50 protein-coding genes and 4 pseudogenes (2 of these 54 cut by a window edge) are annotated in these 57,671 nt (G+C 57.5%); 19 read left to right on the top strand and 35 right to left on the bottom strand.

Annotation, left to right across the window (positions count from 1 at the left end):
- The 9 genes from E2484_RS12435 to E2484_RS12475 form a co-directional block, all read right to left on the bottom strand.
- Nucleotides 1-914: the 5' portion of an ABC transporter ATP-binding protein gene (locus E2484_RS12435; RefSeq protein ID WP_137285543.1), read on the bottom strand. 43 nt of this gene lie to the left of the window's left edge; the window shows 914 of its 957 coding nt (coding positions 1-914); it begins with the start codon at nucleotides 912-914; its stop codon lies off the left edge, out of view.
- Nucleotides 911-1,723 (bottom strand): ABC transporter permease, encoded by an 813-nt coding sequence (locus E2484_RS12440; RefSeq protein ID WP_137285544.1) that lies wholly within the window; start codon nucleotides 1,721-1,723, stop codon nucleotides 911-913. Before E2484_RS12440 ends, E2484_RS12435 begins: the two co-directional genes overlap by 4 nt.
- Nucleotides 1,724-1,727: 4 nt before the next feature.
- The gene (locus E2484_RS12445) at nucleotides 1,728-2,630 is read right to left on the bottom strand and encodes an ABC transporter substrate-binding protein (RefSeq protein WP_137285545.1); all 903 of its coding nucleotides are present in this window, start codon (nucleotides 2,628-2,630) and stop codon (nucleotides 1,728-1,730) included.
- Nucleotides 2,631-2,760: 130 nt separating this feature from the next.
- Nucleotides 2,761-3,207 (bottom strand): universal stress protein, encoded by a 447-nt coding sequence (locus tag E2484_RS12450; RefSeq protein WP_137285546.1) that lies wholly within the window; start codon nucleotides 3,205-3,207, stop codon nucleotides 2,761-2,763.
- Nucleotides 3,208-3,265: 58 nt separating this feature from the next.
- Nucleotides 3,266-3,964, bottom strand: a complete 699-nt coding sequence (locus tag E2484_RS12455; RefSeq protein WP_137285547.1) for a helix-turn-helix domain-containing protein — start codon at nucleotides 3,962-3,964, stop codon at nucleotides 3,266-3,268.
- 25 nt (nucleotides 3,965-3,989) lie between these two features.
- On the bottom strand, nucleotides 3,990-5,345 hold the full coding sequence (locus tag E2484_RS12460) for an MmgE/PrpD family protein (protein ID WP_137285548.1): 1,356 nt from the start codon (nucleotides 5,343-5,345) through the stop codon (nucleotides 3,990-3,992).
- 52 nt (nucleotides 5,346-5,397) lie between these two features.
- Entirely contained in the window at nucleotides 5,398-6,222 is an 825-nt protein-coding gene (locus E2484_RS12465; RefSeq protein ID WP_137285549.1) for an amidohydrolase family protein, read from the bottom strand.
- Between the two features lie 96 nt (nucleotides 6,223-6,318).
- Entirely contained in the window at nucleotides 6,319-7,200 is an 882-nt protein-coding gene (locus E2484_RS12470) for a DUF6282 family protein (RefSeq protein WP_137285550.1), read from the bottom strand.
- Nucleotides 7,197-10,076 carry an FAD-binding and (Fe-S)-binding domain-containing protein gene (locus E2484_RS12475; protein WP_137285551.1) on the bottom strand — a complete coding sequence of 960 codons (2,880 nt, stop codon included), beginning with the start codon at nucleotides 10,074-10,076 and terminating at the stop codon, nucleotides 7,197-7,199. Before E2484_RS12475 ends, E2484_RS12470 begins: the two co-directional genes overlap by 4 nt.
- A gap of 114 nt (nucleotides 10,077-10,190) precedes the next feature.
- On the opposite strand from E2484_RS12475, the gene E2484_RS12480 reads away from it, so the two are divergent.
- The 4 genes from E2484_RS12480 (at nucleotide 10,191) to E2484_RS24995 (ending at nucleotide 13,742) form a co-directional block, all read left to right on the top strand.
- Complete coding sequence (locus E2484_RS12480; protein WP_137285552.1) at nucleotides 10,191-10,958, top strand: carbon-nitrogen hydrolase family protein; 768 nt, start codon at nucleotides 10,191-10,193, stop codon at nucleotides 10,956-10,958.
- A gap of 670 nt (nucleotides 10,959-11,628) precedes the next feature.
- Entirely contained in the window at nucleotides 11,629-13,011 is a 1,383-nt protein-coding gene (locus E2484_RS12490; RefSeq protein ID WP_137285553.1) for an ATP-binding protein, read from the top strand.
- Nucleotides 13,012-13,338: 327 nt separating this feature from the next.
- The gene (locus E2484_RS12495) at nucleotides 13,339-13,521 is read left to right on the top strand and encodes a hypothetical protein (protein ID WP_137285554.1); all 183 of its coding nucleotides are present in this window, start codon (nucleotides 13,339-13,341) and stop codon (nucleotides 13,519-13,521) included.
- Nucleotides 13,522-13,562: 41 nt separating this feature from the next.
- Nucleotides 13,563-13,742: a hypothetical protein gene (locus E2484_RS24995; RefSeq protein ID WP_170977311.1), complete on the top strand. Its 180-nt coding sequence runs from the start codon at nucleotides 13,563-13,565 to the stop codon at nucleotides 13,740-13,742.
- Here the strand turns inward: E2484_RS24995 and E2484_RS26040 are convergent.
- The 5 genes and pseudogenes from E2484_RS26040 to E2484_RS12515 all read right to left on the bottom strand — a co-directional run bounded on the left by E2484_RS26040 (nucleotide 13,659) and on the right by E2484_RS12515 (nucleotide 19,225).
- Nucleotides 13,659-15,050, bottom strand: a pseudogene (locus E2484_RS26040) (ATP-binding protein). The gene E2484_RS24995 and the pseudogene E2484_RS26040 overlap by 84 nt on opposite strands.
- A 470-nt stretch (nucleotides 15,051-15,520) precedes the next feature.
- Complete coding sequence (locus tag E2484_RS12505; protein ID WP_170977334.1) at nucleotides 15,521-16,651, bottom strand: right-handed parallel beta-helix repeat-containing protein; 1,131 nt, start codon at nucleotides 16,649-16,651, stop codon at nucleotides 15,521-15,523.
- A gap of 4 nt (nucleotides 16,652-16,655) precedes the next feature.
- Nucleotides 16,656-16,802 (bottom strand): hypothetical protein, encoded by a 147-nt coding sequence (locus E2484_RS25000; protein WP_170977335.1) that lies wholly within the window; start codon nucleotides 16,800-16,802, stop codon nucleotides 16,656-16,658.
- Between the two features lie 241 nt (nucleotides 16,803-17,043).
- On the bottom strand, nucleotides 17,044-18,048 hold the full coding sequence (locus E2484_RS12510) for a DUF7351 domain-containing protein (RefSeq protein ID WP_137285556.1): 1,005 nt from the start codon (nucleotides 18,046-18,048) through the stop codon (nucleotides 17,044-17,046).
- Between the two features lie 217 nt (nucleotides 18,049-18,265).
- Nucleotides 18,266-19,225, bottom strand: a complete 960-nt coding sequence (locus tag E2484_RS12515) for a DUF7351 domain-containing protein (RefSeq protein ID WP_137285557.1) — start codon at nucleotides 19,223-19,225, stop codon at nucleotides 18,266-18,268.
- A 191-nt stretch (nucleotides 19,226-19,416) separates the two neighbouring features.
- Here E2484_RS12515 and E2484_RS12520 point away from each other — a divergent pair, with 191 nt between their 5' ends.
- A complete protein-coding gene (locus tag E2484_RS12520) occupies nucleotides 19,417-20,145 on the top strand; it encodes a hypothetical protein (protein WP_137285558.1) in 729 nt (242 codons plus the stop codon).
- A 259-nt stretch (nucleotides 20,146-20,404) separates the two neighbouring features.
- Here the strand turns inward: E2484_RS12520 and E2484_RS12525 are convergent, their stop codons facing one another.
- The 3 genes and pseudogenes from E2484_RS12525 to E2484_RS12530 all read right to left on the bottom strand — a co-directional run bounded on the left by E2484_RS12525 (nucleotide 20,405) and on the right by E2484_RS12530 (nucleotide 22,006).
- Nucleotides 20,405-21,241, bottom strand: coding sequence for a hypothetical protein (locus tag E2484_RS12525; RefSeq protein WP_137285559.1), 837 nt, complete (start codon nucleotides 21,239-21,241; stop codon nucleotides 20,405-20,407).
- Between the two features lie 135 nt (nucleotides 21,242-21,376).
- Nucleotides 21,377-21,587, bottom strand: a pseudogene (locus E2484_RS25575) (hypothetical protein); the annotation flags it as partial.
- 17 nt (nucleotides 21,588-21,604) lie between these two features.
- Nucleotides 21,605-22,006, bottom strand: coding sequence for a hypothetical protein (locus E2484_RS12530; protein WP_137285560.1), 402 nt, complete (start codon nucleotides 22,004-22,006; stop codon nucleotides 21,605-21,607).
- A 1,152-nt stretch (nucleotides 22,007-23,158) separates the two neighbouring features.
- Here E2484_RS12530 and E2484_RS12535 point away from each other — a divergent pair.
- From E2484_RS12535 to E2484_RS12550, 4 genes are all read left to right on the top strand, one after another.
- Nucleotides 23,159-23,362: a hypothetical protein gene (locus E2484_RS12535; protein ID WP_137285561.1), complete on the top strand. Its 204-nt coding sequence runs from the start codon at nucleotides 23,159-23,161 to the stop codon at nucleotides 23,360-23,362.
- A gap of 361 nt (nucleotides 23,363-23,723) precedes the next feature.
- Nucleotides 23,724-25,097, top strand: a complete 1,374-nt coding sequence (locus tag E2484_RS12540; protein WP_137285562.1) for a UDP-N-acetyl glucosamine 2-epimerase — start codon at nucleotides 23,724-23,726, stop codon at nucleotides 25,095-25,097.
- Nucleotides 25,098-25,172: 75 nt separating this feature from the next.
- On the top strand, nucleotides 25,173-25,358 hold the full coding sequence (locus tag E2484_RS12545; protein WP_137285563.1) for a hypothetical protein: 186 nt from the start codon (nucleotides 25,173-25,175) through the stop codon (nucleotides 25,356-25,358).
- A gap of 608 nt (nucleotides 25,359-25,966) precedes the next feature.
- The gene (locus tag E2484_RS12550; RefSeq protein ID WP_321112591.1) at nucleotides 25,967-27,172 is read left to right on the top strand and encodes a glycoside hydrolase 5 family protein; all 1,206 of its coding nucleotides are present in this window, start codon (nucleotides 25,967-25,969) and stop codon (nucleotides 27,170-27,172) included.
- Here the strand turns inward: E2484_RS12550 and E2484_RS12555 are convergent.
- Both E2484_RS12555 and E2484_RS12560 read right to left on the bottom strand, forming a co-directional pair.
- Entirely contained in the window at nucleotides 27,107-27,838 is a 732-nt protein-coding gene (locus E2484_RS12555; protein WP_137285564.1) for a right-handed parallel beta-helix repeat-containing protein, read from the bottom strand. The two genes, E2484_RS12550 and E2484_RS12555, sit on opposite strands and share 66 nt — an antisense overlap.
- 170 nt (nucleotides 27,839-28,008) lie before the next feature.
- Nucleotides 28,009-29,907: a metallophosphoesterase family protein gene (locus tag E2484_RS12560; RefSeq protein WP_137285565.1), complete on the bottom strand. Its 1,899-nt coding sequence runs from the start codon at nucleotides 29,905-29,907 to the stop codon at nucleotides 28,009-28,011.
- Nucleotides 29,908-30,208: 301 nt separating this feature from the next.
- Here E2484_RS12560 and E2484_RS12565 point away from each other — a divergent pair, with 301 nt between their 5' ends.
- On the top strand, nucleotides 30,209-31,444 hold the full coding sequence (locus E2484_RS12565) for an arylsulfotransferase family protein (protein ID WP_137285566.1): 1,236 nt from the start codon (nucleotides 30,209-30,211) through the stop codon (nucleotides 31,442-31,444).
- Nucleotides 31,445-31,667: 223 nt separating this feature from the next.
- Here the strand turns inward: E2484_RS12565 and E2484_RS12570 are convergent, their stop codons facing one another.
- Together E2484_RS12570 and E2484_RS12575 are read right to left on the bottom strand one after the other, a co-directional pair.
- Nucleotides 31,668-32,474: an SDR family NAD(P)-dependent oxidoreductase gene (locus E2484_RS12570; protein WP_137285567.1), complete on the bottom strand. Its 807-nt coding sequence runs from the start codon at nucleotides 32,472-32,474 to the stop codon at nucleotides 31,668-31,670.
- A 302-nt stretch (nucleotides 32,475-32,776) separates the two neighbouring features.
- Complete coding sequence (locus E2484_RS12575) at nucleotides 32,777-33,979, bottom strand: plastocyanin (RefSeq protein WP_137285568.1); 1,203 nt, start codon at nucleotides 33,977-33,979, stop codon at nucleotides 32,777-32,779.
- 693 nt (nucleotides 33,980-34,672) lie between these two features.
- On the opposite strand from E2484_RS12575, the gene E2484_RS12585 reads away from it, so the two are divergent.
- The gene (locus E2484_RS12585; protein ID WP_137285569.1) at nucleotides 34,673-35,248 is read left to right on the top strand and encodes a hypothetical protein; all 576 of its coding nucleotides are present in this window, start codon (nucleotides 34,673-34,675) and stop codon (nucleotides 35,246-35,248) included.
- 210 nt (nucleotides 35,249-35,458) lie between these two features.
- Nucleotides 35,459-35,791: a DUF5789 family protein gene (locus E2484_RS12590; protein ID WP_137285570.1), complete on the top strand. Its 333-nt coding sequence runs from the start codon at nucleotides 35,459-35,461 to the stop codon at nucleotides 35,789-35,791.
- Between the two features lie 205 nt (nucleotides 35,792-35,996).
- Here E2484_RS12590 and E2484_RS12595 read toward each other — a convergent pair whose 3' ends face one another.
- A complete protein-coding gene (locus tag E2484_RS12595) occupies nucleotides 35,997-36,788 on the bottom strand; it encodes a 2-oxo acid dehydrogenase subunit E2 (RefSeq protein WP_137285571.1) in 792 nt (263 codons plus the stop codon).
- Between the two features lie 357 nt (nucleotides 36,789-37,145).
- On the opposite strand from E2484_RS12595, the pseudogene E2484_RS12600 reads away from it, so the two are divergent.
- From E2484_RS12600 to E2484_RS25580, 5 genes and pseudogenes are all read left to right on the top strand, one after another.
- A pseudogene (locus tag E2484_RS12600) lies at nucleotides 37,146-37,341 on the top strand (hypothetical protein); the annotation flags it as partial.
- Nucleotides 37,342-38,134: 793 nt separating this feature from the next.
- Nucleotides 38,135-39,367, top strand: a complete 1,233-nt coding sequence (locus E2484_RS12605; RefSeq protein ID WP_137285572.1) for an orc1/cdc6 family replication initiation protein — start codon at nucleotides 38,135-38,137, stop codon at nucleotides 39,365-39,367.
- A gap of 625 nt (nucleotides 39,368-39,992) precedes the next feature.
- Complete coding sequence (locus E2484_RS12610; RefSeq protein ID WP_137285573.1) at nucleotides 39,993-40,217, top strand: hypothetical protein; 225 nt, start codon at nucleotides 39,993-39,995, stop codon at nucleotides 40,215-40,217.
- A gap of 272 nt (nucleotides 40,218-40,489) precedes the next feature.
- Nucleotides 40,490-42,211 (top strand): outer membrane protein assembly factor BamB family protein, encoded by a 1,722-nt coding sequence (locus tag E2484_RS12615; RefSeq protein WP_170977336.1) that lies wholly within the window; start codon nucleotides 40,490-40,492, stop codon nucleotides 42,209-42,211.
- A 110-nt stretch (nucleotides 42,212-42,321) separates the two neighbouring features.
- A pseudogene (locus E2484_RS25580) lies at nucleotides 42,322-42,606 on the top strand (IS6 family transposase); the annotation flags it as partial.
- A gap of 234 nt (nucleotides 42,607-42,840) precedes the next feature.
- On the opposite strand, the gene E2484_RS12625 reads toward E2484_RS25580, so the two are convergent.
- From E2484_RS12625 to E2484_RS12650, 7 genes are all read right to left on the bottom strand, one after another.
- Complete coding sequence (locus E2484_RS12625; protein WP_137285576.1) at nucleotides 42,841-43,695, bottom strand: CPBP family intramembrane glutamic endopeptidase; 855 nt, start codon at nucleotides 43,693-43,695, stop codon at nucleotides 42,841-42,843.
- 117 nt (nucleotides 43,696-43,812) lie between these two features.
- The gene (locus E2484_RS12630; RefSeq protein ID WP_137285577.1) at nucleotides 43,813-44,685 is read right to left on the bottom strand and encodes an ABC transporter permease subunit; all 873 of its coding nucleotides are present in this window, start codon (nucleotides 44,683-44,685) and stop codon (nucleotides 43,813-43,815) included.
- Nucleotides 44,682-45,602, bottom strand: coding sequence for an ABC transporter ATP-binding protein (locus tag E2484_RS12635; RefSeq protein ID WP_137285578.1), 921 nt, complete (start codon nucleotides 45,600-45,602; stop codon nucleotides 44,682-44,684). The genes E2484_RS12630 and E2484_RS12635 overlap by 4 nt, the downstream gene beginning before the upstream one ends.
- A 58-nt stretch (nucleotides 45,603-45,660) precedes the next feature.
- Entirely contained in the window at nucleotides 45,661-46,536 is an 876-nt protein-coding gene (locus E2484_RS12640) for a CPBP family intramembrane glutamic endopeptidase (protein ID WP_321112593.1), read from the bottom strand.
- 312 nt (nucleotides 46,537-46,848) lie between these two features.
- The gene (locus tag E2484_RS26290; protein ID WP_321112594.1) at nucleotides 46,849-47,877 is read right to left on the bottom strand and encodes a transposase; all 1,029 of its coding nucleotides are present in this window, start codon (nucleotides 47,875-47,877) and stop codon (nucleotides 46,849-46,851) included.
- Between the two features lie 106 nt (nucleotides 47,878-47,983).
- On the bottom strand, nucleotides 47,984-48,739 hold the full coding sequence (locus E2484_RS26295) for a hypothetical protein (protein WP_321112595.1): 756 nt from the start codon (nucleotides 48,737-48,739) through the stop codon (nucleotides 47,984-47,986).
- 87 nt (nucleotides 48,740-48,826) lie between these two features.
- Nucleotides 48,827-49,381, bottom strand: coding sequence for a hypothetical protein (locus tag E2484_RS12650; RefSeq protein WP_137285579.1), 555 nt, complete (start codon nucleotides 49,379-49,381; stop codon nucleotides 48,827-48,829).
- 204 nt (nucleotides 49,382-49,585) lie between these two features.
- Here E2484_RS12650 and E2484_RS12655 point away from each other — a divergent pair, with 204 nt between their 5' ends.
- A complete protein-coding gene (locus E2484_RS12655) occupies nucleotides 49,586-50,467 on the top strand; it encodes an ArsR/SmtB family transcription factor (RefSeq protein WP_137285580.1) in 882 nt (293 codons plus the stop codon).
- A 1,071-nt stretch (nucleotides 50,468-51,538) separates the two neighbouring features.
- A complete protein-coding gene (locus E2484_RS12660; protein WP_170977338.1) occupies nucleotides 51,539-52,615 on the top strand; it encodes an Ldh family oxidoreductase in 1,077 nt (358 codons plus the stop codon).
- 35 nt (nucleotides 52,616-52,650) lie between these two features.
- Here the strand turns inward: E2484_RS12660 and E2484_RS12665 are convergent, their stop codons facing one another.
- The 6 genes from E2484_RS12665 to E2484_RS12690 all read right to left on the bottom strand — a co-directional run.
- Complete coding sequence (locus tag E2484_RS12665; protein ID WP_137285582.1) at nucleotides 52,651-53,430, bottom strand: SDR family NAD(P)-dependent oxidoreductase; 780 nt, start codon at nucleotides 53,428-53,430, stop codon at nucleotides 52,651-52,653.
- A 136-nt stretch (nucleotides 53,431-53,566) separates the two neighbouring features.
- Nucleotides 53,567-54,310, bottom strand: coding sequence for an SDR family NAD(P)-dependent oxidoreductase (locus tag E2484_RS12670; RefSeq protein WP_137285583.1), 744 nt, complete (start codon nucleotides 54,308-54,310; stop codon nucleotides 53,567-53,569).
- A gap of 86 nt (nucleotides 54,311-54,396) precedes the next feature.
- A complete protein-coding gene (locus tag E2484_RS12675) occupies nucleotides 54,397-55,404 on the bottom strand; it encodes an ABC transporter ATP-binding protein (protein ID WP_321112596.1) in 1,008 nt (335 codons plus the stop codon).
- Nucleotides 55,397-56,455: an ABC transporter ATP-binding protein gene (locus E2484_RS12680; RefSeq protein ID WP_137285937.1), complete on the bottom strand. Its 1,059-nt coding sequence runs from the start codon at nucleotides 56,453-56,455 to the stop codon at nucleotides 55,397-55,399. Before E2484_RS12680 ends, E2484_RS12675 begins: the two co-directional genes overlap by 8 nt.
- Nucleotides 56,452-57,381 (bottom strand): ABC transporter permease, encoded by a 930-nt coding sequence (locus tag E2484_RS12685; protein ID WP_137285585.1) that lies wholly within the window; start codon nucleotides 57,379-57,381, stop codon nucleotides 56,452-56,454. The genes E2484_RS12680 and E2484_RS12685 overlap by 4 nt, the downstream gene beginning before the upstream one ends.
- 2 nt (nucleotides 57,382-57,383) lie before the next feature.
- Nucleotides 57,384-57,671, bottom strand: the end of a protein-coding gene (locus E2484_RS12690) for an ABC transporter permease (protein WP_137285586.1). Its footprint extends 687 nt past the window's final position; the window shows 288 of its 975 coding nt (coding positions 688-975); the start codon falls outside the window, past its right edge; its stop codon occupies nucleotides 57,384-57,386.

Below are 57,671 nucleotides of genomic sequence, written 5' to 3' on the forward strand. Positions count from 1 at the left end.
GACTCTTCGACCACGCCGACGACCTCCCCGTCTCGAGCGACCGGGAGCCGGTCATCGTCGGTTTCAAGTAGCCGCGAGAGTGCGACCTGCGCCGTGTCCGACGGCGTAATCGGTTCGACATCGGGGACGGACTTGCCGTTTGCTTCGCACATTACGTTTCTGACCGGTGTGACTTGGAGCTTCTTTAGCTCGCGGTCCTGTCCGATGAAGTCGCGGACGAAGTCGTTCTTCGGATTCTCGAGGACGTTCTGGGGCGTGTCGTACTGGACGAGTTCGCCCACGTCGAAAATGGCGATCCGGTCGCCCATTTTGAGGGCTTCCTCGACGCTGTGAGTGACGAATAGGATCGTCACGTCGAGTTCGTCCTGAATGGCGAGGAACTCGTCCTGTAACTCCTCACGGGTGATCGGGTCGAGCGCCCCGAACGGTTCGTCCATCAGCATCACGTCCGGGTCGGCCGCGAGCGCGCGTGCGACGCCGACGCGCTGGCGCTGGCCGCCGGACAGTTCCGTCGGGTGTTGGTCGGCGTACTCCGCGGCCGGAAGGTCCATCAGGTCGAGGAGTTCGCGGACGCGCTCGCGGATACGGTCGTCGTCCCAGCCTTTGAGATTCGGTACCGTACCGACGTTGTCAGCAACTGTCATGTGGTCGAACAGGCCGATTTCTTGGATGACGTAGCCGATGTCTCGACGGAGTTCGATTTCGTCTTTCTCGCTAATGTCGGTGCCGTCGAAGTAGACGGTGCCCTGGCTGGGTTCGATGAGTCGGTTGACGAGTTTCATCGTGGTCGTTTTTCCACATCCCGAGGGTCCGACCAGCACCGTTGTCGTTCCTTCCTCGACCTCGAAACTGATGTCCTCGATAGCGACGGTACCGTCGTCGTACTGCTTCGTGACGTTCTGAAATTCGATCATGGGCGTGGATTGGTGGTTGTCGTCGTGGTTTCGGTGTCGTCAGCCTGCCCCGTGAATCGTGACAGGACGATACTGGCGAGGCCCTGAACGGCTCGCGTTCCGAGGTTCGGTTGGATGCCTTCGCCGTTTCGTAGTCGGAACACCTGTTCGACGACGCCGAAGACGTAGTCGATGGTGAGTGTAAGGAGGGCGAGGGCGACGGTCGCACCGACGATTTCGACCGAGTTCGAACTCCGGTAGCCCTCGAAGATGGGAACGCCGAGACCGCCAGCACCGATGATTTCGCCGATAGCGGCGATGCCTACGAGCAGGACCACTGCGTTCCTGACCCCGGACATTACCACAGGCAGCGCCATCGGGATCTGAATCTTGCGCAGGCGCTGGAACTTCGTCATCCCGAGTCCCTGTCCGGCCTCGACTGCGGCCTCGTCGACGCCGGTTAAGCCGACGTAGGTGTTCCGGATGACGGGCAACTGCGTGTAGAGGATGAGCGCCATCACAACCGGCGGTGAGCCCGTGCCGAGCGACGGAAGGAGCAGTGCGAAGAGGGCTACCGAGGGTATCGTCATCATGATGCCCGCTAGCCACAGGACCACCGCTGCGAGCTTGTCGTTGTAGGTGATGAGCGTCCCGAGGGTGATTCCGAGTGGCACTGCAATCACGAGCGCCCGGATGACGAGAATGGCATGTTCGCGTGTGTACCCGAGTAGTTGAGATTGGTTCTCTGCGAAGTACTGGAGTACTTCAGTGAAGAATCCCAGCACGATGAAGGCGGGCTCGCCGGCGAACGTGACAGCGTTGGTGGCCATGGCGTTAGACGATTCCTTCCGATTTCAGGTAGTTTTTCGCGACGGTTCGAGCATCTTTCCCCTGAATAGAGACTTTCTGGTTCAGCGAACGGATGTTGTCGGTCGAGAGGGAGTTCGCAATCTCGTTCAACGGCTCCTCGATTTCGGGATTCTCGTCGAGGATCTCCTGCCGGGTCATCGGCGCAGGATTGTACACTGGGAAGAACCCTTGGTCGTCTTCGAGTGAGGTGAGGTCGAACTTCAGAATCTTGGGGTTCGTGTTGAACCCGCTACCGAGGACCGCCTGCTCGTTCCCGACGACCTTGTAGGTGAGCGACGAGCCAACGTTCTTGACGTTGAGTTTCTTCGCAGCGTCCGAGAAGCCATAGTGTTCGGTCACGCCGGGCCAGCCGTCCTCGCGCTGTTCGAACTCGGCGTTCATGACTACGGTCTCGTCCGTGTTACCGTCTTTCACCCACGTTCCGAAGTCCGAGAGCGAGGAGATTCCCTGCTCCTCGGCCCACTTCTTTCGAGTGAGGAGGACGTACGTGTTGTTGAAGGGAGAGCGTTCGAGGAGCGTGATGCCGTACTCTTCTTCGAACTCGTCTTTGACGTTGTTGTAGATTTTTTCTGAATCCGTGATGACCTCGTCGTGCTTCGGAGGGAGCGTCGCCCAACTCGTCCCGGTGTACTCCCAGTAGAGGTCCGACTCGCCGTTCTTGAGTGCCTCGAAGTTCGTGACGGACCCACCGAGGCCAACCTTGTCGTTCACTTCGACCTCCGTGTTGGCCTTTAACGACTCGACTGTGAGGTACCCGAGGATCTTCTGCTCGGTGAACGACTTCGAGGAGACTGCGATAGAACCGGTACTGCCCTCGCTACCACCGAGGATGGCGCTACACCCTGCAGTCGAAGTCAGTCCTGCCATGCCAGCCGCCGCGCCCGTCTTCCGGAGTAGATCTCGACGTGTGGTCTCTTTTCGCATGCCTACCTCACTGTAACCCGAATATCCCGATTAATCATTGGCACGAACTATTCTCGGTCTTTAAGTGTGGTCGTCACATCGACCTCGCCGGAACGATAGTCACCGGCACGCTTGCGTTGAGGACGATCCGTTGAACGATACTACCAAAGACGGCTTTGCCAGCGGGGCTTCGCTTCCGACCGTAAAGATAGACTCGGTCTGCGTCCACCGATTCGGCCACGTCGAGTATGGCGTCGGCTGTCCGGTCGTCTTCGCGAACACCACGTGGCGTTGGGTCGAGTCCGCCGTCGGTCAGGACGTCTACGGCCGCGTGAACGCCGGTCTTCCGCGAGGCGAGGTCGTTCACAGAGAGCGTGTCTCCAGTATCGAGGTTGGCGCGCGTCGATTCCACTTCGTCCTCGTCGAAGACGTGCAGGACGACGGCCTCCGTGTCCTCGTCCTCTACGTTCGTGACGACCTCTGCCACTTGTTTGGCCCACCGTGCGTGATTCTTCACCGGCAACAGGACGGTACTGTTCATATCGGGATATCGTCCGACAAAGGTATTATTCGATTGTACAACATGTATTGGATATAAGTCAGCGGTCGTCCGCCGCGAGGTTGACGTAGGTCACGAGAAACTCCATGAGCGAGCGTTCGGCCTTTCGGAGGTGGTTAGAGGCTGTCGTCTTGGTGATATCCATCTTCTCGGCGAGTTCCTCTAGCGTGGTCTGGCGTGGGATGTCGAAGTAGCCCTCTTCGAGCGCGAGCGTTATCAGTTCCCGCTGACGCGGCGGAATAGAACCCAGAAGTTCCTGCCACTCGGCCGCGCTCGGCGTTACTTTCCGACTGAAGTCGTTGGAGATGCGCTCAACCGCGACGGGACCGAACTCCGAGAGTACCTCTGTCGCCTTCGAGAGTTCCTCGCGGTCGTTCAACAGCAAGTCGAAGCACTCCCGACCATCCTCCAGTTTGGTCGGACCGAGGGGGAGAAACCCCTCGTAGAGCAGCGTCTGCAGCGGCGTGAACTCGGTGAGCGACCCGCGGACGAACAGCGTCGCCGACTCCCGGTCGGAGTGTTGGAGTTCGTACCGTTCGAGGACGTCGACTTCGTCGATGGCCTGATGGTCCTTGATGACCGAAAGCGATTCGTCAAGGTCGTCGGCCTCCAGCGCCACGATGCCGATGTAGCGCCGGTTCCGAAACGTCGACGCGAGGAACTCCGCGAAAACGCCGTATCGTGCGAGTTCGGCGGTCCAGTCTTCCTCGTACCGGACGGAGACCTTGGCCGTGAGCATTGTCGGTACGCTATCGGCTGGAATATTAAACCCCTCTGTGGTCGGTCGCTTTTTCCGTGTCGGTCTGTCCACAGTCTGCGCGCCACGGGTCGAGGAGTCTCTCTACCGTGGCCGCCGGACTGTCGAGTTCGGCTTCGACACGGCCGACGGTACCTGGTGGGACCGACGGCTCGAAAAGGTCGGCCGCTTTCGCACGAAGTTCGGTGTCCGAGAGAGGGTGTTCCCGAGCACCTCTCGCCCGAGTCACGTCCGAGGTAAGGGTGCGACCGTCGCTCGTGAGGAGTTCGACGCGGGCGAGACACTCGTCCGGGAACCGCTCTTCGAGGCCTGGGTCCACGACCAGTTCCACGCGGTCGGCGAGCGCGAGTATCGTCGAGTCCTCGCGCCGAACAGCGGCGAGTTCCGCGGGCGTGAACTCGCCGCAGACCAGTGCGGCCGCCACGGGGTACGGATACGAGTACTCGGCTGCCTCGGCCGTCCCGGGGCGTCGAGTCCGCAGGTGGGTCGCCGCCTCGAAGGTGTGAACGCGGAGCGTCTCGACCGACTTGAGGTCGAAGCCGTGGGTTTCGCGCAGGGCGAGCACCGCGTCGACACCGGGTTGTGCCCAGCGACAGCACGGGTACGGCTTGAGGTAGCCCGTAGTCAGGTAGAAACGGTCGCCTAGGTCGTCGGTCGCGTCGACGTCAGTCTCGTCGAAGACGGTTCCCGACGCAGTGAACCCTGCCTCCGCGAGGTCGACCGCGGCCGTGCCAGCGTACGCACCCCAGCCGATGCCGTCCTTGGTCATACCGGGATTCTCGACGCCGCGCATGATCGGCGTTCGTGGCGCGTGGTATTCCGCGGTCCCGAGGGCTGCGGCCGTCGTCTCCCGGTCTAGTCCCCGGAGTCGTGTCACTGCGGCCGCGGCCCCGACCGCGCCCCACGATCCGGTTCCAGTGTAGACGTCGTCGGTTTCGTGGATGGCGAGTCCTGCACGGACCGCGAGTTCGTAGCCGACGCCGACCGCGGTAAGGAACTCACCGACTGTCGCGTCGGTGATCTCCGCGGCGGCGAGCGCCGGTGGGACGACCACGGCCGCAGGATGGCCCTTCACCTCGCGGTGGCCGTCGTCTACGTCCAGCGCGTTTGCCGCCGTCGCGTTCACGAGCACCGCGCCCTGTTCCGAGAGAGAACCACCGTCTCCGGAGAGCAGGGTCGCGGCGTCACCGGCGTGATGGTCGGTTGCGTAGGTTCGGACGATTTCGGTTGTCGGCATCTGGAACCCGGCGGTCGTGGCCGCGAGCGTGTCGAGCACCCGCCGCTGCAAGTGTTCGCGCGCCTTCTCGGAGAAGTCGTCTATCGTCGCGTCGTGGACGAACGAGATGGCGATATCGGTTGTCATGTGAAAACGAGAGAGCTACGAGAAATGGACGGTAAGCGGGTTGTGGCCGTCTTCAGTCGTCGTCGGCGGGCGCGGCCTTGACTTCGTCCCAATCTTGCTTGTCCACGTCGAGGCCGTAGAGGTCGATGGCGTTCTGTCCGAGTATCTTAGCCTTCTGCTCCTCGTCGGCCCCGATGCAGTTGATCTTCTCCAGCGCGACCGGGATGTTCGAGGAGTGTTCGGCGGCCATGATGAGCTTCTCCGCGCCGACGCGCTCCATCGCCCGGCGGATGTACATGTTCAGCGCCAGCGTGGTGTCGAGATAGATGTTGTCCCAGCGGTCGGCCATCTGGATGGCCTCCTGCGTGAGGGTGTAGGCCCCGCCCATGTGCGCGAAGATGATGTCGAGGTCGGGGTAGTCGTCCGCCACGTCCATGTACATACCGGGAACCGAGAACGGCATCCCGTGGGGTCCGGTGTGGACCATCACGGGCACGTCGTTTTCGATGCAGGCGTCGTACACGTCGTAGGCGATGTCTGAGGTCGGGTCCACACCCCAGGCGAGAGTGTGAAGCTTGACGAACTTGAAGTCGAGTTCCTCGACGCAGCGCGTGATCTCGTCGTGGACGAAGTCGGTACCGAGGTGCGGGTTGACTGCCGCGGTACCGAAGATGCGTCCGGGGTACTCCTGGCTCGCCTCGTATATTTGGTCGTGGACCTCCGAGACGGACTTGTCGGTCTCGCCGCCGAGCGGTTGGAGGATGGTCGCGTCGACTTTGTTCTCGTCCATCGCGCCGATGATCTGTTCGACGCTCTCGGACCACTCGAAAGTGCGGTCCTGCTGGTCGTCTTCGTTACCGATGTGGTGGTGTCCGTTGACGACGGGGTAGTCTGCCATTGCGAATGATTGTTGTGGGGATACCACGCATGAGGTTTGACTACAACGTGTAAACCATTGAAATGGGGTCCGGTAGAAATGGAGAAATCCCGAATGTCAGTCGAGGCCGAGCAGACCGGCGGGCGTCTCGACGAGACACCGTCGCACTGTCCCGCGCTCGATGCCCGCGTCAACGACGCTCTCGGCGAACTCCCGCAGTCCTGGAACCGGCGGGTTGTCAGCCTGCCCGTAGTCCGTGGCGAGAGCTGCATTTTCGGGGCCGACCCGTTCGACTGCTTCGGCGACTCGGTCGATAGTGTGGCCCGTTGTGCTCTGGACCGAGTACGCACAGTACTCCATGACTGCTCCCAGCTCCGCGAGTCTCTCCTGCTGGTCAAGCGGAATGTCCACGACCCGGAAGCATGGGTGGTTGACCAGACAGTCGACGCCCGCGTCGGCGCAGGCCGCCGCGACGACCTCCACTTCGGCCGGTGTGGCGTGGCCAGTTCCGACGACGGCGTCGTACTCCGCGACCAGGTCGATGATAGTCCGGGTCGCGGCTGTCACCTCGCCGTCCCGAGCGACCGGAATCTCCTCATCCTCGTCCGGGACGCGCTGACCGACGAACCGCTCTATACCATCCTCGCGCGCCTGTGAGGCGTGGTTCGCGCTCCACGCCGTGGGGAGCCAGACGATTTCGGCTCCGAGTTCGAGCGCGGTCTCTACGGCGTCTCGGTTCAGTCCGCCGACGGTGCCGTTACAGGCGACCCCGCCATAGAGCAGTTCGTCGCCGACCGCCTCGTTCACCAAGTCGACTCGTCCCGCCGTCGGAACGACGTGACTCTTGACCACGACGCCGCGCATTCCGGCCTCGCGGGCGTCACGCGCGAGGGCCACGTCGCTCTCGAACCGGTCGACGAGGTCCGGGGCAGTGTGTACGTGCAGGTCCACCGCGCCCGCGAGGAGGTCGTCGCCCGTTCGACTCCCGTCGTCAGTCACGCCACCACCTCCGCCAGCAGTTCCATCGGGTGGCGCGTCTCGACGTCGCAGTCGGCGAGTTGCTGGCTACAGGACGCACCGCCAGCGGCGATTACGTCGGCGTCCACCGCGTCGAGTTTCGCCGCGAGGTCCGTTCCGAGGTCCATCGAAAGTTCGTAGTGGTCGGTCTCGTAGCCGAACGCGCCAGCCATGCCACAGCAGGTCGCATCAACCGGCGTCACGTCGTATCCCGCCTGTCGGAGCAGACCGACGGGCGCGTGGTCGCGGCCGCGAGCCGTGGCGTGACAGTGGCCGTGGTAGGCCACCGACCGGTCGGCGCATTCGAAGTCGGGGGCCTCGGGAATCGAGAGATCGCCGGTCGCCACTCGGTCGAAGAGGAATCCGGCCACAGTGTCGGCCGCGTCGGGCACCGGGCCGGGGTCGGCCACGAGGTCGTCGTACTCCTCCAGCGCACTGGCGCAGGAGGGTTCGAGACTGATCACTGGCACGTCCTCGGCTCTGTCCCGAAGCGTCTCGACATTTTCGGCGGCGTCCGTCCGCGCGGTCTCGACCATCCCTTGTGAGAGCGCGGGCCGGCCACAACAGTTCACGTCCGGAATCTCGACGGTGTAGCCGAGTGCTTCGAGGACGCGGACCACTGCCATGCCGACCTCGGGGTGGTTGTACGTCGCGTAGCAGTCGGGGTAGAGGACGACCGCGCCGTGCTCGCCCGCGGTCGGCGCGGGGTCGTGGGTGGCCATCCTTTCGAACAGCGATTTACTGGCGAACTCAGGGAGACCCCGCCGCCGATCGATACCGAGGACCTTCTCTGCGACGACGCGGCCGGGTCCGAACTTGGCGAGTCGGTTCGCCACGGGCGCGAGGGCGCTTCCGACTCGATTCAGTGCCCTCACGTTGCCGAACAAGCGAGCGCGGAGTGGGACGCCTTCTTCCCTGTGTTTCTGGTGTTTGGCCTCGGTCTTGAGTTTCGCCATGTCAACGCCGGTCGGACACTCTGTCTCGCAGGCCTTACACGAGAGACACAGGTCGAGGACTTCCTCTTGAAACCAGGCGCTCGTCAGCGCCTCCTCGCCGAGTTCACCGTCGATAGCGTCTCGGAGGGCGTTCGCCCGCCCCCGAGTGCTCGCAACCTCCTCGCCGGTCGCCCGGTAGGACGGACACATCACGCCGCCATCGGTCGTCCGGCACTTCGAACAGCCATTGCACTGCTCGATCAGCGAATCGAACCCGCGTTCGTCGCCGAAATCCAGTGTCGTCTCGACCTCATGGGGGTCGTAGTCGTCGTACCGCAGAGCCTCATCGACCCTGGCGAGGTCCCCCTCCGAGTCGGGGACGACCTTCGATGGATTGAACACGTCTTCAGGGTCGATGGTGCGCTTGACCGTCTGGAACGCCTCGTACAGCGTCTCACCGTACATCTCGGGGAGATGTTCGGAGCGCAAGCGGCCGTCACCGTGTTCGCCGGAAACGGCACCGCCCACGTCGAGCACTACGTCGTGGACCGCCTCGGAGACCGACCGGAGTCGCTCGCGGTCCGCCTCGGTCTGGAGGTTCAGGAACGGTTTGACGTGGAGTACGCCCTGCCCGGCATGGCCGAACACGCTGGCGTCGAGGCCGTGGTCGGCGAGTACGTCGGCCACGCGGTCGAGATACGTCGGCAGTTTCTCCGGGGGAATTGCGGCGTCTTCGATGAACGAGAGGGCCTGCTCGTCGCCCGGGTGGCGGTTGAGTAGCGGGTTCGACGCCTTGCGGACCTTCCAGAGTCTATCTTGCTCCTTGTCGGTAGCCGCACGTTCGACGGCGACAGTGTGCTCGGTCGTGCTGGCGGCGACCGCCTCGTCGAGACGACGGTCCTGCTCGCTCGCGTCGCACTCGACTTCAACTAGCAACGCGGCCCCGGCCTCGTCGGGAACCAGGTCGATGCCCCACGCTTCACGAGCGTGTCCAAGCACCGCGTCGTCCACGAGTTCGACCGCGCTCGGATCCGCGTCTAGCGCGCCAGTTACTGCGTCGGCGGCGCTTCGCACATCGTCGTAGAACAACAACGCGGCCGCTCGGGTCTCGGGTCGTTCGGTCAGTTCGAGCGTCACCTCAGTGACGACGCCGAGGGTGCCCTCGCTCCCAACGAGGAGGTTCGAGAGGTCAGTCCACGAACCGTCGCTGGCGACGCTCGATTCGAGGTCGTAACCGCTGGAGTTACGGTCCACGTCGGGGTAGCGGTGTTCGATTTCGTCGGCGTGTTCGGTTCCGATTTCCGTGACTGCCCGGTAGAGTTCGCCGACACGGTCGTCACGGGCGAGTTCGGCGTCGAGTTCCTCGCCCGCTTTGTGCTCGAACACCTCGGTGGTACCGTCGGAGAGTACGCACTCTATGCGGGCGACGTTATCCCGGGTCGTTCCGTGGCGGACCGAGTGGGGTCCGGCCGCGTCGTTGGCGACCATGCCGCCGATGGTACAGGTGCTCGACGTGCTCGGGTCCGGCGGGAAGTACAGGTCGTCGGCGGCGAGTTCGTCGTTCAGTTCGTCGAGAACGACGCCCGGCCGGACGGTGGCGGTCTTCTCCTCGGGGTCGACCGACACCACCTCATCGAAGTGGCGCGAGCAGTCAAGGACGATACCCTCCCCGATTGCGTTTCCGTTGAGGCTGGACCCACCACCCCGGGCGACCACGCTCGTCCCAGTGTTGCGGGCGAATCGGACGGTCCGACGAACGTCTGCGACGGAGGCCGGCCAGACGACTCCTGCGGGTTCGACCCGGTAGATGCTCGCGTCCGTCGCGTATAGCGTCCGAGCCGTCTCATCGAAGTCGGCGTCACCGTCGAGGCCACGGAGGTCGGTCGGAACGGACCTCCGTCCCGCCTCTCTGTCTGTGCTCATGGTCGTCCATGCCCCGGCAAGCGGGAAGGTCGTTCAGTCGAACATGGCGCGGGTTTTAGAAGCGTGAACATGTATTCGGATAGCCTGAAGTGGTCGGGCCGTGCGTTGGTGTCTATGAGCGCGAACGAGCGTGTCGCCGCGTGTCAGTTCGAACCGACCATCGGTGACGTCGCCGGCAACCTCGAAGCCCTCGAGCGGACCCTCGATGGCCTTCCGTCGAGCGTCGCTGTCGCCGTCTTTCCCGAACTCTGCGTGACGGGGTACGACCTCGACGTTGCCCAGGACCGAGCGACCCCGGTCCCGGGCGAGTTGACTGACCGACTCGTCTCCATCATCGCCGACCACGACGTGACCGTCGTTGCCGGTGTTCCCGAGCGCGACGGTGAACAACTGTACAACAGCCTCGTCGTCGTGGACGGTGACGGTGTTCGCGATACCTACCGGAAACAGCACCTCTGGGGCGACGAAGCGGACGTGTTCGCGACCGGCGACGGCCCGCAAACCGTCGAGACGCGCCTCGGCACTGTCGGCCTCGCCCTCTGTTACGACCTCAACTTCCCGGAAGTCGGACTCGACTACGCTCGCGAGGGCTGTGATGTCCTCGCCGTGTCGGCGGCGTGGCGCACCAGCTACGAGGCGGACTGGCGACTCTTGCTGCGCGCACGGGCACTTGACGGGCCGTACTACGTCGTCGGGGCGAATCACGCCGGGGACCAGCGTGGGCGCGACCACGCAGGCCGTAGCCTCGTTGTGGACCCGACAGGGACGGTGCTGTCCGAGGTCACAGAGGGGGACGGCCACGCGGTCGTGACGGTGGAACCGGAACGGATAGAGGCAGGCCGAGACCGAAACCCGGTACAGGAGAGTCGAGGCTGGACGTAGCAGTAGCCCCCAATCCGCGAGTGTAGGGCCACCTCCATGTCCGCCGATTACGCAGTAACTCACGATTATCGCTCGTTAGACTGCTCGGCCGGTCGCTCGTCCAAGACTTCCCAGCGGTTTTACTTTCACTTTTTAATAGGAGCGTCGGTAGGCCGTGATGAGGAACAGTCTACGTCTGCTACCGAATGGACACTCCTTCACGTCGTCCATCTAGTCATTGAGGCCTCTACGTTCTACAGCGCCATCGCGAAGGGTGCTGCTGCGGCCGCCCTCCTTTCGAAGGCCGACAGGGACCTCGCGGTCGACGACTGCCAGCCGATCTACGACCTCGACGAGGAGCCTGCACCACAACTTGCCGACAAATGGCCCTCGCTCCCTGCGGCAACACGGATTAAGACGAATCGCGGCGCACAGTTACAGGTGAGGGCGCGGCCACTCGGTGTCTCTTCGAGAATTAACCAACAATACATTCGATACTCAAGTGCGTTGGTTAAGCCGCATTGGAGGAGTCTTGGTCTCTCTGGAGAATACGTACTGAAAACGGTATCACGACTCTACAACGTGCTGATTAATCTGTGTAATAGGAAATCCAGAATAGCCAAATCTGGATTAGCCTATTCTATATTTGGTTATTCAATAGACTTATGCCAGTGTCCGTCCATCCGATAGTATGGACCAGTTCGTGGACCGAGAAAGCGAACTCGCGCGTCTTCAAGACTGTTACGAGTCTGAAGATGCGGAGATGGTCGTCATCTTCGGTCGCCGTCGACTCGGTAAAACCGAACTCGTGAGACAGTCGCTATCTGACCGCGACGACGTCGTAATGTACCAAGCGACCGAAACGACAAAACAGGTGCATCTCGACGAGTTCGTCGGCCTCGCTTCCGAGTCGTTCCCCGGCGTCAGCCGAATCAAACCTGAGTGGGAGTCACTCCTCGGCTATCTCGCCGAACAGGATGCCGTCATCGTGCTGGACGAGTTCCCATATCTCGTTGACGCGGACGAGAGTCTTCCGTCAGTTATTCAGCGACTGTGGGACCACGAGCTTCGGGACACTGCAGCGACACTCGTACTCGTCGGTTCATCGATCAGCATGATGGAAGAAGCCACGCTCCTCGGAACCAGCCCGTTGTACGGCCGGTTCACTGAGAAACTGGACCTGCGACAGTTCGACTTCGGTGCTGCGAGAGAATTCTTCCCTGCTTCCTACACACCAGAAGAACAAGTGTTCGCGTGGGGTGTCTTCGGTGGCACACCGTACTACTTGGACGGGGCCGAACTCGACCACGACCTCGGGGCGGTTATTCGACAGTCACTGCTCGCACAGCAGGGGTTCTTGCACAATGAACCCGAGTACGTCCTCCGTACTGAACTCACCGAGCCGAACCGATATTTTGCGATTCTGAAAGCAATCGCCGCCGGGAACGCCACGTCAAACGAGATCGCGCAGGCGATCGGCATCGACGGGAAGCAAATTTCGACGTATACGAAGAAACTGGAACGGCTTCGTTTAGTCGAACGTGAGGTTCCAGTCACCGAAGACAAGACGAAGTCGCGGCGAGGTCGGTACCGGATTCTCGACCCGCTGTTCCGCTTCTGGTTCCGGTTCGTCTACGGTAACGAGGATCGGTACGACCGACTAAATGATCACGCCTACGAGGCCGTTATCGAACCAGAGATGGCCGACTTCGTGAGTCACGAGTTCGAGACGCTCTGTCAAGATGCACTGCACGATCTGTATCCCAACGAGATGTTCACGGACGTTGGTCGCTGGTGGTACAAAGAACACGAAGTGGACGTCGTCGGCCTCACTACAAATGGAACGATGGTGACGGGCGAGTGCAAGTTTACGAACACCCCGCTCGATTATAGCGCGCTTGCATCGCTCGAAGAACACACTCGGGAAATTCGCTGGTCGCCTGATAGCGGTGATGTGACGCAAAAGTACGCTCTTTTCGCCCGAAGTGGCTTTACACAGTCAGTTCGAGACGCAGCAGCCGAACGTGACGATCTCCAACTGTTCGACCTCGAAAAAATCGTGGATAGTTTTTGATCGTCACAGTAGACAACTCGCCGCTTTCGATCTCTGATTGTATTCTCACACTATCATTGTCGATACTGACCGTGACGAGTCTAAGCGGAGTCGCGCATATCTGACCGAGAAGAATCGGCTGTTGGCCGAGTGTGTTGAAAATCTGGAGACGCTCCTCGAATGGAAGAACGACCGCATTGGCGAACTCGAAATAGAGGTTGAGCAGTGAGAAGCAGCAATCGAGGACTGTGAACAGGAGGTAGACGAACTCCGCAAGCAGCAGGATGCCAACGTGGGTGACCAGGACACGGAGTCTGAGTCAGCGTCCGTTTGGGGACGGACGAAACAATGGTTCGGAAGGAACTCAACGCAATCGATGACGAGATCAATGCGTGGAAGGACACCTACGAGATCGAGTCACTCACCGAACTGCGCCAGAGCATCGGAAGTGACGACCTCACTGGTGACGAGCGCCGAGAGCGCCTCCTAGTCTCTACAGGCGGAGCAGGCCGAGTGCCTCGGGGGGCTTGACCCCGAGGCGGTTCACGAGGCCGAGATGCTTTCGCGCTCTGGTGAGCGCAACGTTCAACCGGCACGGGCCCTCCTCGGGGGAATTCGAGGAACCCACCGTTGCCGTCGTCGTTGCTCCGGACGTAGTAGTGGGTAGCTCAACGACTGGCTTCTACAATGTCGGTCGGCGTGAACAACGAGACATCGTCTCGCTCGTCGGCAGTCTGTTGAAGTCCGTCTGAGAAGCCGGACCGGCAGAAACAGCAGTACTGATAGTCGGGCGACCCGCCGTTCGGTGGCGTCCACTCGACGTGTGTCGCAGTCCGTTCGAGATCGGCCAGATCTCCCTCCGTCATTTCTCGGGTTGTGTACTTGCATTCGCAAGCGACGAGCGTCCCATCGCTTGCTAACCCGACAACGTCGAGTTCGTTGTGTTTGTGCCACCAATAGCCGATTCCCTGATACGTTTTCGGAACTAACGATTGAAGCCTGTTCTGGCAGATAATCTCGAACATCGACCCCATGTACTCTGAGAACGTCGGCCTGACGAGTTGTTCGTAGGCGTCGTCACCAAGTTGTGTGAGTTTCCCTTCTTGCCCGTAGACGTACCGAACCAGAAACGGAACAGTGGTTCTTTCAGCCGATACCGACTTTTCCGAGTAGCGTTCGGGTTCGCAGTTACCGGAATATCTCGTTCAACCAGCCGAAGTCGCCGGAGTTTCGAGAGGTACGACCCGAGCGCGTTCGAACCGATGCCAGCAAAGTCAGCAATCTCGTTCGCTTCACGCTTGCCAGTAGCGATTGCGCGAAGGATTGTGTAGTACGTCTGGGGCTCACGAATCCCGAACTCCGTGCGTAACAGGAACTCCGGCTCGTTATGGAGCACGCCATGTTCTGAGAGTACGTGTGATTGCACGTTCTCAGAGAGTGATGCAGACGGAGTAAGCGCCTGTAGGTAGTACGGTGTTCCACCGAACACGCCCCACGTTTGAATAACCGAATCCGCGTCATCCTCCGGATAGAACACTTGTGCATCGCCAAGTGCAAGCGGCGGCAGATCTATCGTGGCCGTCCGTCGACCGTAGAGTGGACTCCCACCGCTGAGAACCTTCTCTTCCATGATACTGATCGAGGAGCCAACGAGGACGAGTGTCATCTCGGTTTCTTCGAGATGCATATCCCAAACGCGCTGAATTTTCGAGGGAGTGCATCATCCGATTCGATAAGATACGGGAACTCGTCGAGGACGACAACTGCATCTTGACGGCCGAGGGCCCGGAGGAGTGCCTCCCAGTCTCGCTTGATGTCTTCAACGAGTGGAAACGTTTCCTTTGCAGTCTCGACGAAGTTCGTGAGTTGTACCTCTGATGTCTCCTCGGTCGCTTGCCAGTAGATCGTGTCATCTCGATCCTGAATCGCCTTACGAACAAGTGCGCTCTTCCGAGCCGACGACGTCCATGCACAACGAGTAGTTCCGCGGTATCGCTCTCGAGTTGTGAGTGTAGCATCTCGAGTTCGTCTTTCCGATTGACGAAGCGCGGATGAGCCATACCCCTCCTTCGAGCCGAACGAAGACAATACTAGTGATTATCTAAATCACGATTTTACTAATCACGATTTTACTATCGAGAGTTATCGATTCACGCGCTTCGTTAATTTTGAATAGGTTCTGCTTTATCGAGACTATGCGCTCGGCCAATGGCTACCCTTTGAGGAACCTGAAATCCCTCGGCCGCTCGGCATCCCGCGACCGCCGCTGCGCTCCTGATCCCTGCGGTGCTTGCGGGTTGAGGGACGACCGAGACGGCCTCGTCCATTCTGAGTGCGTCAGGGGATGGCTGGATCGCTGAGCGCCAGAACCAGATGGACGGGTGTTTTGCCACGGCCCGCATCGCTCGCCGTCTCGGGTGCGCTCTCGCTCGCGCCCTAAGGGGGCGCGCGAAGGCACGACCGATCTGTGCGACTGGTCGGAGCAGTCAGTTTGCCTTGATGAGCGTCGGGCGTGTTCGACGGGCACATTTCACGCTGGCCAGGGCGCAGTGACGCTCTGCTGTGATGTCCCTGGAGCAAGGCTGAGATTGCCTGCCGTCATAGAGGGGACGCGCGTGCCCCCGATCCAGAGGTTAGTGAACCTGTTCGTGCCCGACTGATTACGGGCGTAGACACCCCAGTCTTGGTTGTTCATCACATGCACGTTCTCGAATCGGTTCCGGGTGGCATTGAGCAGCCAAATCGCACTCGGCGCCTCCAAGAGCCGTCTTGTGGCCGTCGTGTTCGAGACGACCGTCCCCGAGATACGGTTGTGAGTTGCGTTCGCGAGCGCGAGGCCCGCGAACGCGTTCCGATCGATCAGACTCTCCGTGACGGTGGTCGCTGTGGCATCGAATAGCAGGACGCCTACCGTATTGCGTGCGGCGGTTACTCCCGTAAGCGTGACCCGGCTGGCATTCCGAACGACGATTCCATCCCCGATATTGTCAGCGACCGTGGTGTTATGAACCCTGCTCCGTGTGGTGTCGCGGAGGGCGATGCCAGCGTGCCCGTTGTCGCTCGCGTTCGTGTCGGTAATCCGAATGCCGGTGGCGGTCCCCACCCTGATACCATCTTCGGCGTGCTTGGTCACAGTGGTGGCGGTGAGCGCGACATCGGTGGCGTTGGTGAGATTGATCCCGACGGCGTTATCAGTGGCGGTAACCTCTCGCATCGTTCCGGACTGCACATTCACGAACTGGACGCCGACGTCGAGGCCGGTGACCGTGAGGTTCGTGACCGACACGTTCCTGATCGCGGGCATATTCCGAGATCCGACGATGATCCCAGCCCCGAAATAACCTTGTGACGCCGCCAGCATGTGTTTTCCACGCTCTAATAACGTGGTGTGCACGGTGATGGTGTGGCCGTTACCCTCGATGGTAATGTCGCTCGTTTCGACCGCAAGGCAGGTGTAGTCGCGGGTCTCGAGATCGGTGGTGAGGACGTATGTTCCAGCGGCGGTAATCGTGGTACACGAATCGATCGTGGTGGCCGACTCCACTGGGCGTTCGACAGTCGAACCCGGAGGGGTGGGAGCCGGGTCGAGTGGTGTAACCCCCCCGAGGATGAGCAACCCAACAACGAGCAGTGACGCGTTCGCGCAAATCTGTGGGGGCATGGGGCTATCCACCCCCAAATCGTGCGACAGCCGCGAGATACTCCTCGCGCCGCTCAAGAATCGTGGCAATGATAGCTTGGGGGAGCCCTGTCGCCGCTTCGATGGCCGCCTCGGCCTGGCCCGCATCGTGTAGGACAATCGTAGGTTCCACAGGTGTACCTCCAGGAGGTGACAACGCTCACGGGCAGAATAAACATTAGCTGAAAACCATTTCAATAAACGCTCAAACTGGAATATATTTCCCTAAGCGCTCGAACTGAACTCCGTATGCCTAACCAGTCCAATAGGTCGGCGTGTCAAGACGGCGGTCGTCCCGCCCATCTAGAACGGAGTGATAGTTACCGAAAGAGAGGCTGTTTCGCAGACGAAGCTACGGCCAGATCTCTCTTGGTTCAGGCCTTCTCGTTCACGTCGATGACGTTCACGTCCTCGTCGAGCGTCAGCTCTAACTCGGCATCCTCATGCTGAAACGTGACTCGAACCCGAGGTGGATCTGTTGCGATGAGTTCATGGTCAATGTCCTCCTTGAGGTCGATCTCGCGATATCGGGGTTGGAAACTTTTGGCGTCGTCATCCTCGTACTGGAGAGGCACATCGTGGTCGTAGTAGAAGGCGACCACTGCGGGATGGTGCATGACCAGCCACGAACACGATGGCACGATTTGTGCGGAGGCCTTGCAGACAGGGCAGCGAAACCGAGCCATCACGGCGTACCGCCGCTCGCAGGTGGAACAGACTCCCTCGGCCGCGTGGTCGTCACAGACGTGTAGCCAGCGGTCTATCGGGCCCGAGCACCCGGTACAAACCCCTTCGAGCGCGGATTGTGTGTTCCAGGTTCCTCTGATAGAGGCCGCATTGAGCAGTGCTTCTGGCCCCCGGTCGGTCATGCCAGCCGGATCCAGGCCCGTCGACGAGAGAATCCCTCCCGGAAACTGACCACGATCCCCGAATCGCCCCTCGCACTCGGTACAGACGTGCATGAGCGCCTCGTCGTGGTAGGTGATCGCCGTGGGAGCGCCACACACGGGACAGGCCCGGTCTACCTCGGTCGGGTCAAGTGCTGGATCTTCGAGACCCACGCCCGCGATGACCGACTGTACGAGCTGGAAGCCGGTGGACCGGAGCTCGTACCCCGAATCGGTCTGGCGGACGAAGTGGCCGACCAGCTGTTTGAGGTGATAGTTGAACTGCGAGCCGTCGCGCATGCCGACGCGCTTGCGCAACTCCGCGAACGTAACAGCGCTCTCGGCTGTAAACGGTTCGTATGCTTCCCAAAGAGCCAGCAGAATCGCTAGCCGGGTTTCGTGCCCTAAGACGGAGAAGGCTTCAGTCGCGCGTGACCCAGCAGCGCCCGCAGCCGCCTTGAGCGGTGGCTCGGTCGAATTCGTTTTGGCCATGTGGGTGGCTACCACATAACAGTCTATAAAACGGCGGGACGATCGAAGCGATGTGCCTTGAATGCAGTACGCTACTTATGATAGTTTCTCGTTAAGTCTTCTCGGGCCGTGCTGAATTCAGAGGCCGCATCCATTATGGTCGAGAATTCTACCCAAACTCAATTCGAATAAAATATGTCAGACGTAGAGAACGTATTTACCATTGCCCCGTTCGTACTCACGTCTGCACATCGATGACGGCACCCGCACCGTCGAGCGTCACGTTGAGGTCGTCGTCGTCGATGACGACCGTGACCTCGATCGCCAGCGGATCCTCGGATACGACGGTCTGGTCGGCGATAGTCTCCATCTCGACGCGGTGCCAGTTGTGCCCATAGACTTCGAAGTCGTGGTCGTGATAGAACGCTGCCACCGTCGGATGCACGAGGATGTGTCGCCCGGTGGGCATATGGAAGCTGTTCTGACAGACGTCACAGACGCGCCGGAACAGGATCTCGAAGATGCGGTCGCAGTGGGGGCAGACCTGGCCGTCGCCGACCGTATGGTCCTCACAGATGAGCGGGGTCGCGGTGACCGTCCCCGAACAGCGTGGGCAGACACCCTCGATTAACAACATAATTCGGTATTTGACCCACGTGGTCTGCACCCGGTACATTTCGGCCAGCGACCGTTCGCGGACCCCCGCTGGCAACAGTAACGGAATCGCCCGCAGTACGCCCGACCCGAGTTCGGGATGCTTCCATGCTCCTTCGCAGGCCGTACACCGGACGAGTAACAGATCGGGAGACCGGTCCGTCCCGTGGTCGAGAACGACCTGACCGCCACATAGGGGACAGGGATCGTCGATCGGCTCAGTGTCGAGGACCACCTCGTCAGTCAGCGCGCCCGCGAGCATCGTACTGATGATTTGTCCACCTGTTCGACGGAGTTCATAGCCGTCGTCGGTCTGACGGACGAACGGCCCGACGAGTTGGGTGAGGTGGTAGTTGAACTGCGAGCCGTCGCGCATGCCGACGCGTTTGCGCAATTCCGCGAACGACAGGGCCTCGCGCTTGGGGGCTGTGGGGTCCTGTGCGTCCCAGAGTTCGTAGAGTATGGCTAGCCGAGTTTCGTGGCCGAGGATGGCGAACGTCTCCTCTGGCGAGCGTCCGCCTCGACTTTCAGCGTCACTGTGCATAGTGGCATCGTAGGCCAGTATGTCGTGACTATTGTTAACTATTATCGTACCAGGGGATGGGGCAACCGACGACTTTGTACGACGACCTGTTGGTCAGGTTAGGAATGCGGAGTTCAGTACGAGCATTTATAGAAATATTTTTCATCTAATATTTATTGGGCTATCGATTATCCTATGCACTGTGTCATACAATGACACGGAAACGCACTGGGCTGGCTACCACTGAACCGGTCGGGAGCGACCGCCGGTCGTTCCTGAAACATCTCGGGGTCGCCGCCCCACTCGGCTACCTTTCGAGGCAAGCCAAGGCGACGAAACAGGACACCGGAGCGCCAGGACACCCCCAGACGCTGGCGGAAGCGACCCGTTCGGAAATCGACATTTGCACGCTGCACCTCCAGGACGAGGCCGGAAACGGGCCGCTGTTCGCCGACGAGACGAAACTCTACGAACGGTTTGCCGGAAATCCCGTCGATACCGGCGTGGCTCCCGCCGAACTTGACGGCGAGCACGTGACGTGGGAGGAGTTTAGCGCCGTCGAGGGGTCGATCGTGGCTAAGTGCGTTGATCAGGGGAGGTACATCTCGATGCACCTCCAGAATCTCGTCCCGCTGGGCCTGTACACCGTCTGGATCGACCTCTTCGAAGAGCCGGGGTTCGTTGCGGGCACGCATGACATCGACGAGGCGCTCGCGCACGAAATCGGGGTCGGCGCGGTCGGTCCAAACGACGGGAGCCAAAGTACGTTCCGGGCGACCGAGACCGGTGAGGCGATGTACACCGGCATCACACCACCCGGGGAACTCTCGATCGCAGGTGAAGTCGGCGCCTGTGCGCTCCCCCGCACCTCCGTACGAACTGGATATCGTCGGCGCATACAAACTCGACGACGAGAGCCACGGACCCGAGCCCGGGCCTGACGGGACGTGGGTCCCGCAGTTCGTCTTCGCGTTCACGGCGGAATCGGAGACCTGTGACGGTTCGAGAGACACGACCGCGAAACTCGACTGTCTGTAAAAATCCGCGTGAGCAACTGGACTACCCTGCGACCGAGGTGCGATTATCGGCCGGGGTGAACTCCCACCCACCACGATACAAAGTGGATGATACTGAGGCACACCGTAATTTCAGGCCTTGTTGAAACCCTCAAGCGGTGATAAGTTCCAGCGGCCGTGCTGATTACGGAGACTGGTGCAGTTGTCGACGGTCGGAACTTTCGTTAGAGGACTTGTTCACAGAAGCGGCCTCCCGAGCTGTGTCGACCCAGCTGTGGTCCGGGAAGGGAGCGGGATGCACGTCGTACGTGTACCGATAGTCGCGCTCGTCCCCGTCGAGCGTGATGTCGAACGCGTAGACGATTCCATCCTCAACCCCGAGCCGGAGCGTGCCGTTGATAGCCGGTGGGACATCGGCGGCGGCGGTCGCACGTTCGCCCGAGATGCAGTACGTGATGACGGGGACACCATGGTGGGTCGTCGTGTTGGTGGCCGTCCACGTGTACGCGTCGAGGATGTCGGGGTGTCGACCGATGTTCGTGGGAGCAATTTGTCCGTAGTGTAGATCGTATCGGTAATACGCGTCGGTGGTGTTGTCGTAGACGTATCTGTCGTCCGATTCCAGTTGCTCTCGCTGGCGCTCGGTCGGGATACTGTCGGCCGACTGGACGAACGCATACGTCGTCCCGTTCCGATAGACCGTGGCGTTGTGCCAACGTTTGGCGAGTATCTCCCCCGTGGAGGAATTGATGTAATAATCTCCTTCCACGAGTCGGCGGTCGGGCGGTGCGGTGTAGACGATGGCGTACGAGTCCCAGTACGTTCGCGGAGTGTGCGAAACGTTCGTATCGTCTGTCTCGAGCGCCGAGAAGTTGATGTGATCCGGTCCTGTCCCTGCGGGATACGTCTGGTCAGAACCAAGTGGGGTTACTTGAGGAGACCAGAAGGTCGTGAAAGCGAACAATCCGATACCGATTGCTACGAGCGCGACGACGAGGCCGATCAAGTAGCGACGGTCCATACAGAATCAAATCACAGCGTCGATAAGTAAGTCCCCAAGACTCAAAACGGCACTTGTATATCAAGGAGGACCACAGATTGAACTCAATCTGTAAGCGATACACTCTCTGTATTCAGTAGCCCGTTTCTCTCAGAATCACAGTCGCTCGTACTCTTCGCGGGAAATAGCGAGGGCTCGTTCCACGTTGTGAACGACGCATTTGATGACAAGTTCACGGAACTGCTTCCACCAGACGCATGATCTGACGAAGGCTCCGAATTTCTGCTTGATAGCGGCATTCACTGTCTCATTCATGTTCCGTCTGTTGTAGAGGTCGCTGTCAGGGTCGTGCCATCCACGCTTTGTGAGTCTCTTGCACGTATACTATCGCTTGTTCGTCTCCTCTGCTGAGAGTTCTTCTTGCTCTATCCATGCTTGAACTATATCACCGATGTCAAACAGGCTGTCCTTTGCAGAGAAATCAATAGAGACGAAGACACCGAAATGTCCGTCGATTGGAACTTGTAGCGCAAGTGCATCCTCGGTCTGACAAATAATTCGTCGAAACTTCCCCGCATGAGTCACGTCTGCTAGTGTCTCCTTCCCAAGCGCGAATACGATGAGTTCTCGCCGAAGTGTCTCGATCTCTGCTGGGGTGTACTGTTGGTCAAGGTCTTCACGGAGATACAGGTTGTCAAATCCGGTCGCTGTATAAACTGCAGCTATCCGTAGTGCGTTACCAACTTCTCTTTGACATCTCTGCGGGAGTTCAAATGACTGGGTCATACTAGCTGTTTCTTCTCCTCACCCATGATTGTGATTGTTTACCACGTTTGGGGGGATAGTCAAATAGAAGATTAGAAACAATGGAGGAAGCGGGCTTGGACTAGCGATCATCAAGAAACTTGCAGAGAAGTAAATACAGGAGGATCGCGCTCTACATTGAGCAACCTGTGATGCGAATTTGTCGAATCACTGACCGAGAACGAGGGTAAATCCCCACCCGTAGCTGTATTCGTCTGTCTCCGGATTCACTGTGTATCCCTGTGTGAAAGAATAGTCACCGGTTGGCCAGCAGGTGTCGTTCTTCACCCAATTCGCCACCCCGTACTGTTTTGTGAGTGTGTCCCCCACCGCGAGTGTCCGGGTATCCACCATTGGATACGTCTTCGCGTGATCACGCCAACAACCGTCCGTCAACGAAGGGTCGCCGTCCTGTGAAATAACGAGACCAGTATCAGGACGACTCTCTGCAAGCGGGCTTGGAAACGGCAGTTTCCAGTGGTTTGTCTGAATCGTCTGGGTAGTGTCGCTCGCGTTCCGAATGGAGATGCGAATCCGTGCTGGATGATCAGACGTCGGCTGTGCGAGGAATTTGACGCTGTGCTGGAACGGACTGTCAGCAGGTGTCGGCTCAACACGGAGTTCGGTGAATGGCTTTCCAGCGAGTGTCTGGTATGATTCCGCCGGTGTGGTAGTGGAAGCGTCCGATTCTGGTGGTGAAGAAGCAGTGCACCCTGCGACTCCAAGACTGAGAGCGGTACTTGATAAACGGAGGGCTGAGCGGCGGGTTATCTCCATATTTCTCTCCTTTATTCCCTCAGGAAATGCTTTTTGTGTCCGTTCAATTCACGCTCTGTATTCAGCATGACTTCCATCGACTTATTCGGGCGATGTCAGAAGTATCCTGCTGAATTGAAGATGCGTATTCGGCAGCCATTGGCATGCCTTGTTTGAACGTACCGCCCACAACTAGTCCGGATTCCGGACAGAGTATCAACTGATACTGGAAACGCGTATCGAATCGATATTAGACGGATGTGCGCACCGTACTCCGGTCACAGGCATGCTTAGTCAGGAATTCCATCCGTCGCCTCGGAGCTCCCTAGGTCAGGTCGAACGGACGACATTTTTATTGAACAACCGCGAAACACCTGTATGGACAGAGACCGTCTGATCGAACTCGCCGCACACTACGTCGCGATGCTGCTGATGTGGTTAGTGGTGATTACTGGGCTGCGAGCACTCGTTGGTGAGTTGAGCTTCTGGATCGAGCTTGCGGTTATAGTTGTTGTTGTCTTGGCATACCGGCTCATCGTACAGCAACTTGGCATCGCGCCTCGTGCGTGGAAGAAACAATAATCAGTGACAATCTAGCCCCCGGTGAAAACGACTCGGTGACGAGAGGGGCTTCCGGGACGTGGGCGTCGCTTTCAACTGTGCACTCCGTCTCTGATGCCTCGTATATCGCCTCGATACGGGCGGGCGGTTCGGGGTCACGGTCGATGTCTTCATCCCGAGGCGTAGGTGTTTCTAACACCTTCTAAATGGTTTCTGTTATGGTTGATTTCTTATAATTTATCCAGAGTTCTATATAATAATAGAAATAACGTTCTGAATAGAGAGGCTAAGTTTAGCAGAGCGTCATATACAGACTCAGGGGTTAGTGAAACGCTACCTTCAATAACGGAACATATTACTCGGTTCCTCGAAAGCCACCATTATGGACGCATCTCCGACGATTTACGAGGACCGCATCGCCGCGCAAATGAACCGCGGTGACTTCGTCCTCGCGGTTGTGACGGCGACGAAGCCAGACTTCTACAAACAGGCGCCGGTCGTCGCCGCCGCCGACGCCAACGATCTCCCCTGTTTCGTGATCCACACCGGTCAACACTACGATGAGGTGCTCGGCCACGGTCTTCAGGAGTACGGTCTCGAACCCCACATCGCGGCCGACTTCGGCATCCGAGGTGATCTGAGCCAAAAAACCGCCGAAATGATGCTCGCGGTCAAGGAACTGGCGGCGAAACTCAACGAGTGGCCCGACACGACCGTCCTCCCGATGGTCCACGGCGACACCCACGCCGCGGCCATCTTTCCGCAGGCGTGGATGTTCGCCACGAACCAGCAGGTCGCGCACAACGAGGCCGGTCTCCGCGGGATGGCGCCGACCTACGAGACGACCTCCGACCCCGAAGCGGTCATCAGCGAACAGTGGAACAACGAGTGGCACGTTGAGCGGACCGAACCGTTCCCCGAGCAGTACGATACCTTCATCGGCTCCGCAGCCTCGATCTACCAGTTCGCGCCCGTCGAGTTGAACCGCGAGCATCTTGAACGCGAGGGCTACCCCCGCGAGGTGGACGGGCAGGAGCGCATTCCGGTGGTCGGCAACTCGGTCGTTGACGCCATCGAGATGAAACGCAACCACGACGGCGAGAGCGTCTTCGATGTTTACCCCGCGCTGGAGGCGCGCGACGACTGGATCCGCGTCGACATCCACCGACGGGCGAACCTCCTACCCGAGCGGTTCACCGCCATCGTTGAGGGCGTGATCGAACTCGTCGAGCGCGGTTACAACGTCAACTTCGTCGAGTTGACCGCCACAGAGCAGGCCCTGCGCAACTATGGATACCGCGAGCGCCTTCAGCGATTGGCCGACGAGCGCGGGAACTTCCTGTTCACCGGGCTCTGGAAGAAACACGCCCATGTCTACGAGTTCCTCGCCTCCGGGCAGTGTCTCGCCGAGTTCACCGACTCCGGGAGCATGCAGGAAGAACTCAACCACATTGAGGAGGCGATTTGTCTCACCGCCCGCTTCAACACCGACCGTCCGGAGACGGTGTTCGACGCTAACACGAACCTCCTGGTTCCGCCGACCGACGGCGAGTTCGTCGCCGACATGATCACCCACGTCGCCGAGACGGACGCGGTCCGCGAGCGCATGCGCTCGGGCGAGAATCTCTATGGTAGCGACGTGGGCGAACGCATCGTCAGGTTCCTCAAGACGCGCGCCGATGACCGGGTCTTCGACTGGACGGACGGGCGACTCGGCTTCGAGTCCGGCGGCGACAGAGAGTTTGAGTATCTGTAAAAATTCCTATCTATATGGCTTCCGTCGTATAGACCGACGCTTCATCAACGGACATGGGCGGAAACTTTCGGGCCCATGACCGAGTTCGAAGACGCCGTCGATTTCGAGGCGAAGCCGCTACTCCGTGAGCACGGCGTCCGAAACGAAACGGGACACGAGATTCAAGACGCCGCAATTCAAGTCGCAACGAACAACCCGGAGGAACTCGCTCGCGCCATCCTCGACGACCGAGGCGTCGATATCGACAGCGACGAAGAGTAGCAAACTCCTATCGCGTTCTCGCTGATGTCGAGCTCGAAGTAAACGAGTTAGCGGAGACTCGATACGAGACACCGGTTGCCGTGTGCTCGTTCGATTCTACGAACGCGTCTCCACCGAACCAGCGACCGATATCCGTCGATATCTCGTTCGGCTTCGACACTATACTAGTCAACTCGGGACTCTACGAATCGTACAGCTCGTGCGAACTGTAAAGTTTGGACGAATCTTAAAGCCCAGGAGATTCGTACAATTCGCTTTTACGTACGGCAGCGTCACCGGTACGGTGGCAGCAATCACCGTCGAAGTTTCCTCTCCTCCTTCGGTCGATAGTTGAACCGCGTACGACCGCTACCGTGACATCCTCCTCCGGCTTTAGCCGGAAGAAGATGTCAAAGTAGGGGAAGGCTATTCAAGATACAGAGGCTATATTCATCACTGAGACCCCTCGTACAGAGACGAATCAAGTCGGTCCGCACGAAGGAACGGTATTTCTCGGTGATGAAGATGGCAACGAGTTCTGCTCAATGAACGCGATGGCGACGGCCGACAGATTCGTGTCAAACAGCTCGAGATAGGCTTTTGCGCGTACCAGTAGTAGGCTGGGCGCCATGGAGCGATTCACACGCCGCTCGGTGATTTCGAGCGGTCTCTCCGTCGCCCTCGGCGGTTACTCCGCGGTGAACCCGGGGGAACCGCCGACCAACCGGGGGTCGAGAACTGAGCCCCCGTCCTCCGACGGGCGAGACAGCCGCGACAGCGGTTCACCGCGATCCGCTACAACGGATGACCAGCGGTCCTCCCTCCCGCCGGTCGACATCCGGGGTGCGATCTACGTCCCGGCCCGCGCCTTCAATATTTATCAGATGTGGGACGACTACGACCGCGAGGAGATCGAGCGCGACTTCGGCTACGCCGGCCGCGTGAACCTGAACGCGATCCGCACCTGGGTGAACTACGAGTACTGGAAGCAAGAGCCGGGTGCCTGCGCGGCGAAGCTCGAACACCTGCTGTCGACCGCCGCCGACGAGGGCCTACGAGTGCTGTTGATCCTGTTCGAGGGGATTGGGGGCGCGCCGACGCGCGACAACCTCACGGACACGGATCCGCGAACCGCGATGTCTATCGCCTCGCCTGGCCCCTCGGTCATCAAGAACCGACGCCGGTGGGATGAACCCCGGCGGTTCGTGAACTGGGTGATGGACCGTCACGGTGACGATGAGCGGTTGCTCGGCATCGAAGTGATGAACGAACCCGGTTGGTTCAAGAACAAGCCAGCATTCACTCATAGCATGCTCAAGACGCTCAACCGACATCGGGGGAGCGTCCCGCTGACCGTCGGATCGACGAGCATGATCAACAACATCGAGTATTACGATGAGGGGTGCGAGATCCTGCAGTTCCACTACAACTTCCCGATTAACGCGAGCGAGTTCACAGACGCGCTTCGGCAAATCGCCATCGTCGATAGGTCCACGGCGGCACCCGTGTGGTTGACCGAGTGGCAGCGCATCCGCTCCGGACGTGGCGCACACGCCGCGCCAGCAGAGGACGAGCTAGTCCCGAATTACGCCTCGATGGCGCCGCATATCCATGCCGCAGGCTTCGGCAATTTCTTCTGGTCGCTAATGGTGAAACCGGCGTTCAATCGGTCGCAGCGGCACAAGGGCGTGCTCAACGGCTTATTCCACGAAGACGGTGCGGTATGGAGTCTAGACGACGCCCGGGCGATTAAAGCGATGTCGGGCGATTCAGAGTTCCACGGGGAACAGCGACAGAAGTGGCCCGAGTGGGCCGAGGCCGTCAAGAACGGGTAGCGACGGTTGGGGCCCAGGCGGCCGCGTCGGCGCCGTCGTCGGTGAGCAACGTGACTCACCTTCCCGGACGACGTCGTCGGCATGGTTGGATTCGAACATCATATTCGTGAGTGATGTGCAGCGGGCGTTGTGAAGGTACACACCGATGAAGCCAGTTGAGGCAGTCGAGTCCCGAACCGTGACCTTCCAAGTGTTCTCCAGGTAGAACCCAAAGGTATTGCCGGTTGAGTTGACGTCACTGATTGTCACGTTGCTCGCGTTTCGGACGTATATCGCCCGGTTCCACTCGGTGATAGTGAGGTCAGTAACGGTCACGTTTTCGAGTTCACGTGACGAGGCGACCCGGACCGCAGTCGTGTCGGTCACTCCGAAACCATTCACGGTGTGGCCGTCACCGTCAAGGTGGACATCGCTCGCTTCGATTCGAATGCACGCCTCGGAGCTGAACGTGAAGTTGCGGCCCAGGTCAGCGTCTACGATGTCCCTCGTGAGTCGGTACGTGCCGGACTCCGAGACGGTCGTGCAGCCGGAAATTGTCTTCGAGGGCCCTGAAGCGGTGTCCACCCCCTGCGGGGAGACACCCGGAGCAGTCACTGGCTGTGCAACCCCCGAGCCCACTATGACAAGCATCCCTATCCAAACCAGATAGGGACCGCTACCGTGCATGTGGCGAAGGAACCACGGTGCAGACCAAAAAGGAACGGGGCGTCCGCCTCAGCGGACGGCTGGGCCGATATCGTAGGCTATCGTCGGCCGGTCGCTCGCAGTGTCAATCTTCGAGTCTGCCGGCTATTGACGCTCGGTACCCGTAGTTTGCCAACTGGCGATATCCCGTATCACTGTCGAATCATGAGGTCTGGATGTTTATCGACCTCGACCCAACCGATAATTACGGACTGTTCGTGCGTGGTTGACGAAGGCGCCGAAATACGTGCGAAGAGGATTTCAGTCGCGGCTGAATCCGGGGGTGACCCAAGTGCTAAGCCGTGTTTTGGCCGAGTCCCTCGTTTGCCGACGATGAAATCGACACGGTCGAATTCGACCGAATAGTAGAGTTGGAAGAGTACCGTTTGACCGTTCTTAATCGGTCTAATGGGTCGAGTAGTCACTTCTCCACTGCCATCCTCACGAACACCGATGACAGTTCCATCCCGGATTCGGTACCCGACGTATGCGGTTTCGAGAGCCCCCCAGAGAAGTTCGACCGTAGCGTCTTGCACTGCCTCGAACTTGACGTAGCACCGCCAGATACAGTTCGTCCACCCCCCGAGTACGGGGTCTTGCGTTTGCGTAAATCCTCGGCGTTTCCCGAGTAGAGCTCTGCTTTCGGTAGCCTTCGTATCAGTGGACTGGTCGTCAGTCACCGGTCGTGTAGTGAGCTCCACGCCACGGTCGGTGAGCGTGATTCGACCCGTTCCCGTCGTCTCTTGACTGAACCCGGCGAGGGAATCGAAGTGTGTCTCCCATCGGAGGTGCTTGTCGGGGTTGCGGAGATACGTGTCCTCCGAGAACTGCGCCGAGTGGGCACCGGTCGTAATCGTCACGACTTCACGCGTGTCGGTCTCCGAATACGGTGTTTCGAGGCGAGCACGGCCATTCGGGTAGAGGTAGAGCAATCCGTAGGGCGTGTACGACGGATTCCACTGGAGGCGATGAATCCACGGAACGTAGATGTGTCGCATCCCGTACGCCCGTTGTTCTCGAAGTTGGTCGAAGAACGGGTTCGGGTAAAATCCCTGATGATTGGTAGACGTATTGCTGTCATGATGGCAATGACCGAAGAGACAACAGATCACGTTGTCGTACCGACTCAGGAGTTGTGCGACCTCCTCCTCGTTTCCTGCTCGGTCGTAGGCTTCGCCGTTCCCGATTGAAAGGGGTAAGTGAGAGAGGACGACGGTTGGTTTCCGGGTGGTTTGCAACTCGTTTTCCAACCAGCCGATCTCTGCCTGCGGGAACTGCGTGAACGCACGGTTCTTTTCGGAATAACCGTTATTGAGGACGAGAAGTTTTGCGACAGTGGTGTCAACACTGTACCACGTTTCCGCTGTTTGTGCAATTCCCCATGGCTCGTACGACCAATCTGCCCCCCAGTCCTCGGCGTTGCCGTACTCGTGATTCCCCCAGACCATATGGGTGGGCATATCCAGCGTTTCTTCCACGAGGGAACGAAATGCGGTGATTGCCGCCTGCGAGTCCGCGCGTGTCCCTTGCTCATGCGTCATGTCACCCATGAAAATGACGTGGTCAGCCTCCCAGTCGTTCATATGGCCAACGAACTCCGCCAATTTCTGTTCCGTCTGTTCAGCCCCGACTGCCCCCAGCCCCTTGTTACGGCCGGGGTAATGGGGATCAGCGAGGAGACCGATTTTTACGGGCGTTACAGCTAATTCGTCAGTAGTCAGAAATGGAGTTCCGAAGGAGCGTGTGTTCCACGTTGAGCCCGTCCCATAGTATTCGTAGCCGGTGTCGAGTGCCGTATACCGATGACCCTCTTGCGGAGAAACGTCCTCTTTGCCGGATTCTGGTCCATACCACTCAGAAGTAACTTCACGCGGCTGCTGTGGGGGTTTATCCCTTTCTTGGTCGTTGGCCTGTTCCGATTGCCGGGTTTCCCCCGGGCGAAGTGACGAACAGGAAACCGTAGCTCCGCTAGACTTCAAGAAATCACGCCGATTGAGTGACGGTTCCAGATTAATTCCCTCATCTGTCAAGCGATCCTTTTCCCCAGTCATGAACTATCGTGTCGTCCGTCGTCTTCAAAACGGACGCTTAGCACCAAGCCGTCACCGAACTCAATAGTAATTTCGGCAGTCGGTCCTCGAAAAAGGACGAGAAAGTGAACCACTCGAACTCTACCGATGACCATGGAAGGAATAGCCTGAAGGATGAAACCGCGATAACGTAAATACGTATCTCCGTTCTTAATCACGTAACATAGCTGTTATTCACCACACCTCTGTGGCGGTATCAACGTGTCTTCCCTCAGAAACCTTCCGTGAAGCCTAAGATTCGCATTATGGATAGCTCAGTGGTATGGGATCCACCCTTCATTCGGGAGTAGGGGTACTCTTTGTCAGTGTTCTCTTCATTTCCGCGTCAGCCGTCATGGCCCTGCCTACCTCTTCTGAGGAGTCCTGTATTGGAACGATGACATCACCTGCAGACGGAACGACCGTTCTCAGCATTCAGGGCTATAACGAGAGTGGAAAACAACCCGCCAAGCTGGTTGGAGTCGGACCACAGGGAGAGGTTCTGTGGGTCCACCACAATGCCGAGGAGTATGACGCCGTCTGGAGTTACGACGTCGACCCGATGGAAAACGGGAATCTCTTCGTCACGGCGGCCATCCGAGATAGGAAAACAGTCGTCTACGAATTCAATCCTCGGACCCAGAAGACGGTGTGGGAGACCAGATTCGACATCGCCGACACGCATGATGCCGATCTCATTAATAATGGAACGGAGATTCTCGTCGCAAACATGCGGAACTACAATGAGACGACGGAGGAGAACGATGCTCGGATTTTCGTCTATAACCGGTCGCAGGAGAAAATCGTCTGGGAGTGGCAGTTCGACGAGCAGACCACGTTCACGAAGCAACAGGGTGCACCGTACGAGAGAGCATGGACGCACGTCAACGATGTCGATAAGATTGGGCCGGGAGAATATCTGATTTCGCCACGGAACTTCGACCAAGCCATCGTTGTCAATCGATCGACGAAGCGTATCGAAATGCGTCTGGGGGCGGATAACGATTACACGATTTTGAACCGACCGCACAACCCCGACTACCTCGAGAGCGCAAACGACACGCCCACGCTACTCGTCGCAGACAGCACCAACAACCGCATCGTGGAATACGCCAATCCAGACTGTGACCTGACTGACGGTCACGGGTGGACCCGGACGTGGACACTTACCGGCGACCTGAAATGGCCGAGAGATGCGGACCGCCTTGCGAACGGAAACACGCTGATAGCAGACACGAAGAACCATCGTGTAATCGAAGTTACGCCAACCGGTAGAATCGTCTGGGAAGTTGCTGCGCCCTGGTTAGTCTACGACGTTGCCCGCGTTACGAACCCGGGGGAAAGTGGTGGCCCAACGATTCAGGATCAGAACGCTACCGGGTCTTATGAGACAAGGCCGAATAGTTCATTCTCACACTCTGAGCTTGTCGAGTGCCACCAGCTGCTTCAATCCATCAACGGGCACGCCGAGAAATCCGCCAGAACTAGTCATAGAGAATCGGCGGAAGAGTTTGAGTGAGGTTCAAGGGACACACCGTGGATTTGCTCTTGGACCGGTTTCCCTAGTGTTTGACGCGCTAGGTAATTGATTCACACCACCAACTCGCCAGTCTGGTCATCGCCAGCGTGATAGATACGCGCCCTCTATTCAGCACGGCGTTTTTGACTGAATTCCGGCATGTCGAAGAAGCCCGTGCAAGATATAGAGGGTATATCTTGCACGATTCACGTTCGGCGAAGAGTCATTCCTTTTCCCAGTAATCTTTCGCTGTTGCTGCTACCCTCGTTTTCGGAAGTATCCGTGGCAGGTGGTGCCTCAATTTCTCCTTGATTCCTCCCGGTACTACCACTGTTTGTCCCTGTTGGAGACCGTTATAGCCGGTTTTTGCGACTGTCTCTGGATCGAGAAGGTCCTTCTCGGGCAACGCCGAATGCTGCAACCCACCCCTTTTGAGGACTGAGGTATCGGTTTCTCCCGGACACAGAACTGATACCGTGATGCCGTCTTCGGCGAGTTCATTGGCGAGCGCAACCGAAAACGAAAGCACATAACTCTTCGTCGCCGCGTAGATGGCCGCCTTTGGAATCGGATACATGCCCGCGAGTGAGGAGACGTTGAGGATTTGTCCCTCCCCACGCTCACACATGGGCCTGACGAAAAGTCTGGTCAATTCTGTGACTGTGACGAGGTTCAACTGAACTAATTCTCGGACTCGTTCCAGGTCGGTTTCGGAAAACCGTCCATATATCGCAAACCCTGCGTTATTGACGAGCGTGTCAACGTGAATATCCTCTGCACTGACCGCCTCGTAGAGTTCTTCGGCCGCCCCCGGAACGGACAAATCCTTCGCGATCACGGTCGCCGTAATGTTGTGAGCATCCTCAAGTTCGGCGCAAATTTGCTCCAGTCGGTCTTGGCTCCGGGCAACCAGCACAACATCGTATCCATCGCTCGTAAACAGTTTAGTTAATTCGTGCCCGATCCCCCAGGATGCGCCGGTGATGAGAGCGGTTCGGTTGTGTTCGGCAGTACGCTGTGTTGCTGTCATTGTGGCCCCCTCTACGTCTTCACTGTGGCCGCTAGTTATTAGTTACCACATACCACTGACTATTGGCTTTGATGATGAATTCGCGCCCTCTATTCAGCACGCACCACAACGACTTACCCAATAACTGTCAAAAACGCCGTGCTGAATAGAGGGCGCGTATCTATCAATCGGTGTTAATCGAATCCCGAGTTCAGTGGATCATGGTAATACTTAACAATATATCCATAGAAGAACCCCACCAATTCTCATGGCCAAGCGGGAGGGACCTGGCAGAAATATCGCCACTCTCCCCTGTTCGGTAACTAAGACTTAATAGGAGTGCCGTCCGACCCGAGGACCCACCACGCGTCGTTGACGCCCTGCCCATTGGCGTCACCTGGCTCTTCATCCCTGGCGAAGTAATACAGCGGCCATCCGTTCGCGGCGACTTGGGTCGACCCGTCCTCGCGTTCGAACGTCGTGAGTTCGGCCTCGACCTGTTCGCCAGCGGTGGGCTCACCCTCAACGGTGAGCGCCGGCCACGCCTCGGCACAGCTGCCGGAACACGAGCTTTCGCCCGCGCCTTGAGTGTCGTTGTCGAACATGTACAGCGTCATCTCGTCCGGGCCGACCAAGATACTACCATGCTCAGAGTGTTCGCGGACCTGGACGGTCGCCGCCGCTTCGTCGGCCTCCGGGAGTGTATCAGGATAGCGATCGATATCGCCGAGCACAGCTTCGAATGACACTGTCCCCTGGTCTTGAATCCGCGATACGTCAAGCGAGGGGGCGTCGAGGACCTCTTGCGGTGTCAGCCACGCCCACTCGGCGCCGTCGTTCTGCTCGCTGAACTCGTTGAGTTCGAATTCGAGCCCCGCTGGCTCCCATGGTGGGAAGGGATCGCCTTCCTCCCAAGTCTCCCAACTCTCCGCAACGGAGTCTGGCTGATCACCCTCGTCGGCATCGCCAACGACTAACCGCATGTTCATCCCGAACACGTGATGGGGCGAACAGAACAGGTCGTACACGCCCGCTTCCTCGAACCGGTAGAGCCAGGCGCCGTCGACGTTCACGACTGGCGAGGAGAACGGCGGCACACCGTCGGGCACCCGCCGTTGGAAGCCGTGCCCGGGATGGTAGGCTGTGATGGTGTGCTCCGGGGAGTCGTACGTGAACTGGACGATATCGCCGGGATCCACGTGCAAGCCCGTTGGCTCGAAGTGGGCATAGAACGATGCGTGGCCGCTCTCTGGGTCGTTCAACACGATGTGAAGTTCGACTTCGTGATCCGGCTGGAGGTCCGCTGGGACGTCCTTGGCGTCCGGCGTCGGGTAACCGTACAGCGCGTCGATCTGGGCCTCGTCGGTTGACGGCGTCGTTTCTTGGGCTGTTGTTCTGGTGGTGCCGAGCGAAAGCGCAGCCCCTACACCGAGCGCTTTCAGGAGCGGTCGCCGCTCGACGCCGGGCCACTCGCCTGTCGTTCCGTTGGTTGATTCCTCGGTCGTTTCCTCGTCGGGTGGTGTCATTGCAAATCTCCCCTAGTTCAGTTACTCCGCGCTGCCTCGAATCCATCAACACAAGCAAATACAAATGTGTGTTATTGTTTAGCAATATCACGAATACGTTACTCAGGTAGGTTGAGGGGTGTAGGGACAGTAATGGCAATTACTTTAATATAAGCAGATTTAGAATTTGGTTGCGGTTTTCCATCCCTACCGCGGTAATCTCCAATGCAGTTTGGTAATCAAGTCAAAAAAGTGGTGTGAAGTACTTGGAGATATTGGACTAGTTTGAGAACAATTGTATTCCTGGACCGTCTGATGAATACAGCCGCCGTATTCAGCACGACAGCTACCGACCTACCCACATGCTATCAGAAACGGCGTGCTGAATAGAGGGCGCGAGTGCAGCAACGATAGGCCGTAGTGGCTTTTTTGAAACCCGCACAGAGTGATAGGTTTCTACGGGCGTGATGAATACAGCTGTTTTGTCCTGAACGTACTGGACGGCAGTGACCGGTTCGATTTTCAACTCAGCATCAGAAATTTCCGTCATGTCTGACCGGCCGCCGACGAGCGTCCTCCTGTCGACGACGAGGTGGGCCGACGAATGCGCGGAGTTGGCCGCTCAACTCGGGGACAGCGACGAACTCCTAGTCGTCCACGACGGCGAGGACGACCCTGAACCTGGAGCCCGGGGACTACATCATCGAGTGCTACATGAAAGACGAGGATAGAGAGCTTCATTCCTACAACGGGATGGTAGACCAGTTCACTGTCACCGACGAACGGAACGGGGTGGAGCCAGAGGCAACGATCGAACTCTCACTCTCGTCGGTCGACACTAGTGACGACGAGGAGAGCAGAGGTAGAATCGACGTTGACGAAGATGTGCGGGGCGGCCAGCACACGGTGGCAGTGCACTTCGAGGATTCGCAGGTGTACCCGACCGGCGTGGGACACGACGTTCACCTGATCTGTCTCGACGAAACCACGAGCATCGACGACGTGAACGGTTGGATGGATTGGAGGGACCCGAATAAACTCGTCTCCGACGGGACCGAGCCGGGCACGTTTCTGGGCGGCGTCCAAAACATCTCAACGCCGGAACTGATGGGTAGAACAGACAGCGATGGCCAAGGAGACGATGGCGGTGACGGCAATGGGGGTGAACCCGTAACGGCGTACGTCCACGTGGACCTGAACCCGGGTGCCTACGCCTGGGTCTCCGAAGTGCCCAGGCCTACCGATAAAGGCTTGCTGAAACCATTCATCGTCCCGTTCGAGCAGAGTTGAGAGTGACGCACCGAACCCGAGACCCCCTCGTTCCTCATTGCTGAATACGTGCCCTCTACTCAGCACGTCGCGACTGACAGTATCTCGGTAGGTCTCTGTAAGCGTGCTGAATACAGAGGGTGAATTCAGAGATGAATAGAAACTCTGCTCGCGGCGGTTACACCGATGGGCAACCGAACCGTTATCCGAATCGGTCTCCTATGACAGGGGATGGCAGACGACAATCAAAGCCAAGACGGGGAAATGGATGACGAAGAGCGACGCCAGCCAGAGCGGGAGGTAGAGGAGGGACGTAACCGTGCTACTGAAGACCAACAGAAGCACGGCGACCCGAGTGAACAGCTTGGTGACCTTGATGACGCACTCGAAACCCATGACTATCCAACCACGACGGATGAATTGGTCGAGGCCTATGGCGACTATGAGATCCAAACTCAGAGCGGAGAGAAATCTCTCGAGGAAGTGCTTTCCTTAACCAAGAACCAAACGTACGACTCCGCTGATGACGTTCGCAGCCGGATACTGGGACTAATACATCGCTAATGGAGATGGCCGAATCACCCCCGTTTCGCTAGTCGGGACTGTATAATTGGATTCGATGCTGCATTCGCGCCCTCTATTCAGCACGGCGTTTTTACTGAATTCCGGTAGGTCGAAGAAGCCCGTGCAAGATATAGAATTCAGAGCGTTAAGGCACTCTGGGGAGTGGGACGAGGTAGGGTGTCTTGGCCACCGGTCGAGAGGTTGCTCACTCGGCAGACGCGGCGTCTAGACCGGTACCGGCTTCCAGGTGTGCGCCGAGGCGCTGGACGAATCGCGTAGCTGGGGCTCCGTCCACGACGTCATGATCGAAGGTGACGGTGAAGCTCAGGTACTCCCGGGACCGGAGTTCACCATCGATCAGGCGTGGTTTGGTTCCGATGCCGCCGACAGTGAGCTGGAGGGTATAGTTCGTGGGACTGATGGCCCACCCGTTTCCGGTGCCGAACATACCGACGGAGGTGACAGCGACAGTGCCAGCGAGGTCCTTCCACCGTGACGGGAACCACTGCGGGAGGCGCCAGATTTGTCTGCGGATGAGACCGGGAAGACGTCGGGCGAGCCTAGCGATTCTGGCCTCGGAACGGGTCGTAGTGTCTGCCTGGACGCGTCGAATTTCATCGTGAATTGACCGGACCGTCCGCCGATTCGCCGCCCGGATGACGTGGGGGACACCGATTCGCTCGCCGTCAACCTCCCGTTCGACAAGGACATTTACATCCACATCCTTGAATTCGTAAATCCGTCCCCGCCAATCATGGTATCGGTGGACATGTGGCTGTTCCTCCACGGTGGCTGCCAAACAGGAGACGATGAAGGCTGTGAACGAGAGGTTTGTACCGGTCTCTTCCTCAATCGTCCGGATCTGCTCCCTGGCATCGGTGATGTCGATTTCGACGAGTCCGTGGACGTTACTCCGGTGTCCCGCCATTCGCATATAATCCACTGTCAACTGCTTTTGCGGAGACACGCGCACGATTTCGGGGCCTCGATTGCTCATAGACTCACATAAACAGCATGAATTAAAACCGTACGCACCGACCGAGGTGGTCGACCGCAGCGATAACTGACCTTCCATCCTCCCGTCAACTCAAGTAGTGCTGCAGAGAGAGAGGGTGTCTCTCAGCCGATACCCGAAGTTGTGGGTTTCGTTATGGCTGAGTTCAAACGAGCAGTGGGCCTGCTCGTCGTCATGTCGGCCATCAATTCCATGGTCGCGGAGTAGATTCAGCTCACTCCATATGTTCCCTCAGTGGTGAAGATATTTGAGTCGTCAACGGTCAGGTTAGCCACGGAGTGCAACAGCACTTCTCAAACGGCACATCAGCTCTAGAAACGCCAGCCTTCGTATAGCGGTTTAGTAACTGCACTCCGTGGGTACCTCCAAGACGCTGCTCACGACGACGTATTCACGCAAGAAACCGCCGCCTTACGACAACGAGATCAGCTACGAGCAACTCAAAGCGCTCGTCGGGGCCGAAGAAGCGGCCAAACTTCGTGTGTTGAAACAGCAACTGGACGAAGGCTTCGTCGACGAAGTCGCCGACCTATAGATGCCAGGATTAGTCGCGGACACTTCCGCCCTAGTGAGCTTCGGTATAGTCTCGAACAGTACTCCGAATCCGTTCCCGCTCTGTCTAGACGACTACGATGTGTTCGTCCCGGATGAAGTTATTGAGAAACTCCAAGAAATCGTCTCGTTCGATGATAACCGGCGGTGTTGCGGAAGGCCCCACCCCACGTTTCCGACGTAACGGAGGGCGAGTGAAAGATACTCGGTGTGGATTGGTGGACCCACACCCCACGTTTCCGTCGTTTCTCTATAATAGCAGGAGGGGAGAACACGGATAGTCTTCAAATCATTTCTCTATCTGACTGAGGTGGCACGTAAATAACCGTGATCTGAGAATCAAGTCACCTAGATTAAAGAGGGTAGGTTGAGAATATTCCAATAAGTATACTTCGTTTCAAGACGAAACGTTAGTTGCTTCGTTTCGTCGGCTGAAACAGAGGCTCTCCCGATCGTACTTTTCATCGTAATCTTTTGGTGTTCTGTGTCTCTCATGGTAGATTCTAGCCCGTGAACCATACCTTCGAGTAACGCCGTCCCTGTTTCAGGAGTTACGACGGAAACGTGGGGTGTGTGGGTGGACGACTCCGTTATCACTCTCCTACCGCTGTCATCCACATTTCTGTTCTACGTCGGAAACTCGGCTATACTGTCGGAGAACTAATTATGGCGCCTTACGTGTTTACCATCTCGATATCGGCAAAATAACGTCGGAAACGTGGGGTGGTTCCTCCCGCTAGTTTTATACGGCCACCGCTCACATCATGACGTATTCAATGACGCCCGACCCCTCATCCAACTCTGTTGATGACCCGCTCTTTGACTCCGGGCATCACATTTTCGCGAACAAAGATCTCCTGAAAATCGGTCACGTTCCAGAAGCTGACCGGATCGTCGGCCGAGACGACGAAATCTCAAAACTGGCGAAACGACTCAACGGCGCCGTCCACGGCTATTCCCCAGAAAACGTTATGATCTACGGGAAAACCGGAACGGGAAAATCACTCGTCTCAAGACACGTCTCCCAACGCGCCCAAAACGCAGCAGATGGTGACGTTGACATCGGGACGGCATACCTCGACTGTGCAGAAGACAACACAGAAACCCAGGCCATCTCATCGCTCGCCGCCAAACTGAACGACGAGTCCGTCACCGGAATCACCGTCCCCCACACCGGCCTCAGCACGTCAAAATACTATAAACTCCTCTGGGAAACACTTGATGCACAATTTGACTCTATAATCATCATCCTCGACGAAATCGACCTGATGAACGACGATAGCGTCCTAATGAAACTCTCCCGAGCCGAAGAAGCCGGAAAAATCGACTGTAGCGTCGGCATCATCGCGATCAGCAACAAAATCCAGTATGTCGATAACTTGAACGAGCGAGTGAAAAGCAGCTTCCAGCACAAGGAACTGTTCTTCAAGCCGTATGATGCGAACCAGCTCCGTGAGATCATGTTCAACCGGGAGGACGCCTTCCACGATGACGTCCTGTCCGATGACGTGATTCCACTGTCCGCCGCCTTTGCGGCCCAGGAACATGGGGACGCTCGGAAGGCAATCGATATTCTCCGCCACGCTGGCGAGGTTGCTTACGAAGACGGTGCCGACCAAGTGACGGAACACCACGTTCGGCAAGCCCAGCAACACGCTGAAAAAGACCGATTCCGAGAACTCGTGAGCGGAGCGCCCACACAGGCGAAGGCTGCATTACTTGCATTGACCGAACTCAGCGTCAACTCCAACGACGAAGCATTTCTCACGAGCCGTGTGTATGACCGGTACGAACTGATCTGCGAGCACCTCGATATGGACGTCCTCTCTGTTCGCCGGTTTCGAGACATCTTGAAGGAACAAGCGTTCCTTGGTGTCGTCGAAATCGAGAAAATCAACAAAGGAAGTGCGGGCGGCATCCACCTTCAGAACCGCCTTATCGAAGATCCTCAAGTCGTTCGCGAAACGATCTTGGAGGACAGTCGGTTGCAGGATTGGGCCCGCGAGTAATTTCTTTCTTTCACCGACGGTGTCCGAACGACGGAAATATGGGGTGGGCTGTACGGAACCGAAAGAGGCTACGGAAACGTAAGGGGGTCGGAAGAGACGTCGGAAACGTGGGGTTCGGGGGAGACGACGGAAACATGGGGTCGGAGGATACATCAGAAACGACGGAAACGTGGGGGGTCGAAAGCTACGTCGGAAACGTGGGGCCCGGCGGAGACGACGGAAACGTAGGGGGTACTGTTATCGGTAGCAGGGAGAAAACCCGTAATTTAGCCGTGGAATGGCTCCTGGAAGAATCACGGGTATCCCTGTGGTATCGGCGGATACGTCGTCCCGATCGATCTTCGCGCGCAGTGACTACGCGGAACCGGAGTCTACTCGAGGAATAGAACAGCCTTGGAAATGCGGACGCGATTATCCCGAACTTCGCTCATATTACGGACGAAGATTGGTAGGACATCGCTGCTGGCGATTACGATGGTCCGCTCCCAGGGATTCGACACCGTGGTACCATCGACAAAGATCACGATGTCGGGAAACCCCTCCGCGACCGTGATCCCGAATGTGACTAGCTTCCGTACTCCGTGGAACTCGCCGCAATCGTCGAAGTCGGAGAGGTGGTTCGGTAATGGGCTTCGAGGATCTCGATGAGGCTGCTGGCGCGCAATCGAAAGACATTGAGTCGAAGTCCGCGTCGACGATCTCTGAAATGACGAGCGAGGCTGACTCCGAGACGACCGCTAGTGACGGACAAGAGTCAGAACAGGCTAGCTGCTATGAGGTACCGGCGTTTCCCTTCGTTCAAGACAACATGCAGACGAACGTCTATGCTAGAAGCGACTGGTTGAGGTGAATCGGCGACCCGTCGGATGCAACAGTCCGACGATTTGATACGTACTTCACTCCGAGAATGGTATCGTTCTCATACACAACTAACAGAACGTTTGCTGGCCCAGAAAGCTCATAGACCACTCGTACTTTGGCAGGACTCCAATCAATTGTGAAATAGCTTATGTACTCGACTAAATCTGATTAGTAACCTCGTAATAAGGCCAATCGAACTAATATTTTAACCTGTATTTCAAATCAATGACTTCTGTACACGGGCGTCGCATCCTCGGCGTCGTGGTGGCGGTGTCGCTGCTCGTGTCTTCGGCAGCATTCGCTAGTGCGATGACGAGGAACACGTCGAAGACTGCTGACGGTACGTCGGTGGACGGCCCGGTAACCGCCGACGCGAACAATTCGACAACCCAGACAGACAACACAACCGCGGACACCGGGTGGACCGCTCCGCGCGCCGACGGCGGACGAACCGGCGCGACCGACGATTCAGGGCCGACGCCCTACCCGCAGTCCGCGTGGAACCGCGCCACTACTATAAACGAAGTTACAATCGCCGTCGGCAACGAGACGGTGTTCACCGTCGTCGACGACGACAGCAACCGTCTCGCAGCCCTGAATTCGAGCACGGGTGAGCAACGATGGACACGCCCGAACAACACGGAGCAAAATCCCGAGTACAGAATTACCAGCGGCCCATTCGTCGCTGGGGAGACAGTATACGTCGGGACCACCGCGGACCTTTACTCGACTGAGCCAAACACCATCCTCGCGTACAACGCCACCACCGGTGCTCTCCGGTGGGACCAAAATGTGACGACCGGAGCACTCGCTTTCGACGGGGAGTACCTCTACGGTAGCTCAGTCGCGGTAAACACGACGACCGGAGAGGTCGTCTGGAATACCTCGCTGTCCGGGCGTGCCGTCGCCGTCGCGGACGGACAACTGTATGTCGTCCAGCGGCCCGGCTACGACGATGTGGAGGAGAAGCGTCTCGTCGCAGTGAACGCGACAAACGGGACGGTCCTCTGGAACCGCTCCGTTTCGAGGAACGTGAATCTCGACCGCTTCGTCGCGACCGCCGACGGACTGTACGCGACCGGCCCGCAGTTCGGCCCCGATTCCGCTAAATTACTCGCCTACGACCCGACAGACGGGAGCCTCAGCTGGTCGAAGACGTTCGACTCGCAGTTCGACGCCTTCCAGGACCAGCCCCCGGACTCCACGAGCGCGCTGGCGGTCGACAACGGCACCGTCTACGTCACGGTGTATGACAAGCTGACCATTGGATTGTATGGTCCGCTGGAGAGAAGCACGATCTACGCCATCGACGCCGAGAGCAGCGAATCCCGCTGGCAATACAGAAAGGATGTCCATCTCTCCGGGCCGTCAGTGACCAACGGCTCGGTCTACCTCGCCGCAAAGGATCCCACTGGGCCCAAGGAAAACATCCTGAGTCATTCCAGCAGAATGGGCCTGTTCTCGCTTGATACAACCGACGGGACCGAGTGGTGGAACTACACGCACACCCGCGAGGGGGTAGCCCTCTACGATGCGAGCGAACCGCCGATGGTTGCCAACGGGCACGTGTATGCGACGGTAAACGCGTACATCGGTATATCCGGTGGGGACGTTCTGTTCGCGTTCAATGCGACCGACCAGCCGATCCAACCGGCCCACCAGTTCCAGTCGTCCAACACGGCACCGTACCCTCGCGTGAACGTGTCACCGGCGGACTACGGACCTAACGAGACGGTGACACTGAACGCCTCGGAATCGGTTGACGTGGACGGACAAGTGGTGGCCTACGAGTGGGACGTCGACGACGACAGGACCTACGAACGAACTGGCATGGAGATCAACGTGACCACTCCGAAGTCGTCCTCCACCTCTCGATACATTCGACTCCGAGTAATCGACGACGACAACGCAAGCAGTGACGAGCACTCAGATCCCGTACTTCCGGGCGTCACCCTGCAACCCACTTCCGACTCCTGTGAGTAACGCTTTGAGGGACTCGCCGTCCCGATTTTTCGGTCGCGGCAGGATACGGGACGTGAACAAATCCTTCGAACAGGACCTCGCTTTTCCCGACCGTATGAGCCATGCGGAAGTTACTCCAGAAACACGATTGTTCACAGTCTGTGTTTCTGGCTGAGGGCTTCGGCTACCTGACTGGCCTCGCTCGATTTGGATTGAGCGGTCAGCTCAAATACGCCGACCGAAACCCCATCGGAACGTGGTTTCACACCCTCAAGATGCGGATCGACCGCTTTCATTCGTTGTGGGTGGGCAGTCGGCGGAGCGTTCGCCAGTGGCTTGCGGTGTTCGTCCATTACTACAACTTTCAACGACCTGACGATGTCTTTTTGAACGTTCAGAATGCCACTCCGACTGAACAATACCGGAAACGGTTGTTACGGGGGTATAGGATTGATTACGGAACCGCAACCGATGCGCCAACACCCACGAGTACGTGTCCAAGCGAACCAAAGCCAAATATGGAGTATTAACCAGAAAACCCAGCGCAAGCAGTGCGGCGCTACCGACGAAATAGAGAAATCCAACAACGAGTAGCCCATTATCGAGTATTCAGGCTGTATCCTCGTCCATGGATTTCATCTCTCGGGTTTCTATCTCGGGGTGGAGCGGTGATCGTAGAGATGCGCTCCAGTACTTGCTACGATAATCAGTACGACCACCCACGTAATAATTGCGTGTGAACCGTTCAACGTGACGAGCGTACTCCAGTTGATGGCATCGCCAACGATGACGACATTCAGATCGAGGGGGATCTGTCCCGTTGTTGCGTTGTCCGTCCCGTGCATTAGCATGGCCAACAGCACGCTTCCGCCCGATCCGTTGAATACCCATCCAAGGAGTACTGAGAATGCAACTATCCCCACGAAATAGGCGATAACGAGTTCGAGCGGCCAATCCGCGCGAAATCCACTTGGAACGAACTGGGGTAGATGCCACAGTCCCCAGAACACGCCGACGATGAGGGCTGCGTACAATCCCCCGTAGCGTTCTTGGAGTTCAGGTTGGGCAAATCCTCGCCAGCCAAACTCTTCCTGTCCACCGCCAATGAACGTCCCGAGAACGATTCCGATAATAATCGTTATCGGGTCGAAATCGAACGATGCCCAGTCGATTGGGCCACCAAGAGCCCACGAAGCGACCCCTGCCGCATATGTAATGGCAAACGGGATTACAATTGCGGCGGCGTACCACTTCGGATGGACACGCCAAGTGAAGATACTCCGTAGCCAATTATGGATGCTTTCGCCGCTCGCCCAAAGGACGATTGCCGCAGCAACTCCTGGAGATAGTGGACTCAAGAATCCCTCAATAAACCATCGACCCCACGAAGGCTCCATTCCCAGTAGCTTGGGAATGGAATCGAGAGTCCACGAAAGCGCAAATGCTAGCAGGAAAAACGACGCAATTCGATGCTCACGAATCCACTTCTTGACTGAAGATGCCATAACTAACTAGATGTCTACGTTATCAGCAGACGTTTTATTTCCCCGCTGCGTCTCGGTAATACCACGAATTTTACGTGCCATCGTTTGTTGAACTGTGGATGTTGGTCGGTTTCAGCGCTATAGATCTGCGGTTTTGAACCGGTAGTATCCGATGAGGAACGGAACGATGAGCCAGAGTCCGAGAATAACGATTCCAACTTCAGAACTCAAGTAGAACGGATTCGGTTCAGGAGGCGTAACTTCGACCCCTACACCAACCTGAGCGGGCGCTGCGCCAGCCGTTTCGGCGAGTTCTGGTAATAGGGCAACAATCGTCGAGAAGTACGCCGAGGACGGGGACACCTGGCCGAGGAGGAATATCCAATCGGGCACCGTAGACGGGAGCCTGAATCCCTCGACTATGTAGAGGATAGCCATCGGGATGACGTCCCAGAACAACTCGAAGACGACGAAGAAACCAAGCGCGAGCGTGGTAGCACGTGACGTCGAACCCGTTGTTGCTGAGAGCCCAACCATGACCCCCGCGTAAATAGCCGCGAAACTCAGCGTAACGAGGACGAATACCAGTGTTGCAAGCAGGTCCAGTTCGCCAAGCAACACAGATCCGAACCCGAGTCCGACGATGAGCCCGACTCCGAGACCGAATACGAGAACGCCTGCCCGTCCGACGACCTTTCCAGCGAAGACGTTCAATCGGTTGGTTGGTAGCGAGAGTAATAGCTTGATACTCCCGATTTCGCGTTCTCCGGCGAGAGACTTGTAACAGACCACGATCGCAGCAAGCGGGACGAACAGCCCAGTGAGGCCAACAGTGAAAAACACCAGTCCAGCAAGCGTCGCACCGGCAGGTTCGCCAAACATCTCAGGGACCTGGACGTAGGCGAACGTAGAAACTATCGATAGCACGACGAACACCGAGACGAGTGCCCACAGTGCCCGGGACTGTACAGCATCTCGGAAGTCTTTCTTCGCAATGGCAATCCAGGTCATAAGCGGGCCTCCTGTTCGTCGTTGGTGTACCGGACAAACAGATCTTCGAGCGAAGACTCAACGACCGAAAAATCCTGTACTGACGTCACGCTGGTGTCGATGGCATGTAACACGGCGAACTTAGAGACTCCGTCAACAGCGACCCGCAGCCGACCGTCGTCTATCGAGGCTTTTCCAACGCCATCGAGTGCGGAAACTTGTTCGACGATCGTTTCGTCAAGCTCTGAGACGTAGATGTACAGCGTTTCACCTGTCTCCGTTGCGTCACGGAGCCCGTCGATTGTATCCACGGCGACCAACTGGCCACGATTGATGATCGCCACGCGGTCACAAACCGCCTCTACCTGTTCCATCACGTGACTGGAGAAAAATACTGTCGTCCCACGGTCGTTCTCCTCTCGAATAATCTCACGCATCTCGCGGGCACCGTTCGGATCAAGTCCAGTAGATGGTTCGTCGAGGACGAGCAGGTTGGGATCGCCGGCGAGGGCCATTGCGAGAACGAGTCGCTGACGCATCCCTTTCGAGTAGCCACCTGCTTTTCGGTCGGCGGCATCAGCGATTCGGACTCGTTCGAGGAGTGCTCTCGGCTCTTCGTTCGCGTCTTTCATCTCCAGAACGAAATCCAGATGCTGACGGCCGGTGAGTCGATCATAGATGTGGTAGGCGTCAGGAAGGACGCCCGTTTTCCGCCGGACGGCCTCTCCCTCTCGCTGTGCATCGTGCCCGAGAACTGTCACGGTGCCGTCGGTCGGGCGGATGAAATCAAGTAGAATGTCGATAGTCGTTGACTTTCCTGCGCCATTCGGTCCGAGGAATCCGAATATTTCGCCTTCTTCGACGCAGAGGTCGAGGCCGTCTACGGCGACGACATCTCCGAACTGTTTCGTCAGTCCGTCGATTTCGATTGCAGCCATTCTCACAGTACCTCCATTGTCCGCTTACAGCTATCTTTACGATACATGGTGTTCGTGTTCATCGGTTTTCTCCTCCGATATCAACTGCTCTAGGAATCTCTCCGCGGGCGAGGGTGTCGCGGCCGTAGTACGCAACGATGGCGACGACGATGAGAAGTTGGACTGCAAGTTGTGCCACCACGACCGTTCCGACGGCGGTTTCGTCGATTACTCCATCGACGACGATCAGGTCCGGAGCCAGCGGGAGGATGATGTCAGCAGTGTTCGCCATGGCGTGGAGGATTATAACGATCAACACACTTCCTGTGCCGTTGTAGGCCCACGCGAGGATAACCGACAACAGAAGAATACCAAAGAACCAACCGATTTGATTGACGAGGGTGAACTCTGAGTGAGGGGTAATGGGTGCGAAAAAGTACGGAAGATGCCATCCGGCCCAGACCACGCCGATGATGAGGCTCGCTGTCAGTGCACTATAGCGATCGTTCAGACGGGGCTGAGCGAACCCTCGCCAACCGGGTTCTTCGTTTAGGCCGCCACTGACCGTGAGCCCGAACAGGAAAACGACGAGGACCAGCACGGGTGACGGCGTAGCTTGGTCGAGATCGACCGGTCCCCCTATGCCTACGAGGATGGCGGTGACAATTCCGACGATTGCAATCGGAAGTCCAAAAGCGACGACCCACCATTGCCAGCCGACTCGCCATCGAGTAATCTGCCGTGCCCACGCCGTGACGTCCTCGCCTTGAAGCCAGGTCACCACCGCTGCACTTACTGGTGGACCAAAACTCCCGGCGTAAATGAGAATCGCTGCAGTCCAGCTCGGGTCCATGAACAACGCTGGTGCTGAGATAATCCACGTGTAGGCGTATGCACCCGCGAAGAATGCTACAACTGGATGATTGTCGATTAAGGGAAGCTGACTTTTCGACATAGTAGGAGATACTTTGGAGTGAGCAAATAAACCTATTGGATAGGCTACACTTTGTCAGCCATATCACGTTACCGTATTAGAGATAGTAAGATGACCAGAACGACCATTACGAAGAACGAGATATGCTGAAGGCAGGCATATGACCAAATAATCGGTTGAACGAAGGTTCCTCTCACTATACTCACCCTGTACGAAATAGACGGTAGAGCAGGATGAGGTGGCCAGTACAGAAACAGATGGGACTCAGCCGAAAACAGAGGAGACAGAACAGTGCCGCCGCTCCGTGGTCAGCGAACACAGAGCGACTCAGCGTCAGTCCGGCGGGTCGAGACCATAGTACTTCTTCGCAACGGTCAGGAACTGGTTCGCGTCCACACGCGGCGCATACGTCGCGTTCTCGCCCTCGATAGCGAGTTTCACCAGCAAGTCCACGAGCCGCCAGACGTTGTACAGAACGCACGCAAACACGAAGTTGAAGAACCGATACGTGTGGCGTTTGTTCGTCGTACGGACGCGAAATGTCTTGATTTGCTTGTAGCCGTTCTCGATGCCCCAACGGTGGCGGTAGCGGCGAACCATCCGCTCAACCATATGGATGCGCTCTATCTCGCTATCAGCGTCATTCAGCGTCACGCTGGGGTGGTTCGTCTCGAACAGCACGTACGCCTGTGCATTCTCCTTACTCCCCACCGTCGGCTTGTTTGCTTCCTCTTCTCGAAGTTCCTTCGTGAGGGCACTGAACCCATGCTGAGCTTCATCCTCATCCAGTTCGATACCGAGTTCAGCGAGTTCGTCACGCATTTCTTCGCGGATATTCGGCCTCTCCTCAACGGATTTCTCACTCTGCTCCGTGTCCCCCGTTTCGGGGTCGTCATCCGTACTGGTCGGGAGGTACATCCGCTTGCGGGTCGGGCCATCTGCAACCGTCTCCTCCTCGATGTGAACCGTCTTCCCAGCACGGCGAAGCCGGGTACACGTTGCCTTCTCTGATTCGTGCTTCCGTGCGCCGTTCAGGTAGGAGACACCGTGCTTGTCGCACGCGTCTTTCACACCCTTGCTATCGAACTCTCTGTCCATCATCACGAGTTCGATGTCGTCTACGAGGTCGAGCGCGTTCTCCAGCAGGCTGTCCACGATGTCGGCTCGCTTCATCCCACGTTTGACCGGTATCGCGTCAAGCACGAGCGGGATGTCGTAGCCCACAATCTGGATAGTTGCCCACTGATAGTACACTTCACCGTCCTTGTAGCCGAGAATCCAGTTCTCGGTGATGTTGTCGTCCTCGTCGCGCTCGATTTTTCCCGTCCACGGGTTGCCTTTCGTAATGTCGATAGCGGCCACGAGTTTGCCGACGAGTTCGGCGTTGTGTCGAGCGCGAGCGATGAGCATCCGCGTGGTTTCGTGGAGCATCGAGCGCGTCTCCTCGGTGGAGAGTTTGCCTATCTGGTTAGCGGTGGTTTGATGCACTTGGGGTGTGGTCGCGCTGGGAGTCGATGTAGAAGGAGTGCTGGCCGCTCTGGGCGTACATATTCTCGCGCATCCCCATGTAGGCGTGCTGTTCCCAGAACGCGTTCTCGTGAATCACGGTATTCTCGGCCCGCTTCAGGTAGAACGTGTCCGTGACGAATGGTTTTGCCTGTTGCCAGACCTCCTTGGTTTTCTCCGCGACGAGCCGCTGTTCGCTCCGGTTTGAGGTGATGTCGCGCTCTTCGGGGCGAAACACAGGGTCGGGTGCAGGGATGCCTTGCTCGCGGGCGAAGGCGAGGGCTTCCTCGGTAGCCGTCCGCACGAACTCGCGCTGTACGTCGGTGAACTCCTCGTTCCACATCTCCCAGAGCCGGGACTGGCTCGGCGCTCCGCTCAGGTCGCGGTCGTGAGCGACTGGGAATCCGAAATCACGGCAGACGTTGGGGAACGAGTGGAGGTAGTAGCGGAGGAACTCTTCGCGGCAGTCCCACGCGAGCCGGAGCATATGCGCCTTCACCCACGCGTAAAACGACGTAGTGTTCCGATGCCAGTCGGCACGGTTGTCGCCGTAGGTTTCGTCTCTGAAGAAGGCGTTTCGTAGTACTTCAACGAAATCGGGCTTTCTGCCGTACTGGATGAGAAAGTGGATGCTCCCGTTGTAGGTCTCGTCGTTGACGGTGAACGTGAAGTCCCTGTCGTGGTCAAACGGAGATTCAGTAGGTCGTGTGACTGACACTACTCGATAGCACGAGAAATGACCTATAAAATAGTACTTATATTGGCGGAATTTGGGTTTGAATGGTTGATATGTATAGGTTATAGGTCATTCAAATTGTACAGGGTCTGGAAGTGGCCGTAATTCCGGCATCGTCCCTGATTTCTCGATTGACTGAATTTCTGTGTTGTTCACGTAGACCAATAGTGTCTCCCAATCGTTAGGTACGTTTGCTCCACCGATGAGGCGGGTCACAGAATCGCATGTTGATTCATCGGTCGAGTCGTCAGATAAGGATTTTCCGCTGAGTTCAGCACTAACGTTGAATCTCAGAATATACTCGTTTCCGATGGAACTGCTCAATTCTGGTTCAACATCTCCTAATGAACTACATAACCGGACATCGAACGTAAGGTCTGCTGACTCTCCGTCACTAACAATATGAACCCATCCACTATGGGACTCACCTTCACTTGGAAACGACGCATCCTTGCTTTCTGAGTAGGCAAGTCCGAGAGTTTCGTTATTTTTGCCCTCTTTCTCCTGAGGGTCTGCTGTATCTCGGCTAAAAGGTGCGGTTAGACCTTGGCACCCAGCAAGAAAACTGATACTTGTAGTAGAAGTGAGGGCAAGCATCTTGCGGCGGGAGAGCGGGGGACTCATTAGGTGATTATCAGGTTCAGTTACGTATAGTCTTTTTGTTACTTAGAGTGTCTTGCTTGACGAGATAGAATCTACGTATTCATTTGGTAACTGCTGGATTTCTAACTTCCCTTTCAAGCGATTATTTCTGACGTGCCTGACTTCAGAGATATGTGCTAAGTATATCGAAAGTCACTCGATGAGTGGCCGTTACAGAGGTAACCAGTGGAACCAGAAATTCCGAACGTAGAAGACGCGTTTGCCGTATTAGCGAGCAGTTTGCGACTCCAGATTTTGCAAGCGCTTGCCGATGAAACTGACGGCATTTCGCGTTCGTTTACAGACCTGTACGAGGCGGTAGATACGTCCAACACATCACAATTTTCTTATCACCTGAATGAACTCACTGATCGATACGTCCAACAGACAGAAGAAGGATACGTCATAAGCGACGCTGGTCGTCGTATTATACAGTCGATGAACGCAGGCGAATATACTCTTCAGCCGGATTTTGAACCGGTCACAGTATCGACGCACTGTCCGTATTGCGGGGAGACCTCAGCAGAAGCGACGTACGATGGTCAACTTGCTACAGTGGACTGTCTTTCTTGTGAGTTCACGCTTCTACGATACGACTTGCGCCCTGCCCACGTAGAGAACCGGAGTCCACTCCAAGCCCTGAAAGCAGCCGACCGCCAGATGCGTGCCGAATACGGGACCGCGCTTACCGGCGTCTGTCCACGCTGTGGCGGATCCATCGATTTGGATGTTCTCACAGGCTCAAAAGTCGATCCTGCAACAGCACTTATCGTCTGTGATTGTCGGCACTGTGGGACAACACTTTCTGCCCCAGTGGAAATCGCACTTCTTCATCATCCCGAAGTTGTTTCTCGATACTGGGATGAAGACGTGAACACGGTTACGACCCCGATATGGGAGATGCTCTCGCATCTCGCCAAGTGGAGTGTCGAATTGGACGAATCAGAGCCTCTAACGGTAGTCGCCGCAGAGAACGAACGGATTCGAATCGACGTTAGCTGCGAGGCTTGGGCTCAAGCGAACCTGATAGACAGCGTCAGACTACATAATTGCCGGAGAACTCATTGAAACATCCTGTTTCAAACCGAGAGTATTCTGAGCAATCAGATAGCCTTTGTTGCGCGACCAGCCATGGAACTAGTCGCCAGTAGGAACATGATGCGCTCCCTGGTCGTTACGAAATGGGAACTATTCACTGATACTCTGACCACTCAATTGGCTGTCGGTCGGTGCCAGCCGGGGAGATTGTGTACATCGTGTTCACGGTCGTCGTGGCCGAAAGCAGGTGTGTGGAGAGATATCTCCGCCTCGTAGCGAGGAGGTTCTATATGAATCGGTGGATTCAGATGATCAGCATTACACGCTGAGGATTTCAATAGCGGCCAGCGGACCAAGTGTCCGAGTCGGTATTCGTGGGCCTGTAGGGGGCCTCGGCGATTGTATTCGCCCGGGTTTGCGGTATCGACCACCTCGAAACGGTGAACGCCTGAGTTGCCGTTGAGCGGAAAATAGAGCGTGGACCGCGCAATCGTGTCATTGCAGTGCAAAGTCGACGACCGACGTCGGAGTTCGTGTCGCATATCGTCACTGGCTCGAAAAACGCGCAGTATCGGTCGCACGGGAGTGATTTCGGAACAGAACCGTTGTCGAACCCCGTCGTACTCTCACCTGACGGCCCTATACATGATCTGTATTACGCACTGTCGGCCAATCCTACTTAATGCCGTTGACCGTCCCACCGCGATATGAAAGACGATAGCAACGTTGATTGCGTGTGGGCGGCGATTTCTCGGAGTTCCCGTAATGACTTGCGAATTACTTTGCGGATGGCGGGAGAATTTTCGGCTGGGGCAAATCCTTCATATTGAGCAATAATATATAATTATATGAAATCGTCGGTGGAATACCTGCCGAGACACGACGTGGAAGGAGAGAATTCAGTTCCCGTGAGAAGGCACATGAAGCTTACTGCAGTTGCTTCTAGAGATCGTCTCCTGCAGTCTTATAAAGAAGCCGTGCATCCAACTACTGTTTCTTGGTTTACTTGGAAAATTGCACGCATATTGACGTTCGGAGCAACTGTAAAGGCGCGGGAGGATGTCACTAACGCATTTACCGTTACTTACCGAGTTACGTACTATGGTGGGGGGCGATACTGAACCAGCGATTCGTATCGACGATGACGAACTTAGCCGGTTCGTCGAACAAATACTTCGAGCGGGTGACGTCGCTGACAAGCACGCCGAACGGGTCGCCGAGGGACTCGTGCGGGCAGACCTGCGGGGTATTTCGTCGCACGGCGTCGCTCGGCTCGAAGTGTATATGAAGAAATTCGAAGCGGGGGGATTCAATCCGAATCCAGAGATCACGACGACGCCGCTCAGTGACGCCGCTGCGGTCGTCGATGCGGACGATGGGCCCGGCCAGTCTGCAGCCCGCGTCGGAATGGACACGGCGATGGAACTCGCGGCGGACGCAGGCGCCGGGATGGTGACCGTGACAAACAGCAACCACTTCGGCACGGCAGCGGGGTACACGGAATACGCTGCCGAAAACGAGCATATCGGCATCGCTATGACCAACGTCGGACCGGACGTAATCCCGTTCGGTGGTGCGGCACCGTTTCTTGGGACGAATCCGATTTCGATCTCGGTTCCGACTAACCGGGAATTCCCAATCACGCTGGACATGGCGACGAGCGTCGTTGCCATGGGGAAGATCCAGGAGGTGGCCCGCCGCGAAGATACCGACATCCCGTCGGAGTGGGCCGTCGACGCTGACGGTGAACCGACCACCGATCCGCACGACGCAGTTGCGGTGCGCCCACTCGGCGGGCCGAAAGGGTACGGCCTGGGGATAATGGTCGACGTCTTCTGTGGACTCCTCTCGGGGGCAGGACCGAGTCCCACTGTCGGGCCACTCTACGACGAGTTCGACGAGCCAATGCGTCTCGGGCACTTCCTCGGCGCGATCGACATTGAGACGTTCCGTGACGTGGAGGAATTCAAACAGGACGTTGACGACTACATCAACCAGCTGAAAGCGGTTGAACCTCGGGATGGGTTCGATGAGGTGATGCTCCCCGGTGAAATCGAGGCGGAAAAACTCCGAGAGCAACGGGAATCGGGTGTTGAACTCCAACCTGGGGCAGTCGAGAGCTTGCGGTCACTTGCCGAGCAATACGATGTCTCGTTTCCCGACGATTCGTCGAACTAATCCTGTCCTCTCAGACCTGCCGGTCCCGTCGTTGATCACGTTCCGTCACTTCCCCAGGCGTACGCAGTCCAGCCGCCATCTGCGTGGAGCACCTCACCGGTAACATAGTGATTATTGTTTACGAGGAAGGTCGCACATTCTGCCATCTCGTCCAGCGTGCCGAATCGGTCCAGAGGCGTTCGATTCCGGATGTCCTCGTCGGTGTAGTCCGCAGCGGACTGCGTTTGGTCGGTGATGTCCGTCTTGACGAACCCTGGGGCGAGCGCGTTGACGTGAACGCCGTGCGGTGCCCATTCGACGGCGAGCGTTCGGGTAAGGTTGTTCACACCAGCCTTTGCCGCGCAATAGGGTGCGCGCCCGTGAAGGCCGAGGTCACCCATGATGGACGAGATATTCAAAATACTACCACCGGATCCCTGCTCGATCATCTGTCGCCCGGCCAATTGCGATCCGAAGAACACGCCGGTCAGGTCGACATCGATGATTCGTTGCCAATCGTCCGGGTCGACATCCTCTGCCGGGCCGATGCTGGTCACCCCCGCGTTGTTTACCATTACGTCAAGACTACCGAATTTCTCGACGGTGGCCTCCACGAGCGCCTCCATCGCGTCGTAGTCAGTCACGTCACTTTCGATGGCGACTGCATCCCCGCCGGTCGCTCGAATCGCTTCCGCGGTCTCTTCCGCTCGGTCACGCGACCGCGAGTTCGTGACGACGTTTGCCCCTTCCGCAGCAAACCGTTTGGCGATGGCCGCCCCGATACCCGCACTCGACCCGGTGACGATCGCCGTCTGTTCGGAGAGCCTACTGGCCATGCTACGGTAGTTTGTCTGTACCGCCAAACATTACCTTACTGGATAATTCGACGGCTGTCCGTCGCTCACGTCAGGATTCGCCTCATGCAACGAAGTGCAGAGGTCTGTGTAGATGTCCGGCCCCTACAGCCAACCGTCACGCCGTGGTTCCGCCGTCGATACCGATCGTTTCGCCGGTGATGTAGTCGGCTTCCTCCGATGCGAGGAACACGGCTAACCCACAGATATCTTCAGTCGTGCCGAGACGGCCAAGTGGAATCTTCTTCTGTCGCTCCGTCACCCACTCCGGGTCGTCGCGTCGGACCTCCTCGTTCAGCGACGTCTTTGTCGTGCCCGGTGCAATTCCGTTGACGCGGACGTCGTCTTCCCCGTATTCGATTGCGAGTTGGCGGACGAGCGCGTTGAGACCACCTTTACTGGCGCAATATGCTGGAAGGTTCGGAACCCCTTTCTCCGCGGCCTCGGACGAGACGTGAAGCAGGACGCCATCAGTCTTCGACAACTCCGGAATGACGGCTTTGCTGAGCCGAATAGCGCCGAGCAGATTCACGTCGACGACGGTCTCCATCTCGTCTATAGTCGCCTCAGTGATGCGATTACGTGCCAGTGTCCCTGCACTGTTAAAAACCACGTCGATTCCACCGAAGTCATCGACCGTCTGTTCGACTGTCCTCTCGACCGAGTCCATCTCACGGAGGTCACATTCGATAGGAACACTCTGGCCATCGATGTTCGAGGACAGTTCTTCCAGATCGTCACGTGACCGTGCTGCCACAGCCACCGATGCACCTGCGTCCGCATACGCCTCCGCTACTGCTCGTCCCATCCCTCGGCTGGCACCCACGACGAGCGCGCTTTTGTCTGTGAGTTGGTCCCCCATACCACATCAACTCTCGATGGGTGCCAGTAAGAAGATACGGGATTCATCCCGGCATGCCATGCGAGTACACATCGGTGGTAGGACGCTCAAGCGATCTCGTCGTCCGATTCGTACAGGATACAACGGGCTTGCTGTGCCTCATCGACGTCGAACATCGGCGGTTCTTCGAGGGTACATTCGTCCATGACCTCGGGACACCGCGGAGCGAATCGGCAGCCAGATGGAAGATCTACTGGATCTGGAACCTCGCCTTCCAACTCGATCGGTTCTCGATCTGTATCTGGATCGATAATCGGCGTCGATGAGACGAGCGCTTTCGTATACGGGTGACGAGGATTGTTTATCAGTTGGACTGCGGGCCCGGTTTCGACGAGTTTTCCTAGATACATGATACCGAGACGATCGCAGACGTGCTTCAGTAATGAAAGGTCGTGGCTGATATACAAGAAGGAAATACCACGATTTACCCGAAGGTCTTCGAGCAAATCCAAGATACTTGCCCGGATACTGACGTCAAGCATACTCACTGGCTCGTCACACACGAGAAACGACGGGTCAGAGACGATCGCGCGTGCGATGCCGACCCGCTGGCGCTCACCGCCACTGAGTTCCGACGTGTATTCACCGGCGTATGCTTCGGCCGGTTCGAGTCCAACTTCCTCTAACGTTTCGTACACTCTCGCTTCTCGATCTTTTCGCGTCCCGATCTGGTGGATATCGAGCGGTTCTCTTACCCATTGAAACACTTTGAACTGCGGGTTGAGCGACTGGTACGGGTCCTGGTGTATGATTTGAATCTCTTGTCGGAGGTTATTGATCTCCTTGTGATCGAGGTCCGTGATGTTGCGACCGTCGAAGTAGATCTCACCTGCCGTCGGTTCTTCGAGGTAGAGCAGCGTCTTCGCCAACGTGGTTTTGCCACAGCCGCTTTCCCCGGCGATGCCCAATGCTTCGCCACGTTCGATCTGTAAGGACACGCCGTCGACAGCCTTGACATCTTTCTGCTCACCGAACGAAAATATCCGAGCGAGAACGCCCTCGTCCTGGGCAAAATATTTTTTCACGTTCTCGGCCCGAACCATCGGTTCAGTCATCGACATCCTCCGGCGTTGCTGGTTCGGCAGACTCGTCAGTTCCGTCGAGCCATGTATCCCGCTTACTCGCCTCTCGCTGCAACAGTTCGGCTTCGTCCGCTCGATGGCATTTGACGAAATGGCCGTCGTCGAACTCCCGGGATTCCGGTGTTACGTCCCAGCACTCGTCTTCGGCGAAAGGGCATCGTGGAGCAAACTTGCAGCCTTCGTCCGGGTCGATCAAGTCCGGCGGTGCGCCCGGAATCGAAATGAGATTCTGCGAGTCCTCCGTAATATCGGGAAAAGAATTCCGGAGTCCAAGCGTGTACGGGTGGCGTGGCGCTTTGATGATCGTTTCTGCGTCGGCGTATTCGACGATTCGACCACCGTACATGACTGCGATGTCGTCGCACCGCTCCGAGACCACGGACATGTCGTGCGTGATGAGAATCATCGCACTGCCGAGTTCATCCTGCAGGTCTTTGATGACGCGCAGGATACGGTCCTGAATCACTACATCGAGGGCGGTCGTCGGTTCGTCTGCGAGGATGATCGTCGGACTGAGTGCCAACGCGAGACCCATGATTGCCCGCTGGGCCATTCCCCCGGAGAATTGGTGTGGATAATCGTCAATCCGGTTTTCATCGATGCCCAACTTCTCGAACAGGTCTTTGGCACGGTTCCGCGCGTCCCGTTTCGAGGTATCGGATTCATGTGCGAGAATGACCTCGACGATTTGGTCGCCGACGGTTTGGACAGGGTCGAGTGCATTCATCGCGTTTTGCGGGATCATCGAGATTTCAGTCCACCGGATATTTTTGTTCAGTTCTTTGAGGCTCAACTCCGTGATCTCCGTACCGTCGAGTGTGACCGATCCCTCGACAATCTCGCCATTACTGGCAAGCAACCGAATCAGCGACTTTGCGAGCGTCGATTTCCCACACCCGCTTTCGCCAACCAACCCGATCGTTTGGTTCTCTCGGACCGTCAGATTGACACCGTCGACTGCGTGGACGTCACCGTCTTCCGTGTGATAGTGAACTTCGAGGTCCCTTATTTCGAGCATTGTCAGTTGTGTCTGAGGTCCGGGTTGGTGATTTTCTCTAGACTCCGTCCAATGAAGAAGACGGACATGACGAAGAGCATGATGCAAACGCCCGGCGGGATAACCCACCACCACGCGAATCTAATTGCGCCATTGATGTACGCCTCGTACAGGAGTGAGCCCCACGAGTACATTTCTGGGTCGCCGAAGCCGAGAAAGGAGATACTGGCCTCATAAATCACTGCCCACGCGACACCGAAGGTGAGATAGAGGATGACGAGTGGCAGCACGTTCGGCAAGATATGTCTGTACATGATTCGGAGGTCGCTCGCCCCTGCCGAACGAGCTGATTCGACGTACGGGCGTTCTTTGTGCGTCAGCACCTCGGACCGGATAACGCGAGCGCTCGACCGCCACATGAGCAACGAAATCACGATGATGATGTTCATGAGACTCGATCCGAAGATGAACACGAGCGCGACCACGAACGGTAAGAATGGAAGTGCATAGCCGATATCGACAGCTCGCATCAGAATATCGTCGAGTGTACCCCCGTAATAGCCTGCAAGAAGCGCGACGTTCGTCCCGACGACGGTCGCCATAATGGCGGCTACCAAGCCCACAATGAGTGAGACACGTGCGCCCATAATGACCTGAGACAATACATCACGCCCCAGGTTCGTAGTGCCGAACGGATGGTTCTCGCTGGGTTCTGCTAACCGCAACACCTGTCCATCCTCTCCCCGGTTTATTTGGCTTGGATCGTGCGGGGCGATGTACGGCCCGAAAACACCAAGAAACACGAACACGGTGAGGATTACGATGCCCAGCTGCGCCAAGTGTTCTCCGCGAAGGATGTCGATCGCGCGATAGACACCACTTCCGAGGAGGTCCGTGATACTTTCCAGTCGCGTTGCGTCCACCGTCCCCTCTAGTCGATCTTTGATACTCATTGTCAGTCGTATCTCACTCGCGGATCGAGGTACACGTACGCGATATCCGCCAGGAAATTCATCAGTATCACAACGCTCCCCATGAGGAAGAACGCCCCCATCGCCATCGGATAGTCGTTGTGATGGACTGATTCGACCATTTCACGGCCCATTCCCGGCCAACTGAATACGGTCTCGATGACCAGCGACCCACCGATGGAGAGCCCCGCAACGAGTGCAACGACGGTAACCATCGGAAGGATCGAGTTTCTGGCAGCATGCTTGTAGAGGATTCGGTACCGTGAGAGCCC

The organism is Halorussus salinisoli (assembly GCA_005239435.1).
GTDB classification, from domain to species: domain Archaea; phylum Halobacteriota; class Halobacteria; order Halobacteriales; family Haladaptataceae; genus Halorussus; species Halorussus salinisoli.

Bases quoted from the DNA above. Each gene is read 5' to 3' on its own strand.
- E2484_RS12440 (WP_137285544.1), bottom strand. From the start codon at position 1,723: ATGGCCACCAACGCTGTCACGTTCGCCGGCGAGCCCGCCTTCATCGTG.
- E2484_RS12445 (WP_137285545.1), bottom strand. From the start codon at position 2,630: ATGGCAGGACTGACTTCGACTGCAGGGTGTAGCGCCATCCTCGGTGGT.
- E2484_RS12450 (WP_137285546.1), bottom strand. From the start codon at position 3,207: ATGAACAGTACCGTCCTGTTGCCGGTGAAGAATCACGCACGGTGGGCC.
- E2484_RS12455 (WP_137285547.1), bottom strand. From the start codon at position 3,964: ATGCTCACGGCCAAGGTCTCCGTCCGGTACGAGGAAGACTGGACCGCC.
- E2484_RS12460 (WP_137285548.1), bottom strand. From the start codon at position 5,345: ATGACAACCGATATCGCCATCTCGTTCGTCCACGACGCGACGATAGAC.
- E2484_RS12465 (WP_137285549.1), bottom strand. From the start codon at position 6,222: ATGGCAGACTACCCCGTCGTCAACGGACACCACCACATCGGTAACGAA.
- E2484_RS12475 (WP_137285551.1), bottom strand. From the start codon at position 10,076: ATGAGCACAGACAGAGAGGCGGGACGGAGGTCCGTTCCGACCGACCTC.
- E2484_RS12480 (WP_137285552.1), top strand. From the start codon at position 10,191: ATGAGCGCGAACGAGCGTGTCGCCGCGTGTCAGTTCGAACCGACCATC.
- E2484_RS12490 (WP_137285553.1), top strand. From the start codon at position 11,629: ATGGACCAGTTCGTGGACCGAGAAAGCGAACTCGCGCGTCTTCAAGAC.
- E2484_RS12495 (WP_137285554.1), top strand. From the start codon at position 13,339: ATGGTTCGGAAGGAACTCAACGCAATCGATGACGAGATCAATGCGTGG.
- E2484_RS12505 (WP_170977334.1), bottom strand. From the start codon at position 16,651: ATGCCCCCACAGATTTGCGCGAACGCGTCACTGCTCGTTGTTGGGTTG.
- E2484_RS12510 (WP_137285556.1), bottom strand. From the start codon at position 18,048: ATGGCCAAAACGAATTCGACCGAGCCACCGCTCAAGGCGGCTGCGGGC.
- E2484_RS12515 (WP_137285557.1), bottom strand. From the start codon at position 19,225: ATGCACAGTGACGCTGAAAGTCGAGGCGGACGCTCGCCAGAGGAGACG.
- E2484_RS12520 (WP_137285558.1), top strand. From the start codon at position 19,417: ATGACACGGAAACGCACTGGGCTGGCTACCACTGAACCGGTCGGGAGC.
- E2484_RS12525 (WP_137285559.1), bottom strand. From the start codon at position 21,241: ATGGACCGTCGCTACTTGATCGGCCTCGTCGTCGCGCTCGTAGCAATC.
- E2484_RS12530 (WP_137285560.1), bottom strand. From the start codon at position 22,006: ATGACCCAGTCATTTGAACTCCCGCAGAGATGTCAAAGAGAAGTTGGT.
- E2484_RS12535 (WP_137285561.1), top strand. From the start codon at position 23,159: ATGGACAGAGACCGTCTGATCGAACTCGCCGCACACTACGTCGCGATG.
- E2484_RS12540 (WP_137285562.1), top strand. From the start codon at position 23,724: ATGGACGCATCTCCGACGATTTACGAGGACCGCATCGCCGCGCAAATG.
- E2484_RS12545 (WP_137285563.1), top strand. From the start codon at position 25,173: ATGACCGAGTTCGAAGACGCCGTCGATTTCGAGGCGAAGCCGCTACTC.
- E2484_RS12550 (WP_321112591.1), top strand. From the start codon at position 25,967: ATGGAGCGATTCACACGCCGCTCGGTGATTTCGAGCGGTCTCTCCGTC.
- E2484_RS12555 (WP_137285564.1), bottom strand. From the start codon at position 27,838: ATGCACGGTAGCGGTCCCTATCTGGTTTGGATAGGGATGCTTGTCATA.
- E2484_RS12560 (WP_137285565.1), bottom strand. From the start codon at position 29,907: ATGACTGGGGAAAAGGATCGCTTGACAGATGAGGGAATTAATCTGGAA.
- E2484_RS12565 (WP_137285566.1), top strand. From the start codon at position 30,209: ATGGGATCCACCCTTCATTCGGGAGTAGGGGTACTCTTTGTCAGTGTT.
- E2484_RS12570 (WP_137285567.1), bottom strand. From the start codon at position 32,474: ATGACAGCAACACAGCGTACTGCCGAACACAACCGAACCGCTCTCATC.
- E2484_RS12575 (WP_137285568.1), bottom strand. From the start codon at position 33,979: ATGACACCACCCGACGAGGAAACGACCGAGGAATCAACCAACGGAACG.
- E2484_RS12585 (WP_137285569.1), top strand. From the start codon at position 34,673: ATGAAAGACGAGGATAGAGAGCTTCATTCCTACAACGGGATGGTAGAC.
- E2484_RS12590 (WP_137285570.1), top strand. From the start codon at position 35,459: ATGGCAGACGACAATCAAAGCCAAGACGGGGAAATGGATGACGAAGAG.
- E2484_RS12595 (WP_137285571.1), bottom strand. From the start codon at position 36,788: ATGAGCAATCGAGGCCCCGAAATCGTGCGCGTGTCTCCGCAAAAGCAG.
- E2484_RS12605 (WP_137285572.1), top strand. From the start codon at position 38,135: ATGACGCCCGACCCCTCATCCAACTCTGTTGATGACCCGCTCTTTGAC.
- E2484_RS12610 (WP_137285573.1), top strand. From the start codon at position 39,993: ATGGGCTTCGAGGATCTCGATGAGGCTGCTGGCGCGCAATCGAAAGAC.
- E2484_RS12625 (WP_137285576.1), bottom strand. From the start codon at position 43,695: ATGGCATCTTCAGTCAAGAAGTGGATTCGTGAGCATCGAATTGCGTCG.
- E2484_RS12630 (WP_137285577.1), bottom strand. From the start codon at position 44,685: ATGACCTGGATTGCCATTGCGAAGAAAGACTTCCGAGATGCTGTACAG.
- E2484_RS12635 (WP_137285578.1), bottom strand. From the start codon at position 45,602: ATGGCTGCAATCGAAATCGACGGACTGACGAAACAGTTCGGAGATGTC.
- E2484_RS12640 (WP_321112593.1), bottom strand. From the start codon at position 46,536: ATGTCGAAAAGTCAGCTTCCCTTAATCGACAATCATCCAGTTGTAGCA.
- E2484_RS12650 (WP_137285579.1), bottom strand. From the start codon at position 49,381: ATGAGTCCCCCGCTCTCCCGCCGCAAGATGCTTGCCCTCACTTCTACT.
- E2484_RS12660 (WP_170977338.1), top strand. From the start codon at position 51,539: ATGGTGGGGGGCGATACTGAACCAGCGATTCGTATCGACGATGACGAA.
- E2484_RS12665 (WP_137285582.1), bottom strand. From the start codon at position 53,430: ATGGCCAGTAGGCTCTCCGAACAGACGGCGATCGTCACCGGGTCGAGT.
- E2484_RS12670 (WP_137285583.1), bottom strand. From the start codon at position 54,310: ATGGGGGACCAACTCACAGACAAAAGCGCGCTCGTCGTGGGTGCCAGC.
- E2484_RS12675 (WP_321112596.1), bottom strand. From the start codon at position 55,404: ATGACTGAACCGATGGTTCGGGCCGAGAACGTGAAAAAATATTTTGCC.
- E2484_RS12685 (WP_137285585.1), bottom strand. From the start codon at position 57,381: ATGAGTATCAAAGATCGACTAGAGGGGACGGTGGACGCAACGCGACTG.